The sequence below is a fragment of the Intestinimonas sp. RTP31139st1_F5_RTP31139_211217 genome, assembly GCF_040226735.1.
In the GTDB taxonomy this organism is placed as follows: Bacteria; Bacillota; Clostridia; order Oscillospirales; family Oscillospiraceae; genus Intestinimonas; species Intestinimonas butyriciproducens.
Map to the genome: position 1 here is coordinate 1 of NZ_JBCOAQ010000024.1, position 51,110 is coordinate 51,110.

Genomic DNA, 51,110 nt, shown 5'->3' on the forward strand with positions numbered 1-51,110 from the left:
CATTCCGAACACGGCAGTTAAGCTCACTTGCGCCGAAAATACTTGCCTGGAGACGGGCCGGGAAGATAGGTAGTGCCAACACAAAATGAGGGTCTGGTCTGACCAGACCAGACCCTTCAATATTCCTCAATAGCTCAGTTGGTAGAGCATGCGGCTGTTAACCGCAGGGTCGTTGGTTCGAGTCCAACTTGGGGAGCCAGAAATATAGGGATTGCCGTCACGGTGACGTGACGGCAAACCATTACTATAGGAACCGCAAACCGGCAAGATGGGCCTTTAGCTCAGTTGGTTAGAGCAACCGGCTCATAACCGGTCGGTCCACGGTTCGAGTCCGTGAAGGCCCACCATATAGGGGTATAGCTCAGCAGGTAGAGCAGCGGTCTCCAAAACCGCGTGCCGAGGGTTCGATTCCTTCTGCCCCTGCCAGAACCTTTCCAGCATTGCTGTCTGATACAAAAGATGGCGCGGTAGTTCAGTTGGTTAGAACGCCGGCCTGTCACGCCGGAGGTCGAGGGTTCAAGTCCCTTCCGCGTCGCCATCATGGGGTGCAATCGCGCCTCATATGCTGCTATAGCTCAGTCGGTAGAGCGCATCCTTGGTAAGGATGAGGTCCCCAGTTCAAATCTGGGTAGCAGCTCCAGAAAACCACTCTTTTCAATCGAAAAGAGTGGTTTTCTTTTTGAAAAAGCTATCACAAAAAGCTGGTGATTTCCTTTGACCTACACCCTGGACCACACGCTGAAAGGCTGGGAAAGGAGAAAAGAGTACTGGGCAGGACGTTGTGCTTCTCTGCTGCTTGAAGGTAGGCACCCAGGTCATCGGGCTTCAGGATATTCATTTCCTTTTTCTGTATTTTTGGGGGATGCAGTCCTCAGTGGGGTTGGCGGTAATCACCTTTTCCTTTCTGACACGTTCCAGGGTGTTGCGGAGCATGAGGTGGACGCTACGGACGGTGGTGGTACTGAGCCCGGTTTTGCCGCCCTTGGGGTCAGATCTGCCGTTTTCGGTCAAGTCCTTTTTTCCTTGACCTCGGCTTGTGGGTCTTGCCCAATACGTTTTTGATGATCCTCTTCCCTGTCTGGTCGTACCTAGCGGTGTACCGCCCTTCCCAGAGGACATCCTTCCGCTTGCGGATATTGCCCTCGACGGTGGCTCTTTTCTTTGACATTAGATTTTCCCTCCCTTCCAAGTCACAAAACATATCACAAGTGGTGTTAGAAAGCTATCCCTTTTTGGAAGAGCTTCCGTCGATCCATGCCAGGAACTTGTACTTTGGGATGAGGATGCGGCTACCAATGTTGAGGGTGGGGAAGCCAGCCTTCGCTGTGGACCAGCTCGCAGAGGCCCCGGCCCGGCTAATCCCCAGCACTGCCGCCACATTGAGGGCGGAGAGGGTGAGGGGTAGCTCATCATAGGATTTGTAGGTAGGTTTGTTCATAGGAGTCCTTTCTGTTCCCGCAGGATACTTTTATTCTTGCAATCCGTGTTGTTCATATAGTTCTCCGCATCTGGTGTGGGGAGGGGCGGCACCGGGTGGGGTCAGCTTATGGTCTGCTGCTCCTCGTGGTCATCCGCTCTGTGACCTTGGACGATCTTCTTCTGACGCTCTTTGGAGAGGCCCTTGCGGTCGCTGTGGATGTGTACAGTGGTGGCGCATCTCTCATGAGAGGAACATCTTGGCCACGCTCCAGAGTACGGCCCAGAGAGGCCACAGTGCCCACGAGCCGACCATAATTGGGATAATCCACACCCACACGGGTAGGGCTTGGGCAGGTGTATTTTGGGAAAACGTAAATGCTGCCGTTCTTTCTTCCACCCAACCTGTTGGAGCAGAGATGTCATCTCTGTTACGGCCATCACTATTTTTTCGTCTGAGCTGCCATCGCAGACAGCATAGTCGATAGGCTCTGCACCGTCTTGCTCTGGGGCACCAGTAAGCGGAACTCACGCTCCATCACCTCTTTTTTGTATTTGTCACCGCGGAGCCGGCATTATAGCAGGCCAGGGTGTCCCGGGCCAGCTCGTCCGGGGTGTGATGGGTACCTTAGAATTCTGCGCCCTGGTGGGCAGCGAGCCCACCAGGGCGGCGGTGATGATCAGCTTGTTCATCTTTTCTCTCCGTACAGCAACTCGTAAATGCCAGCCATACCCAAGCCGCGCCGATGCACATACTTACCGTCCGTATTACGCAAGAATTAAGAAGAGCCCCGCTTCCTTCCGGGCATCAACATAAATCTTGGCACCCTGAACAAAGTAACGAATTTGGTGGTCCACGGCGAATTCCATAATGTCATCCAGGCCGCCGCCGGTGAATTCCAAGGCGACAAAGTTGCTGATAACGTTGGGAGCGTCGACCCAGAACTCCTCCTCGTAGGCGTCCTTATCCAGAAGCACAGTATCAGAAGTGTGGTTGGGATCCAGGTACTGCTTGACCACATCTTGGACCGTATCAAGCGGCTTGAGCGCAGTTATCAACTGTTCCGGAGAAAGGTGGAAGAGATCCCGGTCACGCCATTGGGATGATACTCCTGCACATGGGGCGGGGATAATAGATCTGGCCCTCATCGTAGTGCTGCATGAAAGCTACAGGATGTTGGGAAAAGACTCAGTGTGGCAGGGGAAGAGGGTAGAAGCGCACAGCACGGAGCCGCCGATAGGACTGCAGTAGGTGTCGCCGCGGGCGGGCTTGTTCATGAAAATCTTCAGGTTCTGGTCCACAGGCCAGATAGCAAGGGGCAATAGATCCTGCGTACCACCTCAAAGTCCCGAGTGTTCAGGACTACATTATAAATGCCAGGCTGGCCCTTAGGCTCGAAGGGAACGCTTTCATAAAACTCTTCGATGTGCTTCTTGGGGTAGGCGCAGTCGCCTTGAGGGGTCAAGGCAGCCATCTTAAGATACGCGCTTCCGCAGCTCATGTAGTAGTGGCCGGAGTAATACCGGTCTGGAACGTAGGGCCTGTCCAGAGGGGTCTTGTAAAAATTACCCATGCAAAAGCCCGGCTTGTCAAAGAAATCCTTGGAAGAGATGCCAATATGGTCAATGTAAAATTTTGTTTTTCTGCGCATTGATATGTTTCCTCGGAAATTCTGGAAGTACGGCGAAAGGATTTGGCAGAACAATTGCGTGCTTAGCACCATATCACGGGACAATTATACCGGGTGGCGCTGAATTGCGTCAAAAAAAGAACGAGGAATGTCAGAAACGGCACTGTTGAACTGAAAAGAGCGCAAAAAAATCACGACGCGCATTTGATTTAAAATGCACATCGTGATACGTTATCCGGTTGAAGTTGAAGCAAAGCTTTCACAGATTTGACTGGACCTCAGAAAAATCGACATTCTTTCTGCTCAGAGACATACCGTTGTCGATGTGGGCGTAGGACACAACGCCGGTGGTATGATCGGCCGCACGCTTTGCACGTTCTCGCTTGCGCGCTCTCCTTTGATCTCTCTTCCCTTCAGCGGGCACCGCTTCCTCCACGGTCTCTCCCCCCACAGGCAGCAAAGACGGGGCACGGTGCGCCGAAAAAAGCAGACAGCGGGGACCACCACCGGATGTGATCCCCACTGTGCCGTCATTTAGAACATCTTGTACTCGTTCAGAGACAAAGCCACATAGCTGATCATGGTATTGATATCAAACACGGGGATACCCAGCTCGTCGCGAATACGGGCGGAATAGGGAGGCAGGTCGGTACACTCCAGCACCACAGCGCCGATGTCGGGGTTCTCCTCCAGGCCCTTGCGCACAACGCTAACCACCTCGTCGGTGACGGCCTCCAGATTGAACTCCTCGTTGGGGTGGGTGTAGATGCGGCCCCACTCAGGCTGATCGTGCAGGCTCAGGATCACTAGGTGATCGCGGTCCACGATCTTGGCGCGCTGCAGATGCTCCTCGCGCAGATGGTACTTGTTGGCGGTCAGCACGGCCACCTTGCGGTTGGGGCCCACCATGGTCTGGATGAAGGGGACCTGTAGCAGGGCGCTGGTGAACACCAGCTCGGGCACGGCGGCGGCCAGGCCCTCCTGATAGTATGCGGTGAAGCCACAGCTGGTGGTGATGGCCTTCACGCCCTGAGCCGCCAGCTCCTTGCACACGACGATAAACTTATCCAGCATCTCCTGGCAGGGGTTCTCTTCGATGGTATCCATATTGGCGCCCTTGACGCGCAGCATCATCACCTCGAAGGGATAGGAAGCGGGGTTGGTGCTGTTGCCGGGCAGAGACTCCAGCTGCAGTTGGGCGGGCAGGACCTGGCCCTCCTCCCAGCGCAGAATACAAATCTTGGGCTTTTTTTCCATGAAGACATCTCCTTTTCATTTTCCGCACAGGTCCCTGCTGGACAAATACCTGTACCTGTATATACAAAGCTCTATAACTATAATTTATACACAAATCCCGGGAATTGACAAGCATGATTTCCCCGACCCGCCGCTTTTCTATGATTTCGCCAATCCTCCCTTCTCTATTACAATATAATTTGGTTGGAATCCTCGGCAGCCAGCCGAGGGTTTTGTCCGTCTTGTGCCAAAGCTACAATAAGAGGAGCAACTGGCTGTACGCTCCTTTCCTGGGCTATGAAGTCCGTGACGGAGATTGTCAGCCATCCTCTTATTGCAGCGTTCGGGTTAAGCAGGCTAAGCCTTGAGTTCGCGTCCCCCAATAGATTGAATCGACTATGATCATCGGGCAGGACTCCGATAACAAGACCTATGAGCCGAAGCTGGATATCTGCGGCACGGTAAGCGCCGTCAATATGCCCGCCGTTCAGGGAAACGAGGCCAGCAAGACCAACCTGGTGGCTCTCGATGTGACCGGCAACGAGGTCAAGAAAAACGCACAGCGGACTCGGTGGAGTCTCTGTGCGTTTAATGATAATGGATAGCTCTGCGCTATTTTTCGAAAAATTACTTGAATCCGGCTGAGAAATCATGTAAAATAACTAATATAATGTAGAATTATACACATGACTGTTCTGTCCATTGCCGTATAGTTGGTTGTTTTATGCCTTTTGCGGTATCGCGCAAGGTGAACGCTGATTTTTCTTTCGGAGGTCACAAACTTATGGACTGTGGTACACTGTTCGCTCTTGACAAGACCAATGCCAAGCCCCTACATATCCAGATTGAGGAGTCAATCCTCCAGAAACTGGAGTCCAAGGAGTGGGCGCCCGGCAAACTGATCCCCTCGGAAAACGAGCTGAGCCATATCTATGGAGTAAGCCGCACCACGGTGCGCAATGTCATCACCAAGCTGGTGCAGGAGGGGCTTTTGTTCCGTATCCCCGGCAAGGGCACCTATGTGGCCGAACCGAAGATCGTGGCCCACTCCCTGTCCTATGCCGGCATCCGCGAGCAGCTGGAGCAGATGGGCTATGAGGTCACCACCCAGCTGATCTCCCTCGACCTGGAAACCGCGGATCAGAAGATACTCCAGTACTTTCCCGGCCTGGATGCCCCCTATTTCTATGTGGTCCGCCGCCTGCGTATTCTGAAGGGGGAACCGCTGAGCATCCACATCTCCTACCTGCCCCAGTCCTACTGCCCCGGCATTGACCGGTATGACCTGAGCAGTGAGCAACTGTGCACTGTGCTGAGTCAGGCATATGGCTTGAACCGTGCCAAGGCGGTGGAAACTCTGGAGTCCGTGGCAGCCAAGCCAGCCGAGGCATCCCTGCTGAACATTTTTCCCGGCCAGCCGCTGCTGCTGTTGCAGGATCAGATTCTGGACGCCGACGGACGCACCTTCGAATACAGCAAGGTGATCTTCCGCGGAGAGAAGATCAAGATCACCATGGAGATCTGAGCGTTGCCCGAGATCAGGATTGGGCCAGCGGCGCATCGTCGCAGATATACCCGCCTTTGACAGACGACAAAATTCAACAAGCAACAAAAAGAAGACACCCATCGGGTGTCCTCTTTTCATATGTTTTGGCTTTTGCCGATTTAGCGCTTCACGCGGGCGGAGGCGCCGGTCATCACGTCACAGACCTCTTACGTGATGACCAGGTTCCAGTCGTTGCGGATGGTATGGCACATGGCGGAATAAGCAGCAGCGAAGTCGATGCACTCCAGCTCGGGCTTGCCCTCCATCAGGCACCAGATCAGACCGGAGGCGAAGGAATAGATCTCGAGGTTCATGTGCTTGCGGGAGACAAAGCAACCGTTGCGGGTCATCATGACACACTGCCAGTTGTTCAGGCAAGCGGAAGTGACCTCACGCAGGGAGTTACCCGCGACCTGGACATTGGGATACTTCTCCATGACCTTCTCGTCCGCCTTCTTGTAGCACATGGGATCGATCTTGGAATAGTTCTCGTCGGTGTTGTCGGCCTTGATGCCCAGCATGGTCTCGAAGTCCTCTTGGCATGGGTCGAGGTGGCCTCGGTATCCGGGGGCTTGATGATAGTGAAGTTCAGAACGGACAAGGAGATGCCCTGCTCCTTCAGGATCCGGCACGGCAGGCCTTCATGGCCTCCACCGCAATATGGGTGGAACCCAGGGGGGATAGGCCGGGCCGCCGCCGGAGCTGACGATCACGACCTTGTTGTTCATATAGCCCAGATCATCGCGCACCTGCTCATAGGCATGCATGCTCAGGAAAGGGTTGATGAAGACCGGCACGGGCAGCAGACCCCTGGCGTGCCATGGCGGCACACAGGCTCACCGCGTTCTATTTGCGGATACCCACCTCGATTTCTGCCACGCCGGGATAACAGCTGACGGGCTACATATCGAAGGAGCCCACATCCACATACTCGCTCTCGGGGAACGTCTTCATGATCATCTGCTTGTAGGCCAGACCATGCTGACCGTTACCAATCGCAATTTTCGTTGTTTTTTCCTCTTCTTAGCATTTTTATGACATTTCCTTATGTATACAAGTTGGCTCGTTGGGTGTGAACAGTCAAGCCGCATTTTAAATCATCCTGTCGCGGCAAATTGTGCAGTCTTGCCAAAAAATGTTCCAAATTTTTGGCCTGCGATTGCCCGTCAAATGTCCCTTACCCTCAAAAAATGTCTTGACTTTTAGATAAATGCATCTATGATAGACTTACAAGGCAACCTGTATATACCAGCATACGTAGGTTGCACACAATCTTACATAAAATCACAAACCAACTACGAGAGGAGATTGCACGATATGATTCGGTTGACTCCCTACGAGCAGCGCATGCTCGACGGCGAGTTCGGCGCTGCCAAGCAGGTTGCTCTGCAGAAGATTATCGACTATGCACAAATCTTGGGTGCCGAGGAGCTGGTGCCCATCACCAAGGCCCATCTGTGCTGCGGCTCCACCTGCGAGCCGGCTGACTTCCCCGATGGCAATCTGGATCGGCCTGACATCCTGGCCATGGGCTATCACGACTGGCAGACCAAGCTGAAATGCCCCGGTCTGGATCCAGCCACCTTCAACAGCTTCAACGAAAGCACTTACGTCATGGATGACGTGCACTGCTGCGACACGTTTCAGTGGCAGTGGACTCAGCAGACCAAGGAGTTCTATGAGAACAACCGCCAGATCCTCTCCGACGCGGCTGACCGCGGCGTGATGATCGGCTCCACCTGCGCCCCCTATCTGGCCGGCTGGCTGCCTGTAATGGGCGAATATTTTGTCACCACCGAGTCCAGCAACGTGCTCTACAGCAACTCCATCCTGGGAGCCCGCGGCTACGGCGGCGGCGGCAACACCACTTTCTGCGCCGCAATCTGCGGTCGAGCTCCCAAGTGGGGCCTGCACCTGCCCGAGAATCGCCACGGCACTCACGTGTTCCACGTGGCCTGTGATACCAAGGACAAGACCGACTGGGATCTGCTGGGCGCTGCTGTGGGCCGTCGCTTGGCCCCCAATGCCGTCCCTGTCATCTGCGGCGATTTCGAGCGGCCTGACCTGATCAAGCTGAAGACGTTCTTCACCGCTCTGGCCGTGACCAGCGGCTGTGAGCTGTGCCTGATCGTGGGTGTATCCCCCGAGGCGCAGACCTATGAGATGGCTATGGGCGGCCACGAGCCTGTGGCGGAGTTCACCATCACCAACGAGATCCTGCAGACTTATTGGGATGAGGTCTGCCACAAGGAATCCGGCCCGGCCGACTATCTGCAGATCGGCTGCCCCAACTGCTCCGCCGAGGAGCTGATCAATATCTGGCGTTACATGAATGGCAGAAAGGTAAAGGAAGGCGTCCGCTTCTGCGTGTTCACCAACATTGCCCAGTACGCTATGGCCGAGCAGGCCCACATCATCCAGGACCTGAAGGACTGGGGCGTGGAGATCCTGACCAGCGGCTGCATCCTCCGCACGATCAACGTGGCAAAGGGGGCCAAGTCCCTCGGCCTGTCCTCCTTCAAGCTGTGCAACGGCAGCAAGGATGAGCGGGACTGCCCAATCTACTACGGTTCTGATGAGCAGGTCATTGACGCTGCCATCAGCGGTTATTGGGAGGTTAAGAGGAGATATGAGTAAGAATAAGATTATCCGGGGCCGTCCTGCCTGGGGCCCTGTGGTAGAAGGTTATGCTTTCGTCTGCCCCGACAGCATCGTCGGTTGGAATGGCGCTGATGTGAAGACCGGCGTGGTGACCGAAAAGGATAACGTCCACTATGGCGACAGCTTTGCCGGCAAAATCATTGTGCTGCCCTGCAGCCGCGGCTCTCTGGGCTGGTCCGATATGTTCCGCAACAGCGAGTACAACGGCGTCGGCCCCAGCGGCTACGTCTTCACCACGATGGACTCCAAGTGCGGCACTGCCATCTTCAACACCAGACGTCCCTGTGTCGCCGATTTCCCCGCCGACTGCGATCCCTGTGTGGAAATCCATGACGGCGATTACATCAGACTCGACGGCATCAACGGTACTGTGGAGATCCTGGTACCGGCCGAAGATAAATAATTCAACTGAAAGGAAGTACCACTATGGAATTCAAGAAGGAAAAGGTTTATACTCCCCTGGCTGCCACTCCCACCCACAACGTCTCCCAGGCCATCAAGTACGGCAACCTGGTGTTCGTCTCGGGCATGGTCGGTGAAGACGAGAACGAAGTCCTGAAGGAGGGTCTGGAAGCTCAGTGCGAGCAGGCTTTCATCAACATGAAGAACGTTCTGGAAGCTGCCGGCTCCAGCCTGGAGAAGGTTCTGTTCTGCCAGATCTTCATCGCCAAGCGTGAGGACCGCGCCATCGCCAACGAGGTGTGGGATCGCTTCTTCCTGAACATGGATGTGGGCCCCGCCCGCTACACCGTCGTGGCTCCCACCGTTGCCGAGCCCTACCTGTTCGAGATCACCTGTGTCGCCGGTGTGTAAGCCGCTGGCCTGATCCATATTTTTAAGTGAAGTCCTGCCTTGGCACAGACCAATAGCGACATTTTCATGTAGGATACGGTGTAGTTCATGGTTGTAAGGGCTGCACCGTATTCTGCTTTACGCAGAAAGTTCGTACTTTTGCGGGTTTTGTCGTATCTCTGTCATGACCGTCTGCAGCGCTTTTTGGGGGCAGTTATTTCAATCCGCAATATGGTGAGCAAGGTGGCAAGCGACCACGAAACTGTTCCGAAATATCCGGTGGCTACGGATAGGGCGAAGACAGGTTCAGACGATAACGATGCTTCCAAACGAGGAAATTTTATCCAAACCTTTGGCCGATACGTCTATATTTTTATTGGTAATTTTGTCGAAACAGACAATTTTTGAAAACAGTGGCTTGTTCCACTTGACAATGCTGTATATACAAGTATATAATTCGCTTGTAACCAACCAGCATGTACTGTGGTACATATATGGACGGGATTCAAATTTAAGGAGGAGGAAAAATGAAAAGGTTTATCTCTCTACTCATGTCCGCTCTGATGCTGGTCGCTGTTCTGGCTGGCTGCGGCGGCAGCGGCAGCGGGGGCAGCGGCGGTGAACAGGGAAACGATGCGAGCGAGAACATTGTTACGCTTCGCAACACCGGCTTCTTGACCACCAGTGACCCCAACCAAACCACCAACACCCACGAGTACACCGTTTTCGAAAACATTTATGAGGGCCTGTATGATTTAAATGAGGCTGAGGGCGGTTACGACCTGCGTCTGGCTGAGAAGATCGAGGCCAACGACGATGCCACCGAGTACATTGTTACCCTGAGAAAGGACGTCAAGTTCCACAATGGCGAGTCCATGACCGCTGATGACGTTGTCTTCAGCTATGACCTCGCTCAGGCCAGCCCCAAGCAGGCCTCTTACGTCCGTCCTCTGGACCACGTCGAGAAGGTTGATGAGCACACCGTTAAGATCGTTATGAATCAGTCCTTCTCCCCCATCGGCCACATGCTTCACAAGGTGAAGATCCTGTCTCAGAAGGAAGTTACCGAACAGGGCGACAACTTTGGTAAGGTCGCCAATAAGGCTGGTACTGGCCCCTACATGTGGGATGAAGACAACTACAATCCCAAGACCTCTTGGAGTGCTGTTGCTTTCGAGGATTACTACCGCGGCAGGGCCAAGATCGATAAGATCGTCTGGAACGTGATCGAGGATGATACCTCTGCTATCACCGCTCTGCAGAATGGCGAAGTCGATTACATGGTCGTCCCCATCTCCTACTGGGAGGACATCAAGTCTACCGACAAGTTCACCTGCGTTGAGAAGGAGTCCAACGAAGTCATGACCTTCTGCATCAACATCGAGTCCCCGACCGCTGGCACGATTCTGCAGAATGACTTGGTCCGTGAGGCCATCATGTACGCCATCGACCGTGACGGCGTCAACAAGCTGGTCTGCGATGGCTACGGCACTCCCACCTATATGTACATCAACCCCAACTATGCTGCCGCGGCTCCCGCTGCTGACTCCCTGAAGAACCCCATCCCCTTCGATCTGGAGAAGGCGAAGCAGCTCCTGGCGGATGCCGGTTATCCCGATGGAATTCAGCTCGGTGACTTCATCGCCGCTGCCGGCCGTAACGAGAGCTACGCCATTGCGATCCACGCTCAGCTGGAGGCTGCTGGCATCCACTCCACGCTGGTCGTTCAGGACTACTCCGTGGCCGGTGACCGTCTGGTCGCGCAGGAGTACGACCTGGCTATGGCGTATGACTGCGGTAACTACGATTTCAACAACTTCGAGCAGCAGAGCTCTTCCAGCGCTGTGGGCATCAAAAACTGCGTCTACGATGGTCCTTCCGGCAAGTTCAACGACCTGTCCGAGAAGTTCGATGAGTGGCTGAAGGAAGGTGCCTCCACCGCTGACGAGGAGAAGCGTATCGAGATCTACACTGAACTGTATAACGCTTACTATGATACCCATACTCTGACGCCCGTCATCACCATTCCTTTCTGCGCTGCTTACAACAAGGATCTGAATGCTATCGCGGTCCCCACCAGTTATCGTGTCTATGACTGGAGCTGGAAGGCGTAATCGGCGCATCTGATTCGCTTCAACTAAGGACGTTATTTAGTGACGAGTCGTGTGCAGGTGGCTGAAGAAAGTCGCCTGCACACAACTTCTATTCTGAATATCCGCAGGGATGTTGCGCACCTTTATTCACACACGTTTTTACTGAAGATCTTCCGTTAGAAAGGAAGGAAAGCATGCATCGATATATTATCAAGCGGTTATTGTTCCTGATCCCCACCGTGCTTGGTGTTACCCTGATCATCTTCATTGTTATGAGTATTACGCCCGGTAACCCCGGTCGTATGATCCTGGGACCCAACGCTAATGCGGCGGAGGTCGAGGCAATGAACGAAGAGCTGGGCTATAATGATCCGGTTGTTGTCCGTTGGTTTAATTACTTGAAAGATATCGTCACCAAGGGCAGCTTTGGTCAGTCCTACTCTACCAAGTTGGACGTTTTTGATGAACTTTGGCCCCGGTTTTTGGTCACTTTGCGTCTTGCCATTTTAGTTCTTATACTATCGATAAGCATAGGCGTCCCGTTGGGTATTTTGTCAGCAGTGAAACAGAATTCGCTGATGGACACCATCCCCACGATGATCGCCTTTTTCCTGGCTGCCGTGCCTAGCTTTGTTGTCGGTATCCTACTTATGTACATCTTCGCTTTGAAGCTGAACTGGTTCCCATCCTTCGGCCTGAAATCAGCGAAGCACTATGTACTGCCGGTTATTGCAGCCACGATCTGTGAGCTGTCTGCCTATCTGCGTTTCACCAAGTCCTCCATGCTGGAGGCCATTCGTCAGGACTATGTCCGCACCGCCCGCGCCAAGGGCGTTGCCGAGCGCACGGTTATCTGGAAGCACGCTCTAAAGAACGCGCTGCTGCCCGTGGTCACCTCCATCGGTATGCGTTTCGGCTGCCTGCTGGCCGGCATGGTCACCACTGAGCAGCTGTTCTCCATCCCGGGCGTCGGATCTCTGATCGTTGAGTCCATCAGCACGAAGGATGAGCCCATGATCATTGGTTGCGCCGTTATGGTGTCCATCTGCTTCACGCTGCTGATGATCGGCGTAGACGTGATCTATGCGTTCATTGACCCGCGTATCCGGGCCAAGTACAGTAAGGGAGGGTGATCTCGATGGCTAAAACTTATACTTGTCCTGCCAGCAATATGCTCGATGGCGAGGATATCAACTTCAAGCGTCCCAGTCAGGCCAAAGAGATCCTTCGCCGACTGAAAAAGAATAGGGGCGCAATGATCGGTCTGTTTCTGCTGATCTGCATTATTCTGGTCGTCATTTTTGCGGACGTTATCGCCAGTTATGAGGCTGGTGTTGTCCAGATCGCCGACAACAAGCTGGCCCCCATGTCCTCTGAGCATCCTCTGGGCTGTGACAGCTATGGCCGTGACGTTCTGTCCCGTCTGGTACATGGCGCCCGTAACTCGCTGTTGGTGGCAGTTGCGTCTTCCATCAGCTCCTGCCTGTTCGGCTGCACGCTGGGCGCTATCGCCGGCTACTTCGGCGGCAAGGTCGATATGTTGATCATGCGTGCTCTGGACATCTTCATGTCCATCCCCGATCTGCTGTTCACCATGGTGGTCGTGGCCGCCCTGGGCTCCAGCATCCCCGTGCTGATCATCGCAATGACCCTGGCATACTTCACAAACTATGTCCGTCTGGTTCGTTCCGGCGTTCTGAATTTGGTCGACCAGGAGTATGTTGAGGCTGCCCGCGCCGGCGGATCCAGTTCTGCCCGTATCATCATCAGCCATATCATCCCCAACACGCTGGGCATCATCCTGGTCAACGTGACCCTGAATGTCTCCAGCCTGGTCATCTATCAGTCCACCCTGAGCTTCATTGGACTGTCCCTGCCTGCCCCCGCACCTGAGTGGGGCTCCATGCTGTCCAGTGCCCGTGTTGATATGCTGCGTGCTCCTTTGCTGGTGCTGTTCCCCGCACTGGCCATCGTTCTGACGGCTTTCTCCGTGAACCTGTTGGGTGATGGCCTGCGCGACGCTATGGACCCCCGTCTGAAGAGTTGATGCCGGCAGAAAGGAATTATCATCATGAGTAACACAGAAAAGATGTTAGACATTAAGGATCTGAGCGTCATCTACAAAACCGACCTGGAGACTGTGTACGCCGTCAACGACGTCACCCTCTCTCTGGAAAAGGGTGCCACGCTGGGTCTGGTGGGCGAGACCGGCGCTGGTAAAACCACGCTGGCACTGACGCTCATGCGCCTTCTGCCCGAGCGTACCGGCAAAATCACTTCCGGCTCCATCACCTTCGAGGGCGAGAGCATCGTAGATCTGCCGGAGGCACATATGCGCAAGATCCGCGGTGATAAGATCGCCATGATCTTCCAGGATCCCATGACCTCCCTGAACCCGGTGCTGACCGTGGGCGAGCAGATCGCCGAGGCGCTGCAAGTCCACAACGAGGCGGGCCGCTCCAAGGAGGAGATCGAGGCTCGCGTCGATGAAACCCTGACCCTGGTGGGTATTCCCCCTGCCAGAAAGTCCGAGTATCCCCATCAGTTCTCCGGCGGCATGCGTCAGCGTGTCGTGATTGCTATTGCGCTGTCCTGCGAGCCCGATCTGCTGATCGCAGACGAGCCCACCACCGCCCTGGATGTTACCATTCAGGCACAGGTGCTGATGATGATCCGCGATTTGCGTGACCGTCTGGGCACCTCCATGATTATGATCACCCATGACCTGGGTATCGTGGCGCAGACCTGCGATAATGTGGCTGTTATGTACGCCGGTGAGATCATCGAGCTCGGCACCGCTGAGGATATCTTTACCCACACCAAGCACCACCCCTACACAGACGGTCTGTTTGCCTCTCTGCCCAATCTCAAATCGAAAACGACCCGTCTGCAGCCCATCGCTGGGTTGATGCCGGATCCCACCAATCTACCTAAGGGCTGCAAATTTGCACCGCGCTGCGGCAAGTGCATGGAGATCTGCAAGGAGGTACCTCCGGAGGTCTATACCGATGGCACGCACTCCATCCGTTGCCATCTCTTTCACCAGGAAAAGGAGGACTAAGCTATGGCAGAAGAGAGAATCCCTCTGATTGAAACCGTAGACCTGAAAAAGTATTTTAAGGTAGGCGACAAGTCCTTCCTGCACGCAGTCGACGGTATCAACATGAAAGTATACGCCGGCGAGACCATCGGCGTGGTCGGCGAGTCCGGCTGCGGAAAGAGCACGCTGGGTCGCACCATTCTGCGCCTGATTGAGCCCACTTCCGGACAGATCCTGTATAATGGCGATGATATTACCAAGTACAATACCAGGCAGATGAAGAAAATGCGTCAGGAACTGCAGATTATCTTCCAGGACCCGTACGCAAGTCTTGATCCCCGCAAGTCCGTCATTGAGATCATTGCCGAGTACATGATCATCAACAAGACGCTGCCCAAGAAACGCGAAATCTTTAACCGCGCTGCACATCTGATGGACGTGGTCGGTCTGGCCCGTCGCTATGCTACGGCATATCCCCACGAGCTGGACGGAGGTCGCCGTCAGCGTATCGGCATTGCCCGTGCGCTGTCCGTCAACCCCAAGTTCATCGTCTGCGACGAGCCTGTTTCCGCGCTGGATGTCTCAATTCAGGCACAGATCCTCAACCTGCTGATGGACCTGCAGGATGACATGGGCCTGACCTATATGTTCGTGACCCATGACCTGAGCGTTGTCAAGCACATCTCTGATAACATCATGGTTATGTACCTTGGCCAGTGCCTGGAGCTCACCAGTTCCGACGAGCTGTTCGCAAAGCCTGTGCATCCCTACACCCAAGCTTTGCTGTCCGCCATTCCGGAGCCGGATATCTCCATGCGCAACAAGGAGATTAAGGTCATCAAGGGCGAGGTGGTCAGCCCCGTGGATCCCAAGCCCGGCTGCCGCTTTGCCGCCCGCTGCGAGCATTGCCAGGAGCGGTGCCACCAGGAGGCTCCCGTTTTGAAAGAAGTTTCCCCCGGCCACTTCGTTGCCTGCCACCTCTGCGGCGATTGATTCCGCAAAGGTGTGCTTCGCGCCGATAAGCTTATCAATGCCAACAACTGAAGGACAAATAACGCATTACACAAAAAAGTGGAAATACTTTGGTAAAATGGCGCATTGAAAAATGAAAAAGGCATTCAAAATTGCAAAGGAAGCAATTGCGATAAGGGGATGCCGAGATGAAACGGGAGAAAATATGTGATCTAACCAACTTCATCTCGGTAAAGAGATTGCGTACCTGGGCCTGAAACGCTTTTTATCAATGGATGGAGAGGGCACAGGCAATGGGGCACATCCAGCGCCTAAAAGAGAATTGAAGATTGTCCCGCAAAGCCTGATTCTGTTCGACCAGGGCTATCCGGACGCAAAATTCCTCGCTTTCCTCCAGGGCAATGGGGGCCGCTTCCCGATGCGCTGCAAAATGAAGTGGAACTATGTGATAGATGAAACACAAAGCGACGATTTCATGTTGGACTTAAACCAGGACGTTTCCTTGCGGGTCATCCGGGTTTGGCTGCCCTCCGGCGAGACGGAAACTCTCATTATAAACCTGCTTGACCTGCGCTATGAGCAGTTTATGCCCTTGTACTTCCGCCGCTGACCGGTGGAAACCAAATACGACATTTTGAGAAACAAACTGGAACTGTGCAATTTTAAGGGCTGCTCCCCCAACGCAATCCTTCAGGACTTCTAGGCAAGTATCCACCTGGCCAATATTGCCGCCGTGCCATCTAAGATGTCGTTGATGAGATTGCTGGTGCTTGTTTCTCCCATTCGCCCTAATCGTTCTTTCTGCCGCGGCCCCGGGCCTAGAAAGGCCAAATTCTGCTTTAACCGCAAATCCAATATCCGACCTTAAGTTGTTGATATTGATAAGCTTATATCTACATTAAAAAAGCAGCACGGCTACGCCGTGAGGCAGAAGAATGTTTAAATTGCGTAAGGGCTTTTCTCGCAGAGCAATATCAAGACTCATGTCTGACCCACACGGGGAAATGAGCGGGTGGATAGGGTGGCCGGGAAAGCACGCGAGACCGCATCTTTCCGGGGCAAAAGGGCCGGAAAGTCTTCTGTAGCAGCGCATGGATAGCTCCCAAGCTGTTCGTAAGGATGAAGTCCCCAGTTCGAATTTGGGTAGCAGCTCCAGACGGAACCCGTTATCCTGCAAGGGATGACGGGTTTTTGCTTTTGTTGGAAGAGAATAGCGGAACAAAAATGGAGCACACGACCTTTACAAACAGCATGGGCAGTCAGGGACTGTACAACCATCTAAAAAGGAAGCCGAGCGTTGCGCTGGTATTTGCGGGAAAAACTCGCTGTAGAAGGCAGCGAGCCCAAAGTTGAGCCCCGTAGAGGAGGAATCAGCGAACTATAGAAAACTACGATTCAGGTGGCGATCCTGTTTCGAGCTGACCGTCCTCAGGAGGAAAACACGGGTGGCTCATGCCTGAGTCCAGTGGCCGTAGAAAACTAATAAAACCTGACATTACATTGTTATGCGCATAAGAGTGCGGCGCAAACAAAAAGGCGGGAGTCCCCTGGCTATTGCGGCTGGGCGGCTCCCGCTCGCTTTTTCCCTTATGGGTTCCCTTGCGCGATTGCTGGGGCTTTCTAGGTATTTCCGGTCCATTCTTCTTCAGACCGGGAGTTACACAGCGGTCGGGCGCATCCAGCGCCTGCCCGTCGCCGCTTCGGCGAAAAAGAAGTCCCGGGAGACAAAACTCTGTCCAGGCCAAAGGCCTGAAAGCCGGCTATTCGTATACAGGCACCCCTGCGGCGACCAGCTTGCTGAGGGCTGCTTTGTCGCCCACCAATACCATGTCGTTGTGGAGCTGAAGAATAGAAGCGGGGCAGAAAGGGGTGATGGGACCGCAGAAGGCATTGTACACTGCGTCGGCTTTGTCGGCGCCGCTGGCGATCAGCAGCACCCGGCGGGCGGCCATAATGCAGCCTATGCCCATGGTGAGCGCCTGGCGGGGCACATCGTCGGCAGAGGCGAAGAAACGGGCGTTGGCGGCGATGGTACTTTCGGTCAGGTCTATCACGTGGGTCGCCTTCACAAAGTTGTCGCAGGGCTCATTGAAACCGATGTGACCGTTATGACCCAGGCCCAGCAGCTGCAGGTCCGCGTAGCCCAGGGAGCGGATTAGCTCGTCATACCGGGCACACTCGGCACCGGGGTCGGCGGCCAGACCGTCGGGTATATGGGTCTTGGCCGCGTCGATATCGATGTGGTCGAAGAAGTTGGCCTGCATGAAGTAGCGGTAGCTTTGGTCATGGGTGGGTGCCAGGCCCTTGTATTCGTCCAGGTTCACAGTGGTAACTTCCTTGAAGCTGAAGTCGCCCTTCTGGCTCCAGACGGCCAACTGCTTGTAGGTCCCCACGGGGGTGGAGCCGGTGGCCAGACCCAGCACACAGGCGGGATTACGGATGACCTCTGCGGAAATGAGGTTGGCGGCGCGACGGCTCATGGCCTCGTAGTCCGACTCCTGATAGATTCGCATGGCTTTGTATCTCCTTTATTCGTTCCAAACGGCCCAGCACTATTTTGCAATGGCGGCGTCGATCATGGCGGAAGCCTCGTCCACCACAGTCAAATCACTGTCGATAAGAGCGGGCAAGGGCTTGCGGACAGAACCGATATCGCAGCCGTGCTTCTTCAGGATGGCCTTCACCACAGCGTACAGATTGCCATGGGCGGAACACATTTTGTAGATGATGCGGCAGATGTCATTCTGGACGGCGGCTGCCTCTGCCACCTTTCCGGCGTAGAACAGGCCCCATACCTTCAGGAACAGCTCCGGCATGACGGCGAAGGTGCCGCCAATCCCTCCGGTGGCGCCCATAGCCAGACCGGAGACAAACTGTTCGTCGGGGCCGTTCATCACCACGAAGTCTGGGCCGCCCTGGTCCTTCCACATCTGGATATCTTGGGTGGGCATGGAGGAGTTCTTCACGCCGATGACTCTGGGGTTCTTCTGCATCTCGGCCAGCAGTGCCGGGGTGAGGGCCACCCCCGCCAGCTGGGGGATGTTGTAGATGATGAAGTCGGTGTTGGGGGCGGCGGCGGAGATATCGTTCCAGTATTCCGCAATGCCATAAGGGGGCAGATGGAAGTAGATGGGCGGGATAGCCGCGATGGCGTCCACCTTCAAGCTCTCAGCGTGGCGGGCCAACTCCTGGGAATCAAGAGTGTTGTTGCAGGCCACATGGGCGATGACGGTGAGCTTGCCCCCCACCTCGGCCATCACATTCTCCAAGATGACCTTCCGCTCTTGGACGGACTGGTAGATGCACTCGCCGGAGGAGCCGCCTACATAGAGGCCCTTGACCCCCTTGCCCAGCAGGTACCGGGCAAGGGCGCGGGTGCGTTCGGGGGAAATATTGCCTGCATCATCATAGCATGCGTAGAACGCAGGGATGACACCCAGATATTTTTTGAGCTCCATGTCATTTCCTCTTTTCTTTTTAAAAGGCGATTTTCAGGACCAGCTTGTCAACGTCCTCCGGGGCCTTGGGCGCAAGCTTCGGCAGGTGACCTTCACCGGGGTAGACAAGAAGGAACCGTCCCGGCTCCAGGGTGAACGTGTACTCTGGCGCTCCACGGTACATAATGGAATCCTCATCAGCACGGATCTCCACCTCCGTCAGCGTCTCTATCGGGGCCACCATTACCTGTTCAAGCCCAGACAGAACGATGTGGATATCCAGGTAACGCTCATGGGCTTCCATGAGGGATGACTGGGAGATGGGGACAGTGGTGTAGTTGAAGCGATTGCAGTACACGTCGCTGCCCAAGATTTCAGTCCGCCCCATGGGCAGGGAAAAAAGGTCGGTGGACTGGAGAAAGCGGATCCCCATATCCAGATTTTCCGACAGCCCACGATAACGGGCTATCTCAGAGAGCTTATCATAAATCATAGCAGCCTTCTCCTAACCCGGTCTGAAGCACTTGATATGCCGCGCCATACAGACCGGCCATATTTCCAAGCTTGGCGCCTACCACTTGGACGCCGTGGAATCCGGGGATCAGAAGCGCCTTCGTCCGGGCCTGGACGCCTTGGATGGCGTAGGGCTGCTCCATGACCCCGCCGCCTAGAACCACACGGGGGACATTGTACACATGGATCAGACTGACGATTCCGGCCGCCGCCTGGTCGAGCCAGGCGTCAACGACAGCCCGGACAGAGGGGTCCTCCATGCGTTGGAAGACGGCCCGTCCACTCGTCAAAGAGGGGTCCAAACGGCTGGCGGCCAAACAGAGGGCCGTCGCAGAGGCATACCGCTCATAAGTACCGGCGAAAGGGTCCCGGGGGTCCATATCCTCGGGGTGCAGGATCAGGCCGCCCAGCATTCCCCCGGCAGAGGGGCCGGACCCGTAGTAGAGACGGCCATCCAGAACCACGCCGCCGCCGATTCCGGTGCCGTAGGTGATACAGAGATAGTCCCGTACACCTTGGGCGGCGCCATAGGCCCCCTCTCCGAGCGCCGCCGCGCAGACATCGTTGAGGATGACGGCGGGGACATGGAACCGCGCCTCAAAGAATCCCTTTACATCCATGCCGGTATAGCCAGGCAGGTTTTCATTGGCGTATCGGATGACCCCGGTACCTGGGTCCACTTGTCCGGCCGTGCTGACGCCGATGAAGTCAAAGGGCAGCAATGGGCGCAGCAGAGCTGCAGCACGTTCCAGGACAGCGGGGGCACCGCCCTTGCGGGCCAAGGTATCCCCTTCGACCGTCTGAGTGGGGACCTCCCCCTCAAAAAGGCAGGCCTTGATTTTTGTGCCGCCAATGTCTAACGCGGCAATTCGATATCTGCCACTCATTTCAGTACGGCCACAAAACGCTTTGTGATCTCCAGAGGGCGCGTGATAGCGCTGCCCACTACTGCCGTCAGGACACCCAGATCCATGGCATGGCGCAGATGTTCGGGCGTAATGATATTGCCCTCGGCCACCACGGGCTTTCCACAATTTTTGACCAGATATTCGATCATATCAAAGGGAGGCAGCGGGCAGCCCCTGGTGTAAGGGGTATAGCTGGCCATGGTGGTGCCAATGAGGTCGAAGCCCAGCGCGGCGGCCTCCATACCCTCCTCCACGTTGGAGCAATCCGCCATAAAGAGCTGATCCGGGAACTTGGCCCTGACTTTGGAAAAGAAGGTCTCGATGGTCTCACCGCCTGGTCTGTCCCTGCGTGTGGCGTCTGTGGCGATGATCTCCACGCCGCAGGCCGTCAGGGCATCCACCTCCGCTATAGTGGGGGTGATATAGACATCCGGACAGTCGTCATAGACTTTTTTTATAATTCCGATGATGGGAAGGTCCACCATGTTGCGGATTTCCTTAATATCCGCAACAGTATTAGCCCGGATTCCCACGGCTCCTGCCTGAGAAGCCGCCAGTGCCATACGCCCCATGATAAATGAGCTGTGGAGCGGCTCCTCCGGCAGCGCCTGGCAGGAAACGATAAGCCCGCCCTTGATCCTCTGAAGCGTCTCTTCATTGCCGAGTTTCATATTGCCCTCCCTTCTGGTAGGAAACCTTATGCGTATAACCGCAGCCAAGCGGAAAAGAGGTACATGCTGGACCGGGAATGGGTGTGTTCCTGGTGCTCGAGATAGGTATACTGCCTCGTGCCAGAAAGGCTTTGGAACAGCCGTTCAACGGTGCGGGGCGGACAGGTCGCATCCTCACCGCCGGCGGAGAGCAGTACCGGCATCGTCAGCCGATGGGCATGGCTCACGGTATCCACATACCCCAGCCTCATCCAAAAATCAGCCGCCGGGACAGCCTCATAAATTGGCTGAAGCAGGGAATAGGCGTCGCCCTCCAAGCCGGAACCCGGAAAGTCGGTTAGAAACGGGAGATCCGCACAGACGCAGCGCACCCTTTCAGGCCCCAGGATAGACGCCAGGAGCAGGGAGCCCCCGCCCCCCTGACTGGTGCCGAACAGAGACAGGCGCCGTGGCAGAACCTCCGGCCGGGCCTGGGCCCAGCGGATGGCCAGCAAGCAGTCGGAAAGCCAGTCCCCGTAGCCGCCCGGTATCCCGGCGGCAGTGTTGGGCAAGACCGGCCAGTTTCCGTCCGGGAGCGCCAGCTCATCTCTTGTCTTTTCTGGGGTCACATACCCGAGTGGCGAGACGTGCAGGATGTGATAGCCTAAGTCGGCTATCTGGGGGTGCATGGTAATGGAACCGCCGTACCCCGGCAGGTTGATGAGAAGTGGAGCTGGTGTGTTCAGCGCCGGCTGCCAATAGCCATAAAAAGGCCTCCGCCCGTCGCTGGCAGTAAATTTCACATAGCGGTTCACCAAAGTATTCGGGCTGTTGCCAAAGGGGACGCGGATAGGCATATCATCCAGCACCGCCCCCTCCACCGCTACCTTTTCGCTTCCTATGAGAAGTCCTTCCGCCCAGGCGTCCACCTCGCCGGGTGACGGGTAGGCGGATTCCGCCTCCCGGCGCATCCTCGACAATTTATCCATGGTATATCCCCTCGCACAACTGTCATTGTATATATTATATCGAAAGTACGCTTGCTTTTCTATGTGCTATATGCCTATAATTAGGATGATTCGAGCAATTTTTGCGCCAATCATACATTTGTTAAGGAGGCCTCGCCATGCATATACCACCGTCGTTATATTCCGCCATGCGCTTTAACTTTTTGTATGTCGACCGATACGTGTTCCACAAGGGATGGGTTTACCCTGAGACCTACGTTCCCTACTGCATGCTGCGCTACATTCTGAAAGGGAGTGCCGTGTTTACCATCAACGGAGTGGAATACCAGGTCCACGAAAACCAGGTGGCGTATATTCCGGATAGCTGTATGCTGGAGTGCCATGCACTGGGGGATGATTTTGAGTTCATCAGCATTCGCTTTACCGTTACCGTGCGCCTTAACGACAACGATTTCCTGGCGGAGTTTTTCCATATCCCGCCGGTCACCGAAAACGCCGAGCAAGCGGTCCTTTCCTATTTTCAGGAGGTCCACTGCAACGCAACCAGCAGAAACTCCAGCCGTCTGTTCCGCATCAGGGGGAACTTGGAGCTTATCCTGGCCTGGCTGGTAGAGCAGACCCCGGAGGCCGTGTTGGAGGAGAGCGAAGGTCATGAAGCCGACTTTTCTATTGAAAGTATCCGGCATCGGGAGGCACGGTCCTCTGCCATCAAACAGGACCCGCGCATCCAAGTGGTGGTGGACTACTTTATCGCCCATCCCACGGAGCCCTTTGATACCAAATTTCTGAGCGACATGGCCCAGATGAGCCCCAGTTCCCTCCGGCGCCATTTCAAAGAGCACACGGGCAAATCGCCGGGTGATTTTGTCAAAGAACTGCGGATGGTGACGGCGGCCCGCCGCCTGCTGGTGACGAATGACCGGGTCTCCACCATTGCATACGAGCTGGGCTTTGACGACCAGAACTATTTTGCCCGCATGTTCAAATCGGTGTTCGGTGTCTCACCCAACCAATACAGAAAGGCATCCCGGGAGTAGACCTGATGTTAAAACAACAGTTTTTTGATTGTTTTATGCTAATTTTAAGCTAGCTATGGTCTATGAAACTTGGAAGCTCTTTCCTATAATAAACTTGTAAGACGGTTTGCACAAACAATGCGCGAGATAGAAGGAGGAAATTATGAAAAAGGCTATGTCTCTGTTTCTGGCCGTCCTGATGGCGGCGACACTGCTCACGGGGTGCGGCCCGTCCGGTTCAACTCCCTCTTCCCAGACCCCTGACACTCAGGCACCCTCCGCCAGCCAGTCTGCCCAAACCGACGAGCTTGAGGGCGAGATCACGTTCTGGCATTCTTTTACCCAGGGTCCCCGGCTGGAGACCATTCAGGCTGCGGCGGATCAGTTCATGACGGATCATCCCAAGGTAAAAATCAATATCGAGACCTTTTCCTGGGCCGACTTCTACACCAAGTGGACCACGGGTCTGGCCTCCGGCAACGTCCCCGATATGTCCACCGCTCAGGCGGGCCAAGTGGTGGAGATGATCAACGCCGATGCCATCATACCCCTGGACGATCTGATCGACGATATCGGCCGGGACCGCTTCTATGAGTCTCCCCTTCAGGAGATGACCTACTCCGACGGCAACTGCTACGCCGTGCCCATCTACTCCCACGCTTTCGTCATGTGGTACCGCAAAGATCTGCTGGAGAAGTACAATCTGGAGGTCCCCACCACCTGGGACGAGTTTAACACCGCGGCCACCGCGATCACCAAGGGCGAGAACGGCGCCGTATATGGCTGTTCCGTGCCTATGGGCACCAACGACCTCTACGCCACCTGTTTCCTGGATGTCTATGTAGGCAGCCACGGCGAGTCGCTGCTGACGCCCGAGCACAAAGCCAATCTGACCAGCGATACCGCCATACAGGGGATCAAGTTCTGGACCGATATGTACAAGAATAATTCCCCTGCCGATTCCATCAATTATAATACTCTGGATCAGGCGACATTGTACTACCAGGGCAAGAATGCGTTCGACTTTAACTCCGGTTTCCATATTGGCGGCGTGGAGTCCAACACCCCCGAGCTGATGGACTATATCGACTGCGCCCCTGTACCCACCATCAACAAGGGAGACCAGCCCGACTACATCGTCAACAACATGCCCCTGGTGGTATGGAAGAACTCCAAGCATCCGGAGATTTGCAAGGCGTTCATTGAGTATTTCTACCAGCCCGACGTGTACATCCCCTTCCTGCACTCCGTCCCCGTAGGTATGCTGCCCGCACTGAAAGAGATCACCGATGATCCCGCTTTCCTAGCCGATCCCACCATTCAGAAGTACCAGCACGCGATGGAGGTCATCAGCGATGCCCTGAGTCACGGCACTTATGTCGGCATGGAATACGGCCCCTGTGTGGAGGCCGGTATCCTGGCCAATCAGCGGGTGGTGGAGAACATGTTCCAGGACATTGTACTCAACGGCACGCCGGTGGAACAGGCGGCCAAGGCGGCCAATGACCAGCTCAACGACCTGTTTGCAACTGCAACCGGCTAAAGGACGCCCGGAAAAGGAAACAAGGAACCCAGGATACGGCGGGGGCGAATATTTGTCCCCGCCGTGGTTCTGAAAGGGGTTGGCAATATGCGAAGCCGTAAACGAATGATAGCGAAAGTCACCGGCTTTTGCTTCATACTCCCTGCAATGCTGGTGGTGCTGCTTCTGCTGCTCTATCCGGTGATGTCCAGCATCTTCTACAGCTTTACCAACAAGAATCTTATCAAGCCGGCCTATTCTTTTGTCGGGTTTGAAAATTATGCAAAAATCCTCACAGATCCGGTCTTCTGGGCGGCGTTTTGGACCAATATCAAGTGGACGGCGGCATCCTTGCTGGGGCAGCTTCTGGTCGGATTTACCGGTGCCTTGGCACTCAACCGCATCCGCCATGCGGCAGGGGTCTACCGCACATGCCTCATTATACCCTGGGCTTTCCCCTCCATCGTTTTAGCCTTTTCCTGGAAATGGATTTTAAACGGTGTCTCCGGCTTCCTGCCGAATTTTTTGGTCCAGGTTGGCCTTTGTGCCACGCCGCCGCAGTTTTTAAGCAGCGCTGGGCTTGTCTTCCCAACTTTGGTTTTTGTAAACATCTGGTTTGGCGCGCCACTGATTATGGTCAACATCCTCTCTGCCCTCCAAACAGTACCCAAGGACCAATATGAGGCGGCGCAGCTGGATGGAGCCTCAGCCTGGCAGTCTTTTATCCATATCACGGTTCCACATATCCGTATGGTGGTCGGGCTCCTGGTGGTGCTGCGCACCATCTGGGTCTTCAACAGCTTTGATATCATCTACCTCATCACTGGCGGCGGCCCTGCCAACCTGACGCAGACCGTGCCCATTTACGCCTACAACCTTGGCTGGGGGCTGAAGCAACTGGGCCGTTCCTCCGCGGTGACGGTACTGCTGCTACTCTTCCTGCTGGTGGTGTGCGCCCTGTACTTCCGCCTGCTGAATAAATGGGAAAAGGAGGGTGAATGATGCGCAAAAAAAGGCGGCTTCGCCGCGGCTGGCTAGGTGATGTCATCAGTTATGCTTATCTGACCATCCTGGCCGTCATTGCCGCGTTTCCACTGTTGTGGATTCTCCTCTCCTCCGTCAAGAGCAAGGGTGAGCTCACAGGCAACCCTACCGCCATCCTGCCTAAGGAAATCACCTTTGATTTTTTCAAGACCGTGCTGGGACAACTCCATTTTAACGTCAATATCGTCAACAGCATCATCGTGGCCGGTTGTACGACGCTGATCGCTATTACCATTTCCGCTCTGGGGGCTTACGGCGTGGTCCGTTTCTTTCCCAAGTTTGGCAAGGTTTTGACCCGGGTGCTTATCACCACCTATATGTTCCCACCCATCCTGCTGGCGGTGCCCTATTCCATCATCATGGGCAAGGCGGGGATGATGAACAACCGCGCGGGCCTCATCATTGTGTATCTGTCTTTCGCGGTGCCCTACGCCGTATGGCTGCTGGTGGGCTTTTTCCAGACTGTGCCCCTGGAAATCGAAGAGGCGGCCCGGGTGGATGGCGCCAACAAGTTGCAAGTATTCGGTAAAGTGGTCCTGCCCATCGTAGCCCCCGGCGTGGTGGCCGTAGCCATCTACACCTTTATCAACGCCTGGAACGAGTTCCTTTACTCCCTGATTTTAATGAACAGCAGCGACAAAATGACTGTGGCTGTGGCGCTGAAATCTTTGGGAGGGCAGGAAGTCATGGATTGGGGCGTCATGATGGCCGCCTCCGCCCTGGTAGTAGTGCCCTCCGTGGTCTTCTTCATGCTGATCCAGAAGAAAATAGCTGGTGGGTTGGCACAAGGTTCCATTAAATAATATTTTCTACATCAAAGGGGGAATCACTATGAAAACCATTGGCTACGCAATCGTCGGGACCGGGTATTTTGGCGCTGAACTGGGCCGTATCCTAAATGAGCAGGAAGGGGCCAGGGTGGTGGCGGTGCTGGACCCGGACAATGCTCCGGCCATTGCCCAAGAGCTTCACTGTGACCTGGAGACTGATTTGGAGGTTTTGTGTACCAGGCCGGATGTAGATGCTGTGATCGTGGCTACGCCCAATTACCTCCATAAGGAGCCGGTTCTCTGTGCTGCCCGGCACAAAAAAAACATTTTCTGCGAAAAGCCCATCGCCCTGAGTTATGCCGACTGTGACGAGATGGTACGTGCCGCGGAGGAGAATGGTGTGGTTTTCATGGCGGGGCACGTGATGAACTTCTTCCGCGCCGTTCGCCGGACCAAGCAGTTCATTGCCGAAGGCAAAATCGGAAAGGTCCTCTACTGTCATTCCGCCCGGAACGGCTGGGAGGAGGAGCAGCCCTCGGTTAGTTGGAAAAAGATCAGGGCCAAGTCCGGCGGCCACCTCTATCATCATATCCACGAGCTGGACTGTATCCAATTCCTCATGGGTCCTGCCACCGAGGTTACGATGGTAGGCGGCAATGTGGCCCATCAGGGGGAACACTTCGGGGACGAGGATGATATGCTTTTCCTTCAGTTGGAGTTTGGCAACAATACCTACGCCGTGGTGGAATACGGCTCCGCTTTCCACTGGCCGGAGCACTATCTGCTGGTCCAGGGCACTGAGGGAGCCATCCGTATCGATATGTTCAACGTGGGTATGACGGTAAAGACCGCCGACGGGGAGGAGCATTACCTGGTTCACGAGTCCAAAGAGGAAGATGACGAGCGCACCCGGATCTACCACAGCACGGAGATGGACGGGGCCATTCAGTATGGCCACCCCGGCAAGAAGCCGCCGCTGTGGCTCCACGGCATTATGAAAAATGAGATGAGGTTCTTCAACAGCGTCATGCACGGTGAGCCAGTCCCCGACGAGTTCAAGCCGCTCTTGAACGGCAGGGCCGCCCGGGCGGCCATCGCCACTGCAGACGCCGCCACGCGCTCACTTCGGGAGAATCGGAAGGTGAAAGTAGAGGAGATCATCGGCTAAAACTGTGTTTGTATTTAGAAAGTAAGAAGCCTAAGATGTGTTTTGAAAGGAAGGCATTCTATGAAGCAGAAGCATTTACTTCGAACGTTTTCTGCCTTGGCTCTTGCGATGTGTATCTCTTTTTCCATTGCAGTACCGACTGGCGCGGCCTCCGCTGGGACAGCCCAGGGGAACACACTTGCGGAAGTGCTGGACCGCGCTGCAGCCAACGGCTTCTGTTACCGCTATGATGGCGACGATCAGGTTTTCGACGGCAGCCGTATCGTCAATGGTACAGCACAGGACATCTCCCGTCTAAAAGCAAGCGTCCAGGGTACGCTGCTGATTCGTTATCAGAGCGCGGCTGCTGCGAACCAGGTCCTCTTTGCCGCAGGAAAAGATACCGCTGTGGGGCACTATGGCGCGGTATTGGCAAATAAAGTGCCGGCGGTAAACCTTCAACGGATCGATTTCCCTGACGGTATGGTGGCAAATCTCTCTGGAACGGCAGTCGGTCAGGACTGGCACACCTTTGTTTACAGCGTTGATGCTTCCGACCCGGAGGTAAAGACAGCCAAGACCGTGACCAGCTTCGATGGAAGTGCTACTACGCAATTTCCCAACTATGCTTCCTGGTTCAACCAAAACGCTGATGTCAACGACATTCAGTTTTTGAACATCGGCGGTACCTCCGGTGCGCTGGCAAACTCCAATAATAACGCGAATTTCGTGGGCAGGATTGCTTTCGTGGCTTTCCTCCCAGAGGTGTTTACGCAGGCTGAGGCGGCCGCGCTCAGCAGCGAAACCTGGCCGCCCTCCGCAGTGCCTGTCTATTCAGCTCAAAATATCACGATCAACAGCGCCGCAGATGCAGTAGAGCTTAGCTCCGCACTGGTAGATACGCTGAAAGGCCTCCACAATGCCAGCATAATTGTAAAATACCAGAATACCAATACAGGAGTGGGCTCTTTTTTCAGCATCAGCGACCCCACCAAGGTAAACGCCCATTTCCATGTCTATGAGAGCGGAAATACCTTTGGCTTCGAGTTGCGCAACAGTGATAACCCGAAGTATTCTGGTACATGCAGGGTGTACGGTGGAGAACTCAATACCGTTGCTTTTAAGGCGGAGGCCGGCGTAGGATACAAGCTGTTTGCAAACGGCGCATTGGGCAGTACTGTTTCCAAGACCGGAACGGACTACCTCTTCCTGGACGGCATGAGCGGATTGACTACAGCTTTCGTGGGCAAGCTGAAGCGATCCAACGACCAGAACAGCTACCCCTTCACCGGCACCATTGAATCCATTGAAATCTACGCTACAGCTCTGACAGATGAGGAACTGATTGACCGCACGAAGGACACAGCCCGGGAATCCAACGCGATCTTCTTCAACGGAGATGCTACCGGCTCCACGTTCTTCCGTATTCCTTTCCTGCTTGCCGCCTCCGATGGAACCTTGATTGCGGGTACAGACGCCAACTTCGGCAGTACCGGCGACAGCGCGGAAAATATCGACGCGGCGATTCGTATTAAACCGAATGCCGCCGCCCATGACATCATGGAAGGATGGCTGGACGCCTCTGTGCCTGACGTGCTCCACATGAGGGACTACGCTGATGAGTACGGATATAAACAGAAGTCCGCCTCTTTCATCGACGGCGTGATTGTTGAGGATACAGTCCACACAGACCGCGTTCTGCTCCTCATTGACGCCTTTGCCTGGAATGGCGGCGGATTCCAATGGCTCAATGTAGATCAGTATGGTCAAGCCCATGGCGGCACTGCCAGAAGCGTTGCCCTTGGCGACGGCTTCTGCACCATTGGCGGCCAGAAGTATCTGCTCCTCTCCGACCAGAATATCAAGTCCGGCAATATCAATATGAATGTGGATCGCAGCAAGTTTAACTATGCAGCCGACATATATGGGGCCAAAAATGCGGACGGGCGCTATAATGTCTACCACCTTACCGGTACGCCGTTGCCCTACACTTCCAGCGGTACACCGGTGGATGACAGCGGGCTCTCCCTGGGTGCGCTTTCTGAGTATAGCCTGGGGGAAAATTACGAACTCTATAAGGATGGGACGGCTCTGACCGTTACGCAAAAATCCTCTGACGCCACTGCTCCATCCGTCTCTGTTCCAATGAAAATTTTCTACGAGGACTCGGAGCTCCAAGTCTACAACACCAACTACATCATGCAACTTTATTCGACGGACAGCGGTCGGACTTGGCACACGGACAAGCTTATCACGGGTATGGTCAAGAGAGAAGAATCCCACTACTACCTCACTGGGCCGGGCCACGGTATCCAACTCCAGCACGGTGAGCATGCGGGCCGGCTGGTCGTGCCCATTTACTTCCAGGGCGAAGGCGGTGGCGGGCTCACCGGATCTGCTCACACGGAAGTCATTTACAGTGACGACGGCGGCGTGACCTGGGCACATGGGGAACCGCTGCCGAATACACTGGGGCACGAATCGGTCATTGTAGAGCTCCCCAACGGCAACCTGCAAATTTTTATGCGCAATACCGCATCTTCGGGCGGTAAGTGTAAGACGGCTACCAGCCTGGACGGGGGCCTCACTTGGGTTGAGGTCCACTCCACCTTCGGCGATAACAGCGCCGGGACCAACAGCCAGCTATCCGCCATCGCATACAGCCAAGACGTGGTGTCCGCAAAGGACGGCCAATCTTATCCGGCAGTCCTTCTGTCCATGGCTTACAACAGGAGCAGGACCGATGGACGCATCTATGTAGGGCTGCTTAAGGAAAACGGTACTTATGATAACGGGAGCACCAAGTATGAAATTGATTGGGAGTACAAGTATCAGGTCACGGCAGCCGATGAGCTTTTTGCATACAGTAGCATGGTAGAACTCTCTAATGGCAAAGTCGGCATGATCTATGAGGCATCCCCAACCAATTCCTGGGCGGATGGACTACAGTATATGTACTATGGCGAATACGACATCGATAGCTTAACAAGCCAGCCTCTGCAGTAATCTTTTTTTAAAAGTGCCGGGGCGCGTACCGCCAGTCGCTTCGGATGATAAAAAGCGTGCCGAAAAACGCAGAGACCGGGCCCCTCTAATGGGGCCTGATCTCTGCGTTTGCTTTTGGCGCTGCCAAAGACACATCCCTTGGCTATGCCGGGGATAAAAATAGCTTATAGCACGGGGAAAAGGCAAAAAAGTGCCGGGCAGGAAACGATAAGTTTCCTGCCCGGTTTTTCTGGAGCGGAGAGCCGGGGCCTCTACCGGCGGAGGTGCTTAGAAAAAGAGCTCAGGCTCCCGGCGCTTTGCGCACATGGCTTCAAACCCCTTGGCGGCCACTTCGAAAACGGGACCTCTATAGCCTCTGGCCTGCGTGGGGCACAGATAGATACAGGCGCCGCAGGAGATGCAGGTGTCAGTACGGGTGAGCCAAGGCGTTTCCAGAGGGATAGAATGGGTGGGACAATTTTTGGCGCAGGCATAGCATTTCATGCAGTTCTGGTTGCATTCAGGCTGAAAAGGAACGCCCTTGGCCTTTTTGTAGGGCCGGTTTCCCTTTATATGGATCGGGGTGTGCGCGTCCGGGTCGAATCCTGAGAGCTTTTCCCGGCACATGGCGCCAAACTCCGCCATGCGCCGCCTGTCGTCCTCATCGGGCCGACCGGCGGCGACCTTGGTGAAGATGGAATGCTGCGCCACGAAAGCCGCTCCTGCAATTACGCAGAATCCGTTTTCCTCCAGCAGGTCCTGCAGCTCCACCAGAGCGTCGTCATAGTCGCGATTCCCATATACAGCCACAGCGATGGCGGGATTTCCATGCCCTTTCAGATGAGCCAGCAGCATTTCCCGGCAAATACTCGGAATACGCCCGGCATACACCGGCATGGAGACAAGAACTGGCTCTCCGGCGGGAAGCGTCCACTCCTCCGTCAAGGGCCGGCCAAGCAGATCCCGCTCCAGCACCTTTTCCTGGTGGCCTAAGATAGCCCGTGCAGTCTTTTTGGTAGTTCCCCGGGGACTAAAAAAAATGGAAGTCATGGATCTACATCCTTTCTGTCGGTTGTGCGTGAGGACAGGGCTATTATAGCATACATTTCACGCTTTGGGGCAAAAAGTGAAAAGACGACAAGCCGCGCAGGAGGGACAGAAAACGTGGCCAAGTGAAAGCAGTAAAAGTTGTTACATTTTTTATTAAACATATATGAAATGGTTGAAATCTGTGATAAAATAAGCGGCAGGGGCCGGGAAGCCCCGAGGGGGTGGGTGCATAATGGTCAAGTGGTCCCTAGCGGCGGAACTTCTGGCCACGATGATGATCGTGGTCTTGATGGTCTATTACCGGGAAAAGAAATTGGTTGTGACGCGAAAGGGCAAAGTCTACCGGAGCTGTCTGGGATTGTCTCTCGCCACGTTCCTTCTCAATGTGGTCTGTGTATATACCATTGAGCATACGGAGCAAGTCCCCCGGGCGGTCAATCTAATTTTGAACAGCGCATATTTTTTGGCCACTGTGCTCACCTGTTCCGTCATAGTCCTCTATCTCTGCTATCTCATTTTAGAGCATGTCTATGACAAGCGACACCTGAGATGGGCATCGCTGTGTATATCCGGGGCGACCCTGGGATATTTACTGCTGGTTCTGTGGAATTTGAGCAGCGGTGTCCTGTTTTCCTTTGATCCGGCCGGAAACTACCGCCGCGGACCGCTGAACCGCATCGGCTATGCCCTTATGGCGGCGGAACTGCTCCTGCTGGCAGTCTGCTATGTGCAGAACCGCGCCAGTGTGAACCGCCCCATGGTGAAACTGATGCACATGCTTCCGCCTCTTGCCATTTTCCTCACGGCGTTTCAGCTCGCTTATCCCCAGATCCTACTCAACGGCATGATGATGGCCATGGCGGACCTGATTCTTTTTATCAGCTTCCAAAGCAGCCGGATCGAGACGGATGGTCTCACGGGCATTGGGAACCGGAACAGCTTTTTTGCCGAGCTCTCCCTGCGGGTAGCGGGCCGCCAGCAATTTCAGATCGTGCTCCTTTCGCTGCAGCAGTTCGTCACCATCAACCAGCGGTTTGGACATCAGCGGGGGGACGCTTTTCTCTACGAGGTCGCCCGATATCTGGATGGCCTATGTCGGCAGGCCCGTGCCTTTCGGTTCGGGAATGTGGAGTTTGCAGTCGTTTTCCCCTGGAGGGGAGAAACGGAGGCCACGGACAACTTGCAGAAGCTGCGGGAGCGGTTTCAGCGGAATTGGAGGTTGGGAGAGGTGGAGACCCGGCTCACCGCCCGCTTTGCAGAGCTGATTTGCACCGGCCAGAGTTGGAGTCCGACCCAGATCATCGAGGGCTTGGAATATGGTCTCCGGCTGGCCAAGGCAGGGCCGGAAGATACCGTCCGATTCAACGAGCGGACCGCCGCCCTGCTGGAAAAAGAAAGGATGCTGGTCAATATCATGCGCCGCTCGGTTTTGGAGCGGAGGTTCCAGGTCTGGTACCAGCCGATCTACGACTGCCAGAGCGGCGCCTTCACCTCTGCAGAGGCGCTGCTCCGGCTCCAGGACTACGAAGGGAATATGATCTCGCCGGCGGAGTTTATTCCGCTGGCCGAGGAGACGGGGCTCATTGGAGAGCTGAGCTGGATCGTGTTGGAGGGAACCTGTCGCCTGTTAGGGAGTGGGCGGGCGCCTGACCTGAGGTCGGTTTCGATCAATCTCTCCATGCAGCAGTTTGCGGAGCAAGAGCTGATTTCCCGCATTGTGGACAGCCTGGACCGGAACGGCGTGCCCCATGACCGGCTCAAGGTGGAGATCACGGAACGGGTGCTGCTCCAGGATATGGACCGGATGCGGACCGCCATGGCCGAGATGGCGTCCAGGGATATCCATTTTTACTTGGATGACTTCGGGACGGGATACTCCAATCTCTCCTGTGTGCTGGACCTGCCGTTTGAATGCGTCAAGCTGGACCAGAGCCTGGTGGCGGAATTTCCGGATGACCAGCGGGCTGATCTGCTGGTCCGCACGCTGGTGAGCCTTTTCCACAACATGGGCTTGCAGGTGGTGGCGGAGGGGGTCGAGGCGGCGCCACAGGCGGAGGCTCTGGCGCGTTACGGAGCGGACCGGATCCAGGGCTACTATTATGCAAGGCCCATGCCGGAATCCGAACTGATCCCCTTTCTCAAGGAAAAGAACCACGCGCCGCAGGGCGGCGCAAAAGAAGTTTTGGTGTGAGGTGAGGGTATGGACAGCCTGTCCATGACGGTGGTGGCCAGAATTCGAAGCGATTTCCCCACAAAATTCGGCATTCCCCGCCAGAGCGGCCTGGTAGAGGCCCTCAAGGCCTCCGTCATCTTCGAGCCGGAGTATCGGAACCCGGATGCCCTGCGGGGGCTGGAGGGATTTTCCCACCTCTGGCTCATCTGGCAGTTTTCCGAGGCGGTGCGGGACGGCTGGTCTCCCACCGTGCGCCCGCCCCGCCTGGGCGGAAACACGCGGATGGGCGTGTTCGCCACCCGGTCCCCCTTCCGGCCCAATCCCATCGGCCTGTCCTGTGTCAGGCTGGAGAGGGTGGAGCAACACCCCGCCCTGGGGCCGGTGCTGCTGGTGTCGGGGGCGGACCTGATGGACGGAACCCCCATTTTGGACCTCAAGCCGTATCTCCCCTATGCGGACTGCCGCCCGGAGGCGTCCTGCGGCTTTGCCGGTCCGGACGGGGGGAAGCTGCTGGAGGTGGAATTGCCGGAGCGCCTGCGGGCGCTGGTACCGGAGGAGAAGCGAGAGGCATTGCTGGGCATACTAGCCCGTGATCCGCGCCCCTCCTACCAGCAGGACCCCGGACGGGTCTACGGCATGGATTTCGCCGGGCTCAACATCCGATTTTCTGTGGAGGGGCAGGTGCTCCGCGTCTGCGGGGTCCGGCCCATCCCATAACTACAGCGCAAGAACGCGCCGCGGGGAATTCTCCCGCGGCGCGTCCCTACAACAGATTATTTTACCAGTTGGCGGCCGATGATATCCCGCTGGATCTGGTTGGTGCCCTCAAAGATCTGGAAAATCTTTGCGTCACGCATGAGCTTTTCCACCGGATACTCCTTGGAGTAGCCGTTGCCGCCGAAGATCTGAACGGCGTCGGTGGTCACCTTCATGGCGGCGTCACTGCAAAAGCACTTGGCGACGGCGGTGAGTTTTTTGTCAAAGATGCCGGCGTTGGCCGCGCGGCAGACCGCCCAGACCATCTGACGGGCGGACTGGACCTGCATCTCCATGTCGGCCAGCATGGCGGCGATCACGCCCTTCTTGCAGATGGGCTGGCCGCCGACCACACGCTGCTTGGAGTAGGCCACGGCCTCGTCCAGCGCGGCCTGCGCCAAGCCCACGCAGTTGGCGGAATTGGCGGGGCGGGAGACGTTGAGGATGCGCATGGCGATGCTGAAACCCTCGCCCTCCTCGCCCAGACGGTATTTGTCTGGCAGGCGCATATCGTCGAAGAAGAGGGAGCAGGTGTGCACGTTGCGGAATCCCATCTTGTCCTCGTGGTGGCCGGCGTCAAAGCCGGGGGTACCCTTCGGGATCATGAAGGCGGTAATGCCCTTGGAGCCCTTGGACTTGTCGGTTACGGCAAAGGTCACGACGATATCGGCACAGTCCCCGTTGGTGATGAAGGTCTTGCCGCCGTTGATGATGTATCCGTCGCCGTCCTTACGGGCGGTGGTGGCCATGTCCACCGCATTGGAACCGGCGCCGCTCTCCGTGAGGGCGAAGGCAATGACGCCGCCGGCAGTCATGGCTTCCGCGGCCATATGGCGCTGCTCTTCCGTGCCGGCCAGGCGGAAGGGGGTGAAGCCGAATCCCGTCACCCGGGAGGCAAAGCCTACGTCGCCGCGTGCCAGCTCTTCCCGAATGATGGCGCAGGTCAGATAGTCCAGCCCCAGGCCGCCGTACTCTTCCGGCAGGGTCATCATGGGAACGCCCATATCGATGGCCTTTTTGACCAGATATTCCGGACACTCGCCCAGTTTTTCCGACTCGCGGCAGGGCTCTTTGACTTCCTTCTGTGCAAAGTCGCGGAACAGGTTCCTCAGTTCGATCTGCTCTTCTGTCAGCATGAAATCGAAATCTGTCATTGCCATATGCTCTGTCTCCCCCTTATAAATACTAGAATTTTCAACCGGTGTTTTCCCGATATATACATGATTTATTATACGATTTGCCCAATTTTTTGTATAGTATCAAATGAGTTAAGCGCTGTTCGACCTGATACAAACAGTCGTCCCCCGGCGGACGGTCCATAAAAAACCAAAGGGCGCGCCGCGGAAGTTCCTCCTCCACGGCGCGCCCTTTGCGGTCCTGCGGCAGAAGCGCATCCCGTCAGGCTTTACGCAGTGCCTTGCACTGCCGGATAAATTCCATGGGATGCTGGCTGCGGGCGCAGACCTCCTCCTCACTCATGCCTTGGTCCAGAAAACGAAGGACCACGGTGGACATCGCCTCACCCAGCTCGATGATGTGCCCATCCGGATCGTAGAAGCGCAGGACGCGCTGCCCCCAGGGGTACTCCCTCACCTCATGGAGCAGCTCTACCCCTGCGGCTTTTACACGGGCCGCATCTCCGTCGAAGTCCTGGCTTTCAAAGTAGAGCTCCGCATTATGGGCGCGGTAGACCGTCCGCTCCTCGGGAAAGCCCGCCAGCGCCGAGAATCCCTCCTGGAGTGTGGGGCCGCCTTCGAACACCAGGTTTGCGCCAAAGTCCAGAGCCACCTTCCGGCCCAGCACGGTCTCATAGAAAGAGCGGGATACAGCCATGGAGCGCACGGCAAACAAAGCCCCTTGAAATTCCATAGAAACACCTCCTTCCTGCGGGACGATCATACCACTAAGGCTTCAGCGGCTCCTTGTAAAAACCGGACATGTGGGCAAGGTAGCGCCCCGGGGATACGCCGCAGACTGACTTGAATTCATGGATAAAGTGGGACTGGTCGAAATAGCCCAATTCTTGTGCCAGTCTGGTCAGGGAAGGGGGCCCGGCCTGGAGAGCGCGGATGGCGGCGTTTACCCGAAGTACCTGGAAATAGGCTTTGCAGCCCATGCCGGCCCCCTCACGGAAAAGGCGGGAGAGGTGGCGGGAGCTGTAGCCGGAGGAGGCCGCCAGCGCCTGCTGGGAAGAAAGGCATTTCGATCCCAACAAGGGGAGGACAGGGGATGGTACAGGGTCACGGGCCAGAAGCGCGGCATCCATGCGCGCAGCAAAATCATCCAGATCACTGGCTTGGGAGAAGGCCCCACAGGCCATCACATATAGCTCCGGAGCGGCGTCCTCCAGGGGCCAGGTCCTGTCGGAGAGCTCCCATTGAGGGATGCCGGTGAAAGCGAACAGGCCGCCCGGCCGGAACTCCACGAAAAAACGGGGAGGGCCGACGCCCAGGTCATTGTGGACGGTGACGGCTTGGGTGGTGGGGCCGTACAGCACACCCCTGGGACCGGATGGGAGCAGGGTAAAGACCAGGCAGCCGCTGGCATCCGGGATGAGGACCAGGGGCGGCGGGCTATCCGGGTCCCGCCATTGGCGGGAGCCGCCGGCGGCGCAGTGCTCCGGATGGGGCAGGCAATAGGTATAATGGGCCACATAGGGCCGCAGAGAGGGGTGGGGGGCCAGATAGAGATGGGTGGCGGTCCTGTACATCAGGGTGGAAAAACGATTGGAAAAACACATGCGCTGCACAGCGCCACCTCCTTTGCTGTTGCTGTTATCGTATCACGGACCGCGGGGTCTGTACAGAGAGAAAAAAGTAAGGTAAACTATCAGCAGAAGAAGCAGAACGGGAAAAGGAGCGAATGCTATGAACGAGATCATTCAAAGCCTCTATGCCAGAAAGTCCGTGCGGGCCTACACAGACCGCCCGGTGCCGGCAGAGGTCAAGCGGACGGTACTGGCGGCCGCGGTCCAGGCGCCCACCGCCGGGGGCCAGCAGCTCTATACCATTCTGGACATCACGGACCAGCGCCTTAAGGATACCCTGGCCGAGACCTGTGACCACCAGCCCTTTATCTCCACAGCCCCGGTGGTGCTCATCTTCTGCGCCGACTGCCTCCGGTGGTGGGATGCCTATGCCGAGGCCGGCTGCGATCCCAGGCGCCCCGGACCGGGGGATCTGATGCTGGCGGTGAACGATGCGGTGATCGCGGCACAGAACGCCGTGGTGGCCGCCGAGAGCCTGGGGCTTGGCTCCTGCTATATCGGAGACATTATGGAGCGGTACGAAGAGCACCGGCGGCTGCTCGGACTGCCGGAGTGGGTGTTTCCGGCCTGTATGCTGGTGATGGGCTACCCCACCCGGCAGCAGCGGGAACGAAAGAAAGCGGCACGGTTCGAGCAGCGGTTCATCGTGCAGGAGAACGCCTACTGCCGTCTGGAGGGGACACGGCTGCGGGAAATGTATCGGGGACACACGGGGGCGCAGAGCTTTGAGGACTTCCTCGCCGCATTTTGCAGGCGAAAATATGAATCTGACTTTTCCAGGGAAATGAGCCGCTCCGTGGGGCAATATCTGAAGGACTTTCAAGGGGAGGCGGAGGTGTGATCCATCTTTACTGCGGGGACGGAAAGGGAAAGACCACGGCGGCCATGGGCTTGGCGATGAGGTCGGCCGGGCGGGGAAACCGGGTGGTGGTGGCCCAATTTCTGAAAAACGCGGACAGCGGGGAGCGGGCGGCCTTATCCCTGCTCCCGAGTATCCTGCTGCTGGACGCCCCGGAGATCATGAAGTTCGTCTTTCAGATGACCCCGGAGGAAAAGAAGGCCGAGCGGGAGCGGCAGACCGCTCTCTTTGACGCGGCGGTGACCCTGGCCTCGAGAGAAAGGGCGGGACTTCTGGTGCTGGACGAGATGTGCTCTGCGGTGAACACAGGGATGGTCTCTCTGGAGCGGGTGACGGAATTTCTGGATCATATGCCCGCTGGTCTGGAGGTGGTCCTGACCGGTCGGGACCCGGCCCCCGAGCTGGAGCGCCGGGCGGATTATATCACTGAGATGAGAAAGTGCAAACACCCCTACGATCGGGGGGTGGCGCCCAGGCTGGGCGTGGAGTGGTAGGCGGTGAAACACGCTCTGCCGTAGGGAAAAAGACGGCGCGGGCATCCTGGCGGACAAAACTCGACAGGCTTTTTGAAAACTGTGGAATTGGTAAGACCAATTTTGTTTGAAATCATCAGAAGTTTCGAAAAGTAAGGTTGATTTTTTGTATTTGAATGATATAATTTTAGTCAGCCAACACCGATTTTACTGATGTTACCAAGAAGGATCATCCGAAGGAGGACAATTGAATGGCAAAGTACGTCTACGAATTCTCCGAGGGCAATGGCAGCATGCGTGAGCTGCTGGGCGGCAAGGGCGCCAACCTGGCGGAGATGTCCAATCTGGGCATGCCCGTGCCCCAGGGCTTTACGGTCACCACCGAGGCCTGTACCCAGTATTATAACGATGGCCGCGCCATCAACGCCGATATCCAGGCCGAGATCATGGAGCATCTGGCCAAGCTGGAGGAGAAGACCGGCAAGAAGTTCGGCGATCCCTCCAACCCCCTGCTGGTCTCCGTCCGCTCCGGCGCCCGGGCCTCCATGCCCGGCATGATGGACACCATCCTCAACCTGGGTCTCAACGACATTGCCGTGGAGGGCTTTGCCAAAAAGACCGGCAACCCCCGCTTTGCCTATGATTCTTACCGTCGTTTTATCCAGATGTTTTCCGACGTGGTCATGGAGCTATCCAAGAAGCGTTTTGAGGAGATCATCGACGCCAAAAAGGCCGAGAAGGGCGTCAAGCTGGACACCGAGCTGGATGCCGACGATCTGAAGGATCTGGTGGTCCGCTTCAAGCAGTTTTACAAGGATGAGAAGGGCGAGGAGTTCCCCCAGGAACCCAAGGAGCAGCTCATGGAGGCCGTCAAGGCCGTGTTTCGCTCCTGGGACAACCCCCGGGCCAATGTCTACCGCCGCATGAACGAGATCCCCTATGACTGGGGCACCGCCGTCAACGTCCAGTCCATGGTGTTCGGCAACTCCGGCGACAACTCGGGTACCGGCGTGGCCTTTACCCGCAACCCCGCCACCGGTGAGAAGGCCCTCTTCGGCGAGTACCTCATCAACGCCCAGGGCGAGGACGTGGTGGCCGGTGTGCGGACCCCCTCTCCCATCAGCAAGCTCCAGGAGGAGATGCCCCACGTCTACGAGCAGTTTGCCGACATTGCAAACCGTCTGGAGCAGCATTATAAGGACATGCAGGACATGGAGTTTACCATCGAGGACGGCAAACTCTATATGCTCCAGACCCGCAACGGCAAGCGCACCGCCGCCGCCGCCCTGAAGGTGGCTGTGGACCTGGTGGACGAGGGGATGATCGACGAGAAGGAGGCCGTCCTTCGCGTGGAGCCTAAGCAGCTCGACTCGCTGCTCCACCCCCAGTTTGACCCCGACGCCCTGAAGAAGGCCGAGGTCATCGGCAAGGGCCTGGCCGCCTCTCCCGGCGCGGCCTGCGGCAAGGTGGTCTTTACCGCGGAGGACGCCAAGGAGTGGCATGCCCGGGGCGAGAAGGTGGTCCTGGTCCGCCTGGAGACCTCGCCCGAGGACATTGAGGGTATGCAGGTCGCCCAGGGCATCCTCACCGTCCGCGGCGGTATGACCTCTCACGCCGCCGTGGTGGCCCGCGGCATGGGCACCTGCTGTGTGTCCGGCTGCGGCGACATCGTGGTGGACTACGCAGGCAAAAAATTCTCCCTGGGCGGCAAGGATTACCACGAGGGGGACTACATCTCCATCGACGGCTCCACCGGCAACATCTACGGCGAGGCGATCCCCACCGTGCCCGCCGATGTGGCCTCCGGCAATTTTGGGCGTTTCATGGGCTGGGCCGACAAGTATCGCCAGCTCCAGGTCTATACCAACGCGGACACACCCCGGGATGCCAAGCAGGCCCGCGCCTTCGGCGCCGAGGGCATCGGCCTCACCCGTACAGAGCACATGTTCTTCGAGGAGAGCCGTATCAAAGCGATGCGTGAGATGATCGTGGCCGACAACACCGCCGACCGCGAGAAGGCATTAGCGAAGATCATGCCCTATCAGCAGAGCGACTTCGAGGGCCTTTACGAGGCCATGGAGGGCCGTCCGGTGGTCATCCGCTATCTGGATCCCCCGCTCCATGAGTTCCTGCCCACCAAGGAGGAGGACATCCAGGAGATCGCCTCCGACCTGGGGATTACGGTGGAGAAGCTGAAGAACGTCATCGCCTCTCTCCATGAGTTCAACCCCATGATGGGGCACCGCGGCTGCCGGCTGGCCGTCTCCTACCCCGAGATCGCCCGGATGCAGACCACTGCCGTAATCAATGCGGCCATTGCCGTCACCAAGCGGGGCAAGTACGTCATTGAGCCCCAGATCATGATTCCCCTGGTGGGCGAGGTCAAGGAGCTCAAGTTTGTCAAGGACATCGTGGTGGAGACCGCCGACAAGATCATCAAGGAATCCGGCGTGGATCTCAAGTATGAGGTCGGCACCATGATCGAGATCCCCCGCGCCGCCCTGCTGGCCGACGAGATCGCCACCGAGGCAGAGTTCTTCTCCTTCGGTACCAACGACCTCACGCAGATGACCTTCGGCTTCAGCCGCGATGACGCCGGTAAGTTCCTCAGCTATTACTACGACCAGAAGATCTACGAGTCCGATCCGTTCGCCCACCTGGACCAGAAGGGTGTGGGCAAGCTGGTGAAGATGGCTGCAGAGCTGGGCCGCAAGACCCGCCCCTCCATCCATATGGGTATCTGCGGCGAGCACGGCGGCGATCCCACCTCTGTGGAGTTCTGCCACGCTGTGGGCCTCACCTATGTCTCCTGCTCACCCTTCCGTGTGCCCATTGCCCGTCTGGCCGCCGCGCAGGCCGCCATCAAGAACCCTCGGTAATGAGATAAAAAGAGGCTCCGTGCCGGTGGTGCGGAGCCCCTTTTTATCCCCATACGCAAGAGAACAGGAGGATTTTTTATGGACCTCGATTCCTTTGCCAGCATGTTGGCTTCACAGATGAACCGTCCCGCCGTGCCAATCCGCCAGCAGTTGGACACATTGAAACGGCTGGGCATCCGTTTGACACCGAAACAGGAGGAAGGATTTTTGTCCCAAAGCGCCCGCTATGAGGACCCGGCCTATGCCGCCATCCTGACCGAGCTGGGGGCGGCGGACAGCGACCAGGTATATGCGTTCGACGCCGAAGTGACCCAGCGCTCCACCATGTATCGGGATCTCATTGGAGCGCTGCTGCGGCTCACCGGGGGAGAACTGGACCTCCAAGATGTACGCGAGAGCGGCGAGAACGCCGATTTGGAGGGGCCTGGCGGGACATGGAGGGTGAGCTTTACCCTGAATGGACACCCCTACCAATATGACGCGGACTTTTTAGGGGACTGGCTGGATATGAATGTGCTGGCCTTCCTCAACAGCGCCCTGGAAAAAGAGAAGATCAAAAAGCGCTTTCTTACGGTGGACGACTTCAACATCCAGGGAGTGGTGGTTTTTTTCCGAACCCCGGAGTGGGGCAGATTTTTCAGCGCGGGAACGCAGCTCGCCGTCAAGGGCTGCTGAAAGGACCCGCGGAGGCGTTCGCCTCCGCGGGTCCTTTTTGTAATGCGAAAACCTCCGACTGAACCGGTGGGTATCTATTGGCGGCTGGAAGGGAGATGCCTGCTTCCCCACATCCGCGGGAAAGGATCGGCAGAACCCCGTTATGTGACGAAAAAGCCGAAAAATCACGGTGATATCCTCCTTTACATCTTTGGTGTGGATGTGATATAATACCCTCGATATTTTGTGACGTAATATCCAAAACCACGAAAGGAGGCAAAACGGTGGAAGAGCTGGAAGAACTGAAAAAGCGCCTGGAGGAGGAGCGGCCCATGGTTTGGGACGGCTTTCCGGATATTGGGCTTTACATGGATCAGGTGATCTCCTACGTCTCCCGCCAGCTCATCACCTATGACGGAGGAGAGACCCTCACCCCGGCCATGGTCAATAATTATATTAAGGACGGGCTCCTGCCCAGGGCGGACGGCAAAAAGTACGCCAGGACCCACCTGGCCTACCTGACCGCGATCTGCGCGCTGAAGCAGGTCCTCTCGGTAAAGGAGACCCGGGCGCTCCTGGCTGCAGACCGCAAAGGGAGGACGGCGGAAGAACTGTACGCCATGTTCTACGAGGAACTCTCCCTGGCGCTGGACTGCACGGCGGAGGTGCTGCCGCCGGACCTGCCCGAGGAGGAGCTGCCCCGCCTGGCGCTCCGTTTGGCTCTGCGCAGCTATGCCGACAAGCTGGCCTGTGAACGCATCCTTGGACTGATCACGCCGCCGGAGGTCAAGGCGGAACGCCGCAAAAGATGAATCCAGATAGGCAAAAATGCCTTTTGGGATACAGGAGGTTATCAATAAAATGAACGACTTTGTCATTGTCACCGATTCTTCCGCCGATTTGCCGGAGGACCTGGTCCGGGAGCTGGGCGTGGAGGTACTGCCGCTCTCCTTCACCGTGAAGGGGCAGACCTATCACAATTACCCGGATGACCGGGAGATGGACCCCAAGGTATTTTATAAAATGCTGCGTGACGGCGAGATGGCCACCACCGCCGCCGTCAATGTAGGGGAGTTCACGGCGCTGCTGGAGCCCATGCTGCAGGCGGGAAAGGATGTGTTGATCCTAGCCTTTTCCTCTGGCCTTTCAGCCACCTACCAGTCCTCCGCCATTGCCGTGGAGGAGCTTGCCGCCAAGTACCCGGAGCGCAAGATCTATACGGTGGACACCCTCTGCGCCTCCCTGGGCCAGGGGCTGCTGGTCTGGTACGCCGTGCAGGAGAAGAACAAGGGCGGTAGCATCGAGGCGGTTCGGGACTGGGCGGAGGCCCACAAGCTTAACCTGTGCCACTGGTTTACCGTGGATGATCTCCACTTCCTCAAGCGGGGCGGACGGGTCTCCGCCGCCACCGCCGTGGTGGGAAGCATGCTTCAGATCAAGCCGGTCCTGCATGTGGACAACGAGGGGCACCTCATCAATATGGGCAAGGCCAGAGGGCGTCACGCCTCCCTGACCGCCTTGGTCGACCACATGGAGCAGACTGCCATCGATCCCGGAGCGCAGACCGTATTTATCAGCCACGGTGACTGTCTCGAGGAGGCGGAGCGGGTGGCCGACGATGTGCGCAAACGCTTTGGCGTAAAGGAGATCATCATCAATAATGTGGGCCCGGTCATCGGGGCCCACTCCGGCCCGGGCACAATGGCCCTCTTCTTCATGGGGAGAGAGCGCTGATGGATGCCGTATGGCTGGAGGTCACGGTGGAGACCACCGGAGCGGAGCTGGACAGCCTGTCCGCCAGGCTCACGGGAAACGGCGCCACCGGCCTTGTCATTGAGGACGAGGAGGATTTCAAGTCTTTCCTGGAACAGAACCGGCAGTATTGGGACTATGTGGATGACCAGCTTCTGGAGCGCATGAAGGGAGCGGCCCGCATCAAGTTCTATGTCACCGACGACGCCGACGGACAGGGACAACTGGCGAAGTGGATGGAGGGCATTGACCTGCCCTATACCACCGCAAGGCTCCGGGAGAACGACTGGGCCACAAGCTGGCAGAAGTACTACAAACCCATGGCTGTGGGACAGCGGCTGTATATTGTCCCCGAGTGGGAGCGTGGGGAGGCCGTGCCGGACGGCCGGACGGCGCTGTATCTGAATCCCGGGCTCACCTTTGGTACCGGCTCTCACGCCTCCACCCGGCTGTGCCTGGAGTGGGTGGAGGAGTTTGCCCGGGAGGGGGAGAGTGCTCTGGACCTGGGCTGTGGCAGCGGAATCTTGTCCATCGCGGCCCTGCTGCTGGGCAGCCGGGAGGCCGTAGGCGTGGACATCGATCCCAAAGCGGTGGGTGTAGCCTATGAGAATGCGGCCATGAACGGCATCGGGCGGGACCGTTATACGGTCCGGGCCGGCGACGTGCTCACCGATATGGCGCTGCGGGCGGAGATGGCCCGGCAGAGGTACGATATGGTGCTGGCCAATATCGTGGCCGACGTCATCATTCCCCTGTCTCTTCCTGCGAGAGAGCTGCTGGCCCCCGGTGGGGTATTTCTGTGTTCCGGCATTATCGACACCCGCGCGGAGGAGGTGTGCGCCGCCCTGGAGCGCAATGGCCTCCGTGTAGTGGGCAGAAAGGACCGGGATGGCTGGGTGGCCCTGGCCGCCAAACAGGAAGTGGCGAAGGGATAAGACCGGCCGCCTTCGATTCGGATCTGAACAAAGAGCTTCGGAGATGGCTGTGACCATCTCCGAAGCTCTTTGTGATTTTTTCAGGCTGGGCGACCCCGCTGATCTTTTCCCCAGGCCGCTTCCCATTCCATGAAAAAATGGTATAATAAATCATCATGATCTCTCCGAGGTGAACCCATGAAAGCAGTGGTCAAGCAAGTAGAATTTCCGGCGGGGCGCCGTATCCTGGTCATCAGCGACATCCACGGCAATCTCCCCTGGTTCCAGGCCCTTCTGGCAAAGGCAGGCTTCTCCAGGGAGGATATCCTGGTATTGGTGGGGGATCTGGTGGAAAAGGGGCGGGACAGTCTGGCCACGCTGCGGTACATCATGGAGCTCTCCGCCACCCACACAGTGTACGCTCTGTGCGGCAACTGTGACAATCTGGCGGTGGACTTTATCTATGGTAACGGGGAGCTGGGCCGGGATTTCTATCGCTTCTACCTCAGCGTGTGGGGGGAGAGAGCGCTTATTTTGCAGATGGCCGCGGAGGCGGGGATGGAAGTGAGAGGGCCCGGGGACCTGCCCGGTCTGCGGATGTTGTTGCTGGAGCGATTCCGGTCCGAACTGGAGTTCCTGCGGTCGCTGCCCACCATTCTAGAGTCTGAGCACCTTGTCTTTGTCCATGGCGGGGTGCCCTCCTATGCGCACATGGAGGAGCTGGATGCTTGGCAGTGCATGAAAAATGACGATTTCCTGGGTCAGGGCCGCGTCTTCCCCAAATACTGCGTGGTGGGGCACTGGCCCGTGGCACTCTATCGGGGAGACCGCCTCTGTTCCAATCCCATCATCGAACGGACGCGGAAGATCATCAGCATCGACGGCGGCTGTGTGCTCAAGCGGGACGGACAGCTCAACGCGCTGGTGATCCCGGAGGCGGGCAGCGAGGCGTTCTCCTGGATCAGCTATGACGACTGCCCGGTGAAGACGGCGCTGGACCGGCAGGAAGAAGGGCGGGACGCCGTTGTGATCCACTGGACCGACGACGACGTGGAGGTGTTGGAGCGGGGAGAGGAATTTTCCCTGTGCCGGCAGGCGTCCACGGGCCGGACGTTGGAGGTGCCCACCAAGTATCTGAGGAGGCAAGGGGACCGGGACTGGTGCGAGGACATCAGCGACTATCGCTTGGGGGTGGAGCCGGGAGATGCGCTCTCCATTGTGGAGGAGACCAGCCGGGGTTGTCTCTGCAAGAAAAACGGCGTGACCGGATGGTACTTTGGAGGGCTTGAAACCCCTGGAAAGGGCTGAAAAAAGCCATTGACTTTCCAGAAACGTGCTGATATACTATTATAGCCGCTTTGAATGGGAACAAAGTGCGGAGCGCCCCAGCGCGCACGCGCGGCAGAAAAGAGAGGGATTTCCCTCCTCCCCCGACAGCGAGCCCGTAATGAAGGAGTGAATCAAAAGAATGCATGCGATCATCGAGACCGGCGGTAAGCAGTACAAGGTGGCCGAGGGCGACACCCTCTTCATCGAGAAGCTGAACGCCGAGGCTGGCGAGGCCGTGACCTTCGATAAGGTCCTGGCTGTGCTGGGTGAGGACAAGGCCACCTTCGGTGCCCCCGTGGTGGAGGGTGCGAAAGTCAGCGCTTCCGTTGTGAAGAACGGCAAGGGCAAGAAGGTCATGATCTTCAAGTATAACCCCAAGAAGGGCTACCGCCGTCGCCAGGGCCATCGTCAGCCTTATACCAAGGTGCAGATCGAAAAGATCGAGGCCTGAGTTCAAGTGATCGAGGTCACATTTACTTCCGAGGGCAGCCGGATCACCGGTTTTGAGGTCAAGGGACACAGCGGCCTCGCCCCCGCGGGAGAGGATATCCTCTGTGCAGCCGTCACCAGCGCGGTCCGGCTGGCCGAGTGCGCCGTCAACGACGTGCTGGGTTTGGAAGCCGCGGTGAAGGTGCGGGAAAAGGATGCGTCCATCTCCCTAAAGCTTCCCGGCGGGTTGGGGCAGACCAATGAGAGCACATGTCAGACCCTTCTGACAGCCATGATGGTCTACTTTGCGGACCTGCACGAGGAGTATCCGGATCATATTATTGTCTTAGACATGGAGGTGTAATACCATGCTGAACATCGGTCTTCAGTTTTTCGCCCACAAGAAGGGCGTCGGCTCCACCCGTAACGGCCGTGACTCCGAGTCCAAGCGCCTGGGCGTGAAGCGAGGCGACGGTCAGTTCGTCCTGGCCGGCAATATCCTGGTGCGGCAGCGCGGCACCCATATTCACCCCGGCGTCAACGTGGGCAAGGGCAGCGACGACACCCTGTTCGCCCTCAAGGACGGCAAGGTCAAGTTCGAGCGGCTGGGCAAGGACCGCAAGCAGGTCTCCATTGTGGAGATCGCGCAGTAACCTGGGCATACTAAAGGCCTCGAACGCGCGTCGTTCGGGGCCTTTTCTATGTGTGGGAAAATTGGGAAGAGATACAGGAGGTGTCATCATGCCGGCATTTGTGGATACCGCAAAGATCCTGGTGAAGTCCGGCAAGGGCGGCAACGGAGCCGTGTCCTTTCACCGGGAAAAATATGTGGCCGCGGGCGGACCGGACGGCGGCGACGGCGGACGGGGCGGCGACGTGATCCTGCGGGTGGACGACCATATGTCTACCCTGATGGACTTCCGCTATAAGCGCAAGTATGTGGCCGGAAACGGCATGGACGGCACCGGAAAACGCTGTTCCGGCAGGGATGGGGAGGACATGGTCATCAAGGTGCCTCTGGGCACGGTGGTGCGGGACGCGGCCTCCGGGCAGATCATCTGCGACATGTCCACGCGGGAGCCCTTTGTGCTGGCGCGGGGCGGCAATGGCGGATGGGGCAATAAGCACTTCGCCACCCCTACCCGGCAGGTCCCCAACTTTGCCAAGGCCGGTCTTCCCGGCCAAGAGCGGGAGGTGGTCCTGGAGCTGAAGCTGTTAGCCGACGTGGGTCTGGTGGGGTTTCCCAATGTGGGGAAATCCACGCTCCTTTCCGTGGTGTCCAAGGCCCGGCCCAAGATCGCAGACTACCATTTTACCACCCTCTTTCCCAATCTGGGCGTGGTCTATGTGGACGAGGGGGTCTCCTTCGTCATGGCCGATATCCCGGGCATCATCGAGGGCGCCGCAGAGGGAGCCGGACTGGGGCATGACTTCCTCCGGCACGTGGACCGCTGTCGTCTGCTCATCCATATCGTGGATGTATCCGGCCGGGAGGGCAGAGACCCGGTGGAGGACTTTGAGACCATCAATGAGGAGCTCCGGCAGTACAGTCCCGAGCTGGCCTCCCGCCCCATGCTGGTGGCGGGCAACAAGGCGGACATTGCAGAGGACCCCGCCCTGCTGGAGAGGCTCAAGGCACATGTGGAGGAGCATGGGATGCGCTTCTTTACGCTCTCCGCCGCCACCCACCAGGGGGTGGAGGAGCTGATGCGCGCCGCAGCCGGAGAGCTTGCCGGACTGCCCCCCATCACCGTGTATGAACCCGACTATGTACCCGCTCCGCCGGAGATCGATACCAGCGGAGAGGTGAGCATCGAGAAGGTGGACGATGTGTGGATGGTGGATGGGCCCTGGCTCCAGCGGCTGATGGCCAATGTCAATTTTGGAGATGTGGAGTCTCGAAACTGGTTTGATCGTATTCTGAGGGAGTCCGGCCTCTTTGACCGGATGGAGGCCGAGGGCGTCCGGGACGGAGACACCGTGTGCCTCTATAATCTGGAATTTGAATATCAGAGATAAATGAGATCGTCCAAAAAGTGGGGAATCCACTTTTTAAGAAGGGCCGCTCCCCAACGGGGAGCGGCCCTCAGTCTTACGATGGGATCTCAAACTCCTGCACGCCCATATAGCCTGGGGCGATCTCATACTTTTCAAACAGGACCACCGGACGGCCCGCCTCATTCAGGTAAAAGGGCTGGTTGTCCCGGATGGAGGTAAATGCCTCGCTGTAGTCGTCGCCGCCCCAGTAAACATGGTCGGGGTCCTGACTGCGCTGGGCGATCTGTTCCCGTACAGAGGCGTTGACGATCTCCTTCCAGTCGGGGCCGAGCAGATCCCGAAGGGTCAGCTCCTTTCCGCTTTCCAGATCGATGCTGTAGGGATAGAGCTGCTGGAAGGCGGTGGCCTGGGTCTCTGTTTCCGTGATCAGGAAAGAGAGATACCGGTCATTTTGACATTTGATCTCATAGTCCACATCGATGATAACGGGCATAAAGTCTTCCACCTCGCCCCCGGTGGCGATATAGGCCGCCCTGGCCGACCGCGCCCTCTCCTCCGCCTCGTCCAGAAGGGACTGGATGCGGGTGGATATCTCGGTGTTGATGCGCTGCTCCAGCGCAGTGTGGCCGGTGTTCTCCAGGGCCGGGAGACGCACGTCGATGAGGTGCTCCTGGTCCTCAATCTGATATTCCGCAACGGTAAAAATGCGGGCGAGCCGGCCCAGCACCGGCACCTCATATACCGCCTGGGCAAAGGTGGGGCTGGTATTGACCAGAAGGACAAAGCAGGCGCAGCTGGCCAGGGCTGTGCCCAGGCTCCGGCGCAGGGCGTGCCTGCTCCGGCGGGCCTGGTCGCCCGCCCGGACGGCGGTGGCCACCGCAAAGGCCAGCTCTTCCGGCGGCTCCACACTGTGATAACGCTCTTTCGCGCGCTCCAATTCAGGATTCATGTTCGATCTCCTCTCCGGTCATTTCCTTGAGTTTCTTGAGAGCCTTGTAAAGCCGGGACTTTACTGTATTCAGGTTCGTCCCTGTGCACTGGGCGATCTCTTCCAGTTTCATGTCTTCAAAAAAACGCAGCCGGATCACCGCCTGTTCACGGGGGGAGAGCTTGCCGATGGCATCATAGAGGTCCAGGCGCTCTCCCGGGTCCCGCCCTTCGGCCGCGCGCTCGTCCAGGGACGTTTCAAGGGGGACAAGTCTCCGGCTCTGCCGGAAGTGGTTCATGCACTCATTGAGTAAGATCCGATAAAACCAGGTCTTGAGATAGGCGGGTTCCCGCAGCGTGTCCACCTTGGTGAGGGCTTTTACGACGGCCTCCTGGACCACATCCAGGGCTGCATCCCGATTTTGGACATAACTGAACGCCAGGCGGTAAAAATCCGTCTGTCCGGCTGTGATATGGTCCACCAGGAGCTGGCGGGTGTCCGGGGCGGTCGATCTCAAAGGGGCGGCAGCTTCTTTCTCTGTTAGGATAGGGCGCATCCATGGCCGTGGATGGCGAGGCGAAAGGTCCGCAATGGGCAGGGGTGGCCTATTCGCTGACGGTGTGCGTGCGCAGGACCTCCAGCCAGCGCTGATAGGCAGACTTGGTGAGGTGGACGCCGTCAGTGCTCTCCTCCGGGCACAGCGCGCCGTCATCGCCTGCAAAGGCGGCGTGGAGATCCACCAGGTAGACCTCTTTCTCCGCGGCCAGCTCGGCGATGAGGGCATTGTAGGTCTCTACCTTGTCATTGGTGAGATAAGCATGGCTGGCCGATTTTTCCGCGGTCACAGGCAGAAGGGTCTGCAAATAGATCTGTGCGTCCGGCTGTGCATCCCGCACCAGATCGAGCAACTCCCCGTAGGCTTTGTAGAACCTCTGGTCATTATACCAGCCCAACTCATTCACGCCCAGAAGCAGATAGACCTTCCCATAGGTTTTGGTGCCCAGGGCCTCCAGGGGAGTCACCTTGCCGCTGTCGGTCTTGATGACTTTGTCGGTACGGATGGACTGCACGGTAAGGCCCTTATAGGCTAGGTTGTCGGCGCCCCGGATACCGCTGTAGAGGAGCAGGCCGTCGGTGAGGGAATCCCCCAGGAAAGCGGCGTCGGAGAACCAGGAAGCCTCGGCGGGGTCGGAGGCGGGAACGGGGACGGTGTAGTCATAAGGAGCGGACGGATGCGTCTCCCGGGCAGGGAGAGAGGTAGGGACAGGGAATGGGGTAGGAACCGGGGTGGGGGAGGGCGTCTGGGTGACAGCGGGGACCGGTTCCGGAAGCATGGGCGCTTCTGCGCCCTGGCCGGGAGAGAGCAGAGAGCGCCCACCCACCAGGGTGAGGGAGATCAGGAGCACGGCAACGGGGAGGCGGAGCGCAGAGCGGTTCCGCCGGGCGGTCCGCTTGCCGGAAGTGTTTTTGGAGGTCTGGACCATGGGAGTTCCCGTCCTTTCGTGTTTCTGATGATTAGACACGACAGGGGGAGAAAAAGTTTGCCTGAAAAAATAAAAAAAGAGGAAAAAAGAGCAGCCTTTGCAGCGCAAGGGAAAGGTATGCCCAATGGCGGGGATAAAGAGGAAGATACGACTGCAGTCGTATCTTTCTTTTGGCGCAACGCGTCCCAAGGCCGCCAAATTAAAAAAAGAAAGACACGACATATGTCGTGTCTTTCTTTTCCTGGAGCAGGTGACGAGGCTCGAACTCGCTACCTCCACCTTGGCAAGGTGGCGCTCTACCAGATGAGCTACACCTGC

General features: G+C 57.0%; 52 protein-coding genes and 6 tRNA genes. 36 read left to right on the forward strand and 22 right to left on the reverse strand.

Annotation, left to right across the window (positions count from 1 at the left end; genetic code table 11):
- Positions 1 to 123: 123 nt before the first annotated feature.
- From ABUA09_RS13020 to ABUA09_RS13040, 5 genes are all read left to right on the forward strand, one after another.
- Positions 124 to 199: transfer RNA gene (locus ABUA09_RS13020), tRNA-Asn, on the forward strand.
- 71 nt (positions 200 to 270) lie between these two features.
- Positions 271 to 347, forward strand: a tRNA-Ile gene (locus ABUA09_RS13025).
- Positions 348 to 350: 3 nt separating this feature from the next.
- Positions 351 to 426 (forward strand) — tRNA-Trp (locus tag ABUA09_RS13030).
- Positions 427 to 461: 35 nt separating this feature from the next.
- Positions 462 to 538: transfer RNA gene (locus tag ABUA09_RS13035), tRNA-Asp, on the forward strand.
- 26 nt (positions 539 to 564) lie between these two features.
- Positions 565 to 640 (forward strand) — tRNA-Thr (locus tag ABUA09_RS13040).
- A 348-nt stretch (positions 641 to 988) separates the two neighbouring features.
- On the opposite strand, the gene ABUA09_RS13045 is transcribed toward ABUA09_RS13040, so the two are convergent.
- From ABUA09_RS13045 to ABUA09_RS13070, 6 genes are all read right to left on the reverse strand, one after another.
- Positions 989 to 1,168 carry a hypothetical protein gene (locus tag ABUA09_RS13045; protein WP_033118243.1) on the reverse strand — a complete coding sequence of 60 codons (180 nt, stop codon included), beginning with the start codon at positions 1,166 to 1,168 and terminating at the stop codon, positions 989 to 991.
- Positions 1,169 to 1,222: 54 nt separating this feature from the next.
- Complete coding sequence (locus ABUA09_RS13050; protein WP_058118643.1) at positions 1,223 to 1,438, reverse strand: hypothetical protein; 216 nt, start codon at positions 1,436 to 1,438, stop codon at positions 1,223 to 1,225.
- A 536-nt stretch (positions 1,439 to 1,974) separates the two neighbouring features.
- Positions 1,975 to 2,109 carry a 3-keto-5-aminohexanoate cleavage protein gene (locus ABUA09_RS13055; protein WP_227151758.1) on the reverse strand — a complete coding sequence of 45 codons (135 nt, stop codon included), beginning with the start codon at positions 2,107 to 2,109 and terminating at the stop codon, positions 1,975 to 1,977.
- Positions 2,110 to 2,184: 75 nt separating this feature from the next.
- Positions 2,185 to 2,565, reverse strand: a complete 381-nt coding sequence (locus tag ABUA09_RS13060) for a hypothetical protein (protein WP_058118642.1) — start codon at positions 2,563 to 2,565, stop codon at positions 2,185 to 2,187.
- Positions 2,566 to 2,702: 137 nt separating this feature from the next.
- Positions 2,703 to 3,068 carry a hypothetical protein gene (locus ABUA09_RS13065; protein ID WP_033118246.1) on the reverse strand — a complete coding sequence of 122 codons (366 nt, stop codon included), beginning with the start codon at positions 3,066 to 3,068 and terminating at the stop codon, positions 2,703 to 2,705.
- Between the two features lie 513 nt (positions 3,069 to 3,581).
- Positions 3,582 to 4,304, reverse strand: coding sequence for an aspartate/glutamate racemase family protein (locus ABUA09_RS13070; RefSeq protein ID WP_075704795.1), 723 nt, complete (start codon positions 4,302 to 4,304; stop codon positions 3,582 to 3,584).
- Positions 4,305 to 4,681: 377 nt separating this feature from the next.
- Here ABUA09_RS13070 and ABUA09_RS13075 point away from each other — a divergent pair, with 377 nt between their 5' ends.
- Positions 4,682 to 4,888, forward strand: coding sequence for a hypothetical protein (locus tag ABUA09_RS13075; RefSeq protein WP_058118640.1), 207 nt, complete (start codon positions 4,682 to 4,684; stop codon positions 4,886 to 4,888).
- A gap of 179 nt (positions 4,889 to 5,067) precedes the next feature.
- Entirely contained in the window at positions 5,068 to 5,808 is a 741-nt protein-coding gene (locus ABUA09_RS13080) for a GntR family transcriptional regulator (RefSeq protein ID WP_033118249.1), read from the forward strand.
- A gap of 188 nt (positions 5,809 to 5,996) precedes the next feature.
- On the opposite strand, the gene ABUA09_RS13085 is transcribed toward ABUA09_RS13080, so the two are convergent.
- Both ABUA09_RS13085 and ABUA09_RS13090 read right to left on the reverse strand, forming a co-directional pair.
- Positions 5,997 to 6,350 (reverse strand): hypothetical protein, encoded by a 354-nt coding sequence (locus ABUA09_RS13085; protein ID WP_033118250.1) that lies wholly within the window; start codon positions 6,348 to 6,350, stop codon positions 5,997 to 5,999.
- A gap of 120 nt (positions 6,351 to 6,470) precedes the next feature.
- A complete protein-coding gene (locus ABUA09_RS13090) occupies positions 6,471 to 6,626 on the reverse strand; it encodes a hypothetical protein (RefSeq protein ID WP_349949413.1) in 156 nt (51 codons plus the stop codon).
- Positions 6,627 to 7,146: 520 nt separating this feature from the next.
- On the opposite strand from ABUA09_RS13090, the gene ABUA09_RS13095 reads away from it, so the two are divergent.
- From ABUA09_RS13095 to ABUA09_RS13135, 9 genes are all read left to right on the forward strand, one after another.
- Positions 7,147 to 8,466, forward strand: coding sequence for an aconitase X (locus ABUA09_RS13095; protein ID WP_208320015.1), 1,320 nt, complete (start codon positions 7,147 to 7,149; stop codon positions 8,464 to 8,466).
- Positions 8,459 to 8,893: an aconitase X swivel domain-containing protein gene (locus ABUA09_RS13100; RefSeq protein WP_033118251.1), complete on the forward strand. Its 435-nt coding sequence runs from the start codon at positions 8,459 to 8,461 to the stop codon at positions 8,891 to 8,893. The genes ABUA09_RS13095 and ABUA09_RS13100 overlap by 8 nt, the downstream gene beginning before the upstream one ends.
- Before the next feature lie 23 nt (positions 8,894 to 8,916).
- The gene (locus ABUA09_RS13105; protein WP_033118252.1) at positions 8,917 to 9,303 is read left to right on the forward strand and encodes a RidA family protein; all 387 of its coding nucleotides are present in this window, start codon (positions 8,917 to 8,919) and stop codon (positions 9,301 to 9,303) included.
- 506 nt (positions 9,304 to 9,809) lie between these two features.
- A complete protein-coding gene (locus ABUA09_RS13110; protein WP_208320017.1) occupies positions 9,810 to 11,396 on the forward strand; it encodes an ABC transporter substrate-binding protein in 1,587 nt (528 codons plus the stop codon).
- A gap of 173 nt (positions 11,397 to 11,569) precedes the next feature.
- Entirely contained in the window at positions 11,570 to 12,508 is a 939-nt protein-coding gene (locus tag ABUA09_RS13115) for an ABC transporter permease (protein WP_058118636.1), read from the forward strand.
- A 5-nt stretch (positions 12,509 to 12,513) separates the two neighbouring features.
- Complete coding sequence (locus ABUA09_RS13120; RefSeq protein ID WP_227151760.1) at positions 12,514 to 13,422, forward strand: ABC transporter permease; 909 nt, start codon at positions 12,514 to 12,516, stop codon at positions 13,420 to 13,422.
- A 24-nt stretch (positions 13,423 to 13,446) separates the two neighbouring features.
- Positions 13,447 to 14,436: an ABC transporter ATP-binding protein gene (locus ABUA09_RS13125; protein WP_033118255.1), complete on the forward strand. Its 990-nt coding sequence runs from the start codon at positions 13,447 to 13,449 to the stop codon at positions 14,434 to 14,436.
- A gap of 3 nt (positions 14,437 to 14,439) precedes the next feature.
- Positions 14,440 to 15,408 carry an ABC transporter ATP-binding protein gene (locus ABUA09_RS13130; RefSeq protein ID WP_033118256.1) on the forward strand — a complete coding sequence of 323 codons (969 nt, stop codon included), beginning with the start codon at positions 14,440 to 14,442 and terminating at the stop codon, positions 15,406 to 15,408.
- A gap of 250 nt (positions 15,409 to 15,658) precedes the next feature.
- Positions 15,659 to 15,997: a hypothetical protein gene (locus ABUA09_RS13135; protein ID WP_058118633.1), complete on the forward strand. Its 339-nt coding sequence runs from the start codon at positions 15,659 to 15,661 to the stop codon at positions 15,995 to 15,997.
- 1,150 nt (positions 15,998 to 17,147) lie between these two features.
- Here the strand turns inward: ABUA09_RS13135 and nagB are convergent.
- The 6 genes from nagB to ABUA09_RS13165 are packed head-to-tail and all read right to left on the reverse strand — an operon-like array spanning position 17,148 to position 21,884.
- Entirely contained in the window at positions 17,148 to 17,900 is a 753-nt protein-coding gene (nagB, locus tag ABUA09_RS13140) for a glucosamine-6-phosphate deaminase (RefSeq protein WP_208319276.1), read from the reverse strand.
- A 39-nt stretch (positions 17,901 to 17,939) separates the two neighbouring features.
- Complete coding sequence (locus tag ABUA09_RS13145) at positions 17,940 to 18,845, reverse strand: dihydrodipicolinate synthase family protein (protein WP_058118630.1); 906 nt, start codon at positions 18,843 to 18,845, stop codon at positions 17,940 to 17,942.
- Positions 18,846 to 18,864: 19 nt separating this feature from the next.
- Positions 18,865 to 19,317, reverse strand: coding sequence for a NanQ anomerase/TabA/YiaL family protein (locus tag ABUA09_RS13150; protein WP_033118274.1), 453 nt, complete (start codon positions 19,315 to 19,317; stop codon positions 18,865 to 18,867).
- Positions 19,307 to 20,224, reverse strand: coding sequence for an ROK family protein (locus ABUA09_RS13155; protein WP_208319275.1), 918 nt, complete (start codon positions 20,222 to 20,224; stop codon positions 19,307 to 19,309). Before ABUA09_RS13155 ends, ABUA09_RS13150 begins: the two co-directional genes overlap by 11 nt.
- Positions 20,221 to 20,916: an N-acetylmannosamine-6-phosphate 2-epimerase gene (locus ABUA09_RS13160; protein WP_058118629.1), complete on the reverse strand. Its 696-nt coding sequence runs from the start codon at positions 20,914 to 20,916 to the stop codon at positions 20,221 to 20,223. The genes ABUA09_RS13155 and ABUA09_RS13160 overlap by 4 nt, the downstream gene beginning before the upstream one ends.
- Positions 20,917 to 20,942: 26 nt before the next feature.
- Positions 20,943 to 21,884 carry an acetylxylan esterase gene (locus ABUA09_RS13165; RefSeq protein WP_081959907.1) on the reverse strand — a complete coding sequence of 314 codons (942 nt, stop codon included), beginning with the start codon at positions 21,882 to 21,884 and terminating at the stop codon, positions 20,943 to 20,945.
- A 137-nt stretch (positions 21,885 to 22,021) separates the two neighbouring features.
- Between ABUA09_RS13165 and ABUA09_RS13170 the strand changes: the two genes are divergently transcribed.
- From ABUA09_RS13170 to ABUA09_RS13195, 6 genes are all read left to right on the forward strand, one after another.
- Positions 22,022 to 22,900, forward strand: a complete 879-nt coding sequence (locus ABUA09_RS13170; RefSeq protein WP_116722279.1) for an AraC family transcriptional regulator — start codon at positions 22,022 to 22,024, stop codon at positions 22,898 to 22,900.
- Between the two features lie 142 nt (positions 22,901 to 23,042).
- On the forward strand, positions 23,043 to 24,422 hold the full coding sequence (locus ABUA09_RS13175; protein WP_033118279.1) for an ABC transporter substrate-binding protein: 1,380 nt from the start codon (positions 23,043 to 23,045) through the stop codon (positions 24,420 to 24,422).
- A 63-nt stretch (positions 24,423 to 24,485) separates the two neighbouring features.
- A complete protein-coding gene (locus tag ABUA09_RS13180; RefSeq protein ID WP_338135513.1) occupies positions 24,486 to 25,403 on the forward strand; it encodes a carbohydrate ABC transporter permease in 918 nt (305 codons plus the stop codon).
- Positions 25,403 to 26,248: a carbohydrate ABC transporter permease gene (locus ABUA09_RS13185; protein ID WP_195608179.1), complete on the forward strand. Its 846-nt coding sequence runs from the start codon at positions 25,403 to 25,405 to the stop codon at positions 26,246 to 26,248. Before ABUA09_RS13180 ends, ABUA09_RS13185 begins: the two co-directional genes overlap by 1 nt.
- 28 nt (positions 26,249 to 26,276) lie before the next feature.
- Positions 26,277 to 27,383: a Gfo/Idh/MocA family protein gene (locus ABUA09_RS13190; RefSeq protein ID WP_058118626.1), complete on the forward strand. Its 1,107-nt coding sequence runs from the start codon at positions 26,277 to 26,279 to the stop codon at positions 27,381 to 27,383.
- Between the two features lie 60 nt (positions 27,384 to 27,443).
- A complete protein-coding gene (locus ABUA09_RS13195) occupies positions 27,444 to 30,368 on the forward strand; it encodes a sialidase domain-containing protein (RefSeq protein ID WP_058118625.1) in 2,925 nt (974 codons plus the stop codon).
- Between the two features lie 267 nt (positions 30,369 to 30,635).
- Here ABUA09_RS13195 and ABUA09_RS13200 read toward each other — a convergent pair whose 3' ends face one another.
- Entirely contained in the window at positions 30,636 to 31,397 is a 762-nt protein-coding gene (locus tag ABUA09_RS13200) for a 4Fe-4S binding protein (protein ID WP_058118624.1), read from the reverse strand.
- A 232-nt stretch (positions 31,398 to 31,629) separates the two neighbouring features.
- On the opposite strand from ABUA09_RS13200, the gene ABUA09_RS13205 reads away from it, so the two are divergent.
- Together ABUA09_RS13205 and tsaA are read left to right on the forward strand one after the other, a co-directional pair.
- Positions 31,630 to 33,588, forward strand: coding sequence for a putative bifunctional diguanylate cyclase/phosphodiesterase (locus ABUA09_RS13205; RefSeq protein ID WP_279204996.1), 1,959 nt, complete (start codon positions 31,630 to 31,632; stop codon positions 33,586 to 33,588).
- Between the two features lie 9 nt (positions 33,589 to 33,597).
- The gene (gene tsaA / locus ABUA09_RS13210; RefSeq protein ID WP_033119368.1) at positions 33,598 to 34,287 is read left to right on the forward strand and encodes a tRNA (N6-threonylcarbamoyladenosine(37)-N6)-methyltransferase TrmO; all 690 of its coding nucleotides are present in this window, start codon (positions 33,598 to 33,600) and stop codon (positions 34,285 to 34,287) included.
- A 56-nt stretch (positions 34,288 to 34,343) separates the two neighbouring features.
- Here the strand turns inward: tsaA and ABUA09_RS13215 are convergent, their stop codons facing one another.
- From ABUA09_RS13215 to ABUA09_RS13225, 3 genes are all read right to left on the reverse strand, one after another.
- Positions 34,344 to 35,486, reverse strand: coding sequence for an acyl-CoA dehydrogenase family protein (locus ABUA09_RS13215; RefSeq protein WP_058118621.1), 1,143 nt, complete (start codon positions 35,484 to 35,486; stop codon positions 34,344 to 34,346).
- Positions 35,487 to 35,724: 238 nt separating this feature from the next.
- On the reverse strand, positions 35,725 to 36,195 hold the full coding sequence (locus ABUA09_RS13220) for a VOC family protein (RefSeq protein ID WP_033119367.1): 471 nt from the start codon (positions 36,193 to 36,195) through the stop codon (positions 35,725 to 35,727).
- Positions 36,196 to 36,229: 34 nt separating this feature from the next.
- On the reverse strand, positions 36,230 to 37,066 hold the full coding sequence (locus ABUA09_RS13225) for a helix-turn-helix domain-containing protein (RefSeq protein WP_227151783.1): 837 nt from the start codon (positions 37,064 to 37,066) through the stop codon (positions 36,230 to 36,232).
- A 127-nt stretch (positions 37,067 to 37,193) separates the two neighbouring features.
- Here ABUA09_RS13225 and ABUA09_RS13230 point away from each other — a divergent pair, with 127 nt between their 5' ends.
- The 12 genes from ABUA09_RS13230 (at position 37,194) to obgE (ending at position 48,401) form a co-directional block, all read left to right on the forward strand.
- Positions 37,194 to 37,934: a nitroreductase family protein gene (locus ABUA09_RS13230; protein WP_075704782.1), complete on the forward strand. Its 741-nt coding sequence runs from the start codon at positions 37,194 to 37,196 to the stop codon at positions 37,932 to 37,934.
- The gene (locus tag ABUA09_RS13235) at positions 37,931 to 38,446 is read left to right on the forward strand and encodes a cob(I)yrinic acid a,c-diamide adenosyltransferase (RefSeq protein WP_195608183.1); all 516 of its coding nucleotides are present in this window, start codon (positions 37,931 to 37,933) and stop codon (positions 38,444 to 38,446) included. The genes ABUA09_RS13230 and ABUA09_RS13235 overlap by 4 nt, the downstream gene beginning before the upstream one ends.
- Before the next feature lie 230 nt (positions 38,447 to 38,676).
- Positions 38,677 to 41,304: a pyruvate, phosphate dikinase gene (gene ppdK, locus ABUA09_RS13240; protein WP_033119113.1), complete on the forward strand. Its 2,628-nt coding sequence runs from the start codon at positions 38,677 to 38,679 to the stop codon at positions 41,302 to 41,304.
- A gap of 78 nt (positions 41,305 to 41,382) precedes the next feature.
- On the forward strand, positions 41,383 to 41,979 hold the full coding sequence (locus ABUA09_RS13245) for a hypothetical protein (protein WP_208319270.1): 597 nt from the start codon (positions 41,383 to 41,385) through the stop codon (positions 41,977 to 41,979).
- Positions 41,980 to 42,242: 263 nt separating this feature from the next.
- A complete protein-coding gene (locus ABUA09_RS13250) occupies positions 42,243 to 42,770 on the forward strand; it encodes a DUF1836 domain-containing protein (RefSeq protein ID WP_033119115.1) in 528 nt (175 codons plus the stop codon).
- 49 nt (positions 42,771 to 42,819) lie between these two features.
- Positions 42,820 to 43,692, forward strand: coding sequence for a DegV family protein (locus ABUA09_RS13255; protein WP_033119116.1), 873 nt, complete (start codon positions 42,820 to 42,822; stop codon positions 43,690 to 43,692).
- Positions 43,692 to 44,645, forward strand: coding sequence for a 50S ribosomal protein L11 methyltransferase (gene prmA, locus ABUA09_RS13260; RefSeq protein ID WP_227151764.1), 954 nt, complete (start codon positions 43,692 to 43,694; stop codon positions 44,643 to 44,645). The genes ABUA09_RS13255 and prmA overlap by 1 nt, the downstream gene beginning before the upstream one ends.
- A gap of 177 nt (positions 44,646 to 44,822) precedes the next feature.
- Positions 44,823 to 45,932 carry a metallophosphoesterase gene (locus ABUA09_RS13265; RefSeq protein WP_033119118.1) on the forward strand — a complete coding sequence of 370 codons (1,110 nt, stop codon included), beginning with the start codon at positions 44,823 to 44,825 and terminating at the stop codon, positions 45,930 to 45,932.
- Positions 45,933 to 46,092: 160 nt separating this feature from the next.
- Positions 46,093 to 46,404 carry a 50S ribosomal protein L21 gene (rplU, locus tag ABUA09_RS13270; RefSeq protein WP_033119119.1) on the forward strand — a complete coding sequence of 104 codons (312 nt, stop codon included), beginning with the start codon at positions 46,093 to 46,095 and terminating at the stop codon, positions 46,402 to 46,404.
- 6 nt (positions 46,405 to 46,410) lie between these two features.
- Positions 46,411 to 46,746, forward strand: a complete 336-nt coding sequence (locus tag ABUA09_RS13275; protein ID WP_033119120.1) for a ribosomal-processing cysteine protease Prp — start codon at positions 46,411 to 46,413, stop codon at positions 46,744 to 46,746.
- 4 nt (positions 46,747 to 46,750) lie between these two features.
- Entirely contained in the window at positions 46,751 to 47,035 is a 285-nt protein-coding gene (gene rpmA, locus ABUA09_RS13280; RefSeq protein WP_033119121.1) for a 50S ribosomal protein L27, read from the forward strand.
- An 88-nt stretch (positions 47,036 to 47,123) separates the two neighbouring features.
- Positions 47,124 to 48,401, forward strand: coding sequence for a GTPase ObgE (obgE, locus tag ABUA09_RS13285; protein WP_195615258.1), 1,278 nt, complete (start codon positions 47,124 to 47,126; stop codon positions 48,399 to 48,401).
- A 73-nt stretch (positions 48,402 to 48,474) separates the two neighbouring features.
- On the opposite strand, the gene ABUA09_RS13290 is transcribed toward obgE, so the two are convergent.
- The 4 genes from ABUA09_RS13290 to ABUA09_RS13305 form a co-directional block, all read right to left on the reverse strand.
- Positions 48,475 to 49,329: a PdaC/RsiV family protein gene (locus ABUA09_RS13290; protein WP_279204987.1), complete on the reverse strand. Its 855-nt coding sequence runs from the start codon at positions 49,327 to 49,329 to the stop codon at positions 48,475 to 48,477.
- Complete coding sequence (locus ABUA09_RS13295) at positions 49,319 to 49,825, reverse strand: RNA polymerase sigma factor (RefSeq protein WP_075704774.1); 507 nt, start codon at positions 49,823 to 49,825, stop codon at positions 49,319 to 49,321. Before ABUA09_RS13295 ends, ABUA09_RS13290 begins: the two co-directional genes overlap by 11 nt.
- Before the next feature lie 88 nt (positions 49,826 to 49,913).
- A complete protein-coding gene (locus ABUA09_RS13300) occupies positions 49,914 to 50,792 on the reverse strand; it encodes a GDSL-type esterase/lipase family protein (protein ID WP_278903948.1) in 879 nt (292 codons plus the stop codon).
- Positions 50,793 to 51,034: 242 nt separating this feature from the next.
- Positions 51,035 to 51,110 (reverse strand) — tRNA-Gly (locus ABUA09_RS13305).

Bases quoted from the DNA above. Each gene is read 5' to 3' on its own strand.
- ABUA09_RS13045 (WP_033118243.1), bottom strand. From the start codon at position 1,168: ATGTCAAAGAAAAGAGCCACCGTCGAGGGCAATATCCGCAAGCGGAAG.
- ABUA09_RS13050 (WP_058118643.1), bottom strand. From the start codon at position 1,438: ATGAACAAACCTACCTACAAATCCTATGATGAGCTACCCCTCACCCTC.
- ABUA09_RS13055 (WP_227151758.1), bottom strand. From the start codon at position 2,109: ATGAACAAGCTGATCATCACCGCCGCCCTGGTGGGCTCGCTGCCCACC.
- ABUA09_RS13060 (WP_058118642.1), bottom strand. From the start codon at position 2,565: ATGAGGGCCAGATCTATTATCCCCGCCCCATGTGCAGGAGTATCATCC.
- ABUA09_RS13065 (WP_033118246.1), bottom strand. From the start codon at position 3,068: ATGCGCAGAAAAACAAAATTTTACATTGACCATATTGGCATCTCTTCC.
- ABUA09_RS13070 (WP_075704795.1), bottom strand. From the start codon at position 4,304: ATGGAAAAAAAGCCCAAGATTTGTATTCTGCGCTGGGAGGAGGGCCAG.
- ABUA09_RS13075 (WP_058118640.1), top strand. From the start codon at position 4,682: ATGATCATCGGGCAGGACTCCGATAACAAGACCTATGAGCCGAAGCTG.
- ABUA09_RS13080 (WP_033118249.1), top strand. From the start codon at position 5,068: ATGGACTGTGGTACACTGTTCGCTCTTGACAAGACCAATGCCAAGCCC.
- ABUA09_RS13085 (WP_033118250.1), bottom strand. From the start codon at position 6,350: ATGCTGGGCATCAAGGCCGACAACACCGACGAGAACTATTCCAAGATC.
- ABUA09_RS13095 (WP_208320015.1), top strand. From the start codon at position 7,147: ATGATTCGGTTGACTCCCTACGAGCAGCGCATGCTCGACGGCGAGTTC.
- ABUA09_RS13100 (WP_033118251.1), top strand. From the start codon at position 8,459: ATGAGTAAGAATAAGATTATCCGGGGCCGTCCTGCCTGGGGCCCTGTG.
- ABUA09_RS13105 (WP_033118252.1), top strand. From the start codon at position 8,917: ATGGAATTCAAGAAGGAAAAGGTTTATACTCCCCTGGCTGCCACTCCC.
- ABUA09_RS13110 (WP_208320017.1), top strand. From the start codon at position 9,810: ATGAAAAGGTTTATCTCTCTACTCATGTCCGCTCTGATGCTGGTCGCT.
- ABUA09_RS13115 (WP_058118636.1), top strand. From the start codon at position 11,570: ATGCATCGATATATTATCAAGCGGTTATTGTTCCTGATCCCCACCGTG.
- ABUA09_RS13120 (WP_227151760.1), top strand. From the start codon at position 12,514: ATGGCTAAAACTTATACTTGTCCTGCCAGCAATATGCTCGATGGCGAG.
- ABUA09_RS13125 (WP_033118255.1), top strand. From the start codon at position 13,447: ATGAGTAACACAGAAAAGATGTTAGACATTAAGGATCTGAGCGTCATC.
- ABUA09_RS13130 (WP_033118256.1), top strand. From the start codon at position 14,440: ATGGCAGAAGAGAGAATCCCTCTGATTGAAACCGTAGACCTGAAAAAG.
- ABUA09_RS13135 (WP_058118633.1), top strand. From the start codon at position 15,659: ATGGATGGAGAGGGCACAGGCAATGGGGCACATCCAGCGCCTAAAAGA.
- nagB (WP_208319276.1), bottom strand. From the start codon at position 17,900: ATGCGAATCTATCAGGAGTCGGACTACGAGGCCATGAGCCGTCGCGCC.
- ABUA09_RS13145 (WP_058118630.1), bottom strand. From the start codon at position 18,845: ATGGAGCTCAAAAAATATCTGGGTGTCATCCCTGCGTTCTACGCATGC.
- ABUA09_RS13150 (WP_033118274.1), bottom strand. From the start codon at position 19,317: ATGATTTATGATAAGCTCTCTGAGATAGCCCGTTATCGTGGGCTGTCG.
- ABUA09_RS13155 (WP_208319275.1), bottom strand. From the start codon at position 20,224: ATGAGTGGCAGATATCGAATTGCCGCGTTAGACATTGGCGGCACAAAA.
- ABUA09_RS13160 (WP_058118629.1), bottom strand. From the start codon at position 20,916: ATGAAACTCGGCAATGAAGAGACGCTTCAGAGGATCAAGGGCGGGCTT.
- ABUA09_RS13165 (WP_081959907.1), bottom strand. From the start codon at position 21,884: ATGGATAAATTGTCGAGGATGCGCCGGGAGGCGGAATCCGCCTACCCG.
- ABUA09_RS13170 (WP_116722279.1), top strand. From the start codon at position 22,022: ATGCATATACCACCGTCGTTATATTCCGCCATGCGCTTTAACTTTTTG.
- ABUA09_RS13175 (WP_033118279.1), top strand. From the start codon at position 23,043: ATGAAAAAGGCTATGTCTCTGTTTCTGGCCGTCCTGATGGCGGCGACA.
- ABUA09_RS13185 (WP_195608179.1), top strand. From the start codon at position 25,403: ATGCGCAAAAAAAGGCGGCTTCGCCGCGGCTGGCTAGGTGATGTCATC.
- ABUA09_RS13190 (WP_058118626.1), top strand. From the start codon at position 26,277: ATGAAAACCATTGGCTACGCAATCGTCGGGACCGGGTATTTTGGCGCT.
- ABUA09_RS13195 (WP_058118625.1), top strand. From the start codon at position 27,444: ATGAAGCAGAAGCATTTACTTCGAACGTTTTCTGCCTTGGCTCTTGCG.
- ABUA09_RS13200 (WP_058118624.1), bottom strand. From the start codon at position 31,397: ATGACTTCCATTTTTTTTAGTCCCCGGGGAACTACCAAAAAGACTGCA.
- ABUA09_RS13205 (WP_279204996.1), top strand. From the start codon at position 31,630: ATGGTCAAGTGGTCCCTAGCGGCGGAACTTCTGGCCACGATGATGATC.
- tsaA (WP_033119368.1), top strand. From the start codon at position 33,598: ATGGACAGCCTGTCCATGACGGTGGTGGCCAGAATTCGAAGCGATTTC.
- ABUA09_RS13215 (WP_058118621.1), bottom strand. From the start codon at position 35,486: ATGGCAATGACAGATTTCGATTTCATGCTGACAGAAGAGCAGATCGAA.
- ABUA09_RS13220 (WP_033119367.1), bottom strand. From the start codon at position 36,195: ATGGAATTTCAAGGGGCTTTGTTTGCCGTGCGCTCCATGGCTGTATCC.
- ABUA09_RS13225 (WP_227151783.1), bottom strand. From the start codon at position 37,066: ATGTGTTTTTCCAATCGTTTTTCCACCCTGATGTACAGGACCGCCACC.
- ABUA09_RS13230 (WP_075704782.1), top strand. From the start codon at position 37,194: ATGAACGAGATCATTCAAAGCCTCTATGCCAGAAAGTCCGTGCGGGCC.
- ppdK (WP_033119113.1), top strand. From the start codon at position 38,677: ATGGCAAAGTACGTCTACGAATTCTCCGAGGGCAATGGCAGCATGCGT.
- ABUA09_RS13245 (WP_208319270.1), top strand. From the start codon at position 41,383: ATGGACCTCGATTCCTTTGCCAGCATGTTGGCTTCACAGATGAACCGT.
- ABUA09_RS13255 (WP_033119116.1), top strand. From the start codon at position 42,820: ATGAACGACTTTGTCATTGTCACCGATTCTTCCGCCGATTTGCCGGAG.
- prmA (WP_227151764.1), top strand. From the start codon at position 43,692: ATGGATGCCGTATGGCTGGAGGTCACGGTGGAGACCACCGGAGCGGAG.
- ABUA09_RS13265 (WP_033119118.1), top strand. From the start codon at position 44,823: ATGAAAGCAGTGGTCAAGCAAGTAGAATTTCCGGCGGGGCGCCGTATC.
- rplU (WP_033119119.1), top strand. From the start codon at position 46,093: ATGCATGCGATCATCGAGACCGGCGGTAAGCAGTACAAGGTGGCCGAG.
- rpmA (WP_033119121.1), top strand. From the start codon at position 46,751: ATGCTGAACATCGGTCTTCAGTTTTTCGCCCACAAGAAGGGCGTCGGC.
- obgE (WP_195615258.1), top strand. From the start codon at position 47,124: ATGCCGGCATTTGTGGATACCGCAAAGATCCTGGTGAAGTCCGGCAAG.
- ABUA09_RS13290 (WP_279204987.1), bottom strand. From the start codon at position 49,329: ATGAATCCTGAATTGGAGCGCGCGAAAGAGCGTTATCACAGTGTGGAG.
- ABUA09_RS13300 (WP_278903948.1), bottom strand. From the start codon at position 50,792: ATGGTCCAGACCTCCAAAAACACTTCCGGCAAGCGGACCGCCCGGCGG.